Annotated in this window: 47 protein-coding genes, 1 pseudogene and 1 riboswitch (2 of these 49 cut by a window edge); of the genes and pseudogenes, 24 read left to right on the plus strand and 24 right to left on the minus strand. The window is 56.0% G+C overall.

Going from position 1 to position 57671, the window contains the following annotated elements:
• Positions 1-709: the 3' portion of an MFS transporter gene (locus SK50_RS05760; protein ID WP_023295901.1), read on the plus strand. Its footprint begins 614 nt before the window's first position; only the last 709 of its 1323 coding nucleotides appear in the window; its start codon lies beyond the left edge, outside the window; it ends in the stop codon at positions 707-709.
• Here the strand turns inward: SK50_RS05760 and satP are convergent.
• Positions 686-1252 carry an acetate uptake transporter gene (gene satP / locus SK50_RS05765; protein WP_003856474.1) on the minus strand — a complete coding sequence of 189 codons (567 nt, stop codon included), beginning with the start codon at positions 1250-1252 and terminating at the stop codon, positions 686-688. The genes SK50_RS05760 and satP overlap by 24 nt on opposite strands.
• A gap of 296 nt (positions 1253-1548) precedes the next feature.
• Between satP and dnaK the strand changes: the two genes are divergently transcribed.
• From dnaK to nhaR, 4 genes are all read left to right on the plus strand, one after another.
• Positions 1549-3462 (plus strand): molecular chaperone DnaK, encoded by a 1914-nt coding sequence (dnaK, locus tag SK50_RS05775; RefSeq protein WP_006810169.1) that lies wholly within the window; start codon positions 1549-1551, stop codon positions 3460-3462.
• Between the two features lie 87 nt (positions 3463-3549).
• Entirely contained in the window at positions 3550-4695 is a 1146-nt protein-coding gene (gene dnaJ, locus SK50_RS05780) for a molecular chaperone DnaJ (RefSeq protein WP_014830600.1), read from the plus strand.
• A 172-nt stretch (positions 4696-4867) separates the two neighbouring features.
• On the plus strand, positions 4868-6043 hold the full coding sequence (nhaA, locus tag SK50_RS05785; protein WP_045338411.1) for a Na+/H+ antiporter NhaA: 1176 nt from the start codon (positions 4868-4870) through the stop codon (positions 6041-6043).
• Between the two features lie 59 nt (positions 6044-6102).
• On the plus strand, positions 6103-7002 hold the full coding sequence (nhaR, locus tag SK50_RS05790) for a transcriptional activator NhaR (protein WP_017694543.1): 900 nt from the start codon (positions 6103-6105) through the stop codon (positions 7000-7002).
• 58 nt (positions 7003-7060) lie between these two features.
• Here nhaR and rpsT read toward each other — a convergent pair whose 3' ends face one another.
• Entirely contained in the window at positions 7061-7324 is a 264-nt protein-coding gene (gene rpsT / locus SK50_RS05795) for a 30S ribosomal protein S20 (RefSeq protein ID WP_003856458.1), read from the minus strand.
• Positions 7325-7439: 115 nt separating this feature from the next.
• Between rpsT and SK50_RS24125 the strand changes: the two are divergent.
• The 8 genes and pseudogenes from SK50_RS24125 to SK50_RS05830 all read left to right on the plus strand — a co-directional run.
• Positions 7440-7645 (plus strand): annotated as a pseudogene (locus SK50_RS24125) (DUF2575 domain-containing protein); the annotation flags it as partial.
• Positions 7646-7652: 7 nt separating this feature from the next.
• Entirely contained in the window at positions 7653-8579 is a 927-nt protein-coding gene (gene ribF / locus SK50_RS05800) for a bifunctional riboflavin kinase/FAD synthetase (RefSeq protein ID WP_003856456.1), read from the plus strand.
• A gap of 45 nt (positions 8580-8624) precedes the next feature.
• Complete coding sequence (gene ileS, locus SK50_RS05805) at positions 8625-11441, plus strand: isoleucine--tRNA ligase (RefSeq protein ID WP_032620885.1); 2817 nt, start codon at positions 8625-8627, stop codon at positions 11439-11441.
• A complete protein-coding gene (gene lspA / locus SK50_RS05810) occupies positions 11441-11941 on the plus strand; it encodes a signal peptidase II (RefSeq protein ID WP_045333728.1) in 501 nt (166 codons plus the stop codon). The genes ileS and lspA overlap by 1 nt, the downstream gene beginning before the upstream one ends.
• A gap of 116 nt (positions 11942-12057) precedes the next feature.
• Positions 12058-12507, plus strand: a complete 450-nt coding sequence (fkpB, locus tag SK50_RS05815) for an FKBP-type peptidyl-prolyl cis-trans isomerase (RefSeq protein WP_015572634.1) — start codon at positions 12058-12060, stop codon at positions 12505-12507.
• A gap of 1 nt (position 12508) precedes the next feature.
• Positions 12509-13459, plus strand: a complete 951-nt coding sequence (gene ispH, locus SK50_RS05820; protein WP_017383814.1) for a 4-hydroxy-3-methylbut-2-enyl diphosphate reductase — start codon at positions 12509-12511, stop codon at positions 13457-13459.
• A gap of 156 nt (positions 13460-13615) precedes the next feature.
• Positions 13616-14170, plus strand: a complete 555-nt coding sequence (locus SK50_RS05825) for a glucose-6-phosphate isomerase family protein (RefSeq protein ID WP_017383813.1) — start codon at positions 13616-13618, stop codon at positions 14168-14170.
• Positions 14163-14933: a glucose-6-phosphate isomerase family protein gene (locus SK50_RS05830; protein ID WP_017694538.1), complete on the plus strand. Its 771-nt coding sequence runs from the start codon at positions 14163-14165 to the stop codon at positions 14931-14933. The genes SK50_RS05825 and SK50_RS05830 overlap by 8 nt, the downstream gene beginning before the upstream one ends.
• A 27-nt stretch (positions 14934-14960) precedes the next feature.
• Here SK50_RS05830 and SK50_RS05835 read toward each other — a convergent pair whose 3' ends face one another.
• Genes SK50_RS05835 through SK50_RS05855 form a run of 5 tightly spaced genes read right to left on the minus strand, consistent with a single transcriptional unit; the run spans position 14961 to position 19265 of the window.
• A complete protein-coding gene (locus tag SK50_RS05835) occupies positions 14961-15779 on the minus strand; it encodes a PTS system mannose/fructose/sorbose family transporter subunit IID (RefSeq protein WP_015572637.1) in 819 nt (272 codons plus the stop codon).
• Positions 15779-16576: a PTS mannose/fructose/sorbose/N-acetylgalactosamine transporter subunit IIC gene (locus tag SK50_RS05840; RefSeq protein ID WP_015572638.1), complete on the minus strand. Its 798-nt coding sequence runs from the start codon at positions 16574-16576 to the stop codon at positions 15779-15781. The genes SK50_RS05835 and SK50_RS05840 overlap by 1 nt, the downstream gene beginning before the upstream one ends.
• A gap of 10 nt (positions 16577-16586) precedes the next feature.
• Positions 16587-17081 (minus strand): PTS sugar transporter subunit IIB, encoded by a 495-nt coding sequence (locus SK50_RS05845; protein WP_015572639.1) that lies wholly within the window; start codon positions 17079-17081, stop codon positions 16587-16589.
• Between the two features lie 10 nt (positions 17082-17091).
• Positions 17092-17520 (minus strand): PTS sugar transporter subunit IIA, encoded by a 429-nt coding sequence (locus tag SK50_RS05850; RefSeq protein ID WP_015572640.1) that lies wholly within the window; start codon positions 17518-17520, stop codon positions 17092-17094.
• Positions 17521-17522: 2 nt separating this feature from the next.
• Positions 17523-19265, minus strand: a complete 1743-nt coding sequence (locus tag SK50_RS05855; RefSeq protein ID WP_017694537.1) for a class I mannose-6-phosphate isomerase — start codon at positions 19263-19265, stop codon at positions 17523-17525.
• Between the two features lie 187 nt (positions 19266-19452).
• Between SK50_RS05855 and SK50_RS05860 the strand changes: the two genes are divergently transcribed.
• The 5 genes from SK50_RS05860 to SK50_RS05880 all read left to right on the plus strand — a co-directional run bounded on the left by SK50_RS05860 (position 19453) and on the right by SK50_RS05880 (position 26634).
• The gene (locus tag SK50_RS05860; RefSeq protein WP_017694536.1) at positions 19453-20460 is read left to right on the plus strand and encodes a LacI family DNA-binding transcriptional regulator; all 1008 of its coding nucleotides are present in this window, start codon (positions 19453-19455) and stop codon (positions 20458-20460) included.
• Positions 20461-20592: 132 nt separating this feature from the next.
• Complete coding sequence (gene dapB / locus SK50_RS05865) at positions 20593-21414, plus strand: 4-hydroxy-tetrahydrodipicolinate reductase (RefSeq protein WP_015572643.1); 822 nt, start codon at positions 20593-20595, stop codon at positions 21412-21414.
• 454 nt (positions 21415-21868) lie between these two features.
• Positions 21869-23017, plus strand: a complete 1149-nt coding sequence (gene carA, locus SK50_RS05870) for a glutamine-hydrolyzing carbamoyl-phosphate synthase small subunit (protein ID WP_045330189.1) — start codon at positions 21869-21871, stop codon at positions 23015-23017.
• A gap of 18 nt (positions 23018-23035) precedes the next feature.
• The gene (carB, locus tag SK50_RS05875; RefSeq protein ID WP_045333725.1) at positions 23036-26260 is read left to right on the plus strand and encodes a carbamoyl-phosphate synthase large subunit; all 3225 of its coding nucleotides are present in this window, start codon (positions 23036-23038) and stop codon (positions 26258-26260) included.
• 140 nt (positions 26261-26400) lie between these two features.
• Complete coding sequence (locus SK50_RS05880) at positions 26401-26634, plus strand: YgdI/YgdR family lipoprotein (protein ID WP_003856439.1); 234 nt, start codon at positions 26401-26403, stop codon at positions 26632-26634.
• 48 nt (positions 26635-26682) lie between these two features.
• Here SK50_RS05880 and SK50_RS05885 read toward each other — a convergent pair whose 3' ends face one another.
• Positions 26683-29694 (minus strand): autotransporter family protein, encoded by a 3012-nt coding sequence (locus SK50_RS05885; protein WP_181010110.1) that lies wholly within the window; start codon positions 29692-29694, stop codon positions 26683-26685.
• A 370-nt stretch (positions 29695-30064) separates the two neighbouring features.
• Here SK50_RS05885 and kefF point away from each other — a divergent pair, with 370 nt between their 5' ends.
• The 3 genes from kefF to folA all read left to right on the plus strand — a co-directional run bounded on the left by kefF (position 30065) and on the right by folA (position 33047).
• Positions 30065-30595, plus strand: coding sequence for a glutathione-regulated potassium-efflux system oxidoreductase KefF (kefF, locus tag SK50_RS05890; protein ID WP_017383806.1), 531 nt, complete (start codon positions 30065-30067; stop codon positions 30593-30595).
• Positions 30588-32453, plus strand: a complete 1866-nt coding sequence (kefC, locus tag SK50_RS05895; protein WP_017694533.1) for a glutathione-regulated potassium-efflux system protein KefC — start codon at positions 30588-30590, stop codon at positions 32451-32453. Before kefF ends, kefC begins: the two co-directional genes overlap by 8 nt.
• 114 nt (positions 32454-32567) lie before the next feature.
• Positions 32568-33047, plus strand: coding sequence for a type 3 dihydrofolate reductase (gene folA, locus SK50_RS05900; RefSeq protein ID WP_003856431.1), 480 nt, complete (start codon positions 32568-32570; stop codon positions 33045-33047).
• A gap of 39 nt (positions 33048-33086) precedes the next feature.
• Here folA and apaH read toward each other — a convergent pair whose 3' ends face one another.
• Genes apaH through lptD form a run of 6 tightly spaced genes read right to left on the minus strand, consistent with a single transcriptional unit; the run spans position 33087 to position 39816 of the window.
• Positions 33087-33935, minus strand: coding sequence for a bis(5'-nucleosyl)-tetraphosphatase (symmetrical) ApaH (gene apaH / locus SK50_RS05905; protein WP_015572649.1), 849 nt, complete (start codon positions 33933-33935; stop codon positions 33087-33089).
• Between the two features lie 4 nt (positions 33936-33939).
• Complete coding sequence (apaG, locus tag SK50_RS05910; RefSeq protein ID WP_003856425.1) at positions 33940-34317, minus strand: Co2+/Mg2+ efflux protein ApaG; 378 nt, start codon at positions 34315-34317, stop codon at positions 33940-33942.
• Between the two features lie 3 nt (positions 34318-34320).
• A complete protein-coding gene (gene rsmA, locus SK50_RS05915) occupies positions 34321-35142 on the minus strand; it encodes a 16S rRNA (adenine(1518)-N(6)/adenine(1519)-N(6))-dimethyltransferase RsmA (protein ID WP_003856423.1) in 822 nt (273 codons plus the stop codon).
• The gene (gene pdxA, locus SK50_RS05920; protein ID WP_015572650.1) at positions 35139-36125 is read right to left on the minus strand and encodes a 4-hydroxythreonine-4-phosphate dehydrogenase PdxA; all 987 of its coding nucleotides are present in this window, start codon (positions 36123-36125) and stop codon (positions 35139-35141) included. Before pdxA ends, rsmA begins: the two co-directional genes overlap by 4 nt.
• Positions 36125-37411 carry a peptidylprolyl isomerase SurA gene (gene surA, locus SK50_RS05925; protein ID WP_017383803.1) on the minus strand — a complete coding sequence of 429 codons (1287 nt, stop codon included), beginning with the start codon at positions 37409-37411 and terminating at the stop codon, positions 36125-36127. The genes pdxA and surA overlap by 1 nt, the downstream gene beginning before the upstream one ends.
• Positions 37412-37464: 53 nt before the next feature.
• A complete protein-coding gene (gene lptD, locus SK50_RS05930; protein WP_017383802.1) occupies positions 37465-39816 on the minus strand; it encodes an LPS assembly protein LptD in 2352 nt (783 codons plus the stop codon).
• 239 nt (positions 39817-40055) lie between these two features.
• Between lptD and djlA the strand changes: the two genes are divergently transcribed.
• Entirely contained in the window at positions 40056-40871 is an 816-nt protein-coding gene (djlA, locus tag SK50_RS05935) for a co-chaperone DjlA (protein WP_015572652.1), read from the plus strand.
• Between the two features lie 31 nt (positions 40872-40902).
• Here the strand turns inward: djlA and rluA are convergent, their stop codons facing one another.
• The 6 genes from rluA to araB form a co-directional block, all read right to left on the minus strand.
• Entirely contained in the window at positions 40903-41562 is a 660-nt protein-coding gene (gene rluA / locus SK50_RS05940; protein ID WP_023303068.1) for a bifunctional tRNA pseudouridine(32) synthase/23S rRNA pseudouridine(746) synthase RluA, read from the minus strand.
• A gap of 12 nt (positions 41563-41574) precedes the next feature.
• Entirely contained in the window at positions 41575-44481 is a 2907-nt protein-coding gene (gene rapA / locus SK50_RS05945; RefSeq protein WP_048229187.1) for an RNA polymerase-associated protein RapA, read from the minus strand.
• A gap of 127 nt (positions 44482-44608) precedes the next feature.
• Complete coding sequence (polB, locus tag SK50_RS05950; RefSeq protein WP_017694528.1) at positions 44609-46966, minus strand: DNA polymerase II; 2358 nt, start codon at positions 46964-46966, stop codon at positions 44609-44611.
• Between the two features lie 155 nt (positions 46967-47121).
• Positions 47122-47817 carry an L-ribulose-5-phosphate 4-epimerase gene (araD, locus tag SK50_RS05955; protein ID WP_048229191.1) on the minus strand — a complete coding sequence of 232 codons (696 nt, stop codon included), beginning with the start codon at positions 47815-47817 and terminating at the stop codon, positions 47122-47124.
• Between the two features lie 86 nt (positions 47818-47903).
• Positions 47904-49406, minus strand: coding sequence for an L-arabinose isomerase (gene araA / locus SK50_RS05960; protein ID WP_015572656.1), 1503 nt, complete (start codon positions 49404-49406; stop codon positions 47904-47906).
• Between the two features lie 10 nt (positions 49407-49416).
• A complete protein-coding gene (gene araB / locus SK50_RS05965) occupies positions 49417-51126 on the minus strand; it encodes a ribulokinase (RefSeq protein WP_048229192.1) in 1710 nt (569 codons plus the stop codon).
• Between the two features lie 337 nt (positions 51127-51463).
• Here araB and araC point away from each other — a divergent pair, with 337 nt between their 5' ends.
• Complete coding sequence (gene araC / locus SK50_RS05970) at positions 51464-52309, plus strand: arabinose operon transcriptional regulator AraC (protein ID WP_003856402.1); 846 nt, start codon at positions 51464-51466, stop codon at positions 52307-52309.
• Between the two features lie 118 nt (positions 52310-52427).
• Positions 52428-53195: a DedA family protein gene (locus SK50_RS05975; RefSeq protein ID WP_017383796.1), complete on the plus strand. Its 768-nt coding sequence runs from the start codon at positions 52428-52430 to the stop codon at positions 53193-53195.
• A 28-nt stretch (positions 53196-53223) separates the two neighbouring features.
• Here the strand turns inward: SK50_RS05975 and thiQ are convergent, their stop codons facing one another.
• From thiQ to sgrR, 4 genes are all read right to left on the minus strand, one after another.
• Positions 53224-53922, minus strand: a complete 699-nt coding sequence (gene thiQ / locus SK50_RS05980; RefSeq protein ID WP_017694525.1) for a thiamine ABC transporter ATP-binding protein ThiQ — start codon at positions 53920-53922, stop codon at positions 53224-53226.
• Positions 53906-55516, minus strand: a complete 1611-nt coding sequence (gene thiP, locus SK50_RS05985; protein ID WP_023303073.1) for a thiamine/thiamine pyrophosphate ABC transporter permease ThiP — start codon at positions 55514-55516, stop codon at positions 53906-53908. Before thiP ends, thiQ begins: the two co-directional genes overlap by 17 nt.
• Positions 55492-56475, minus strand: a complete 984-nt coding sequence (thiB, locus tag SK50_RS05990; protein ID WP_048229193.1) for a thiamine ABC transporter substrate binding subunit — start codon at positions 56473-56475, stop codon at positions 55492-55494. Before thiB ends, thiP begins: the two co-directional genes overlap by 25 nt.
• Before the next feature lie 31 nt (positions 56476-56506).
• Positions 56507-56607, minus strand: a riboswitch (TPP riboswitch).
• A 36-nt stretch (positions 56608-56643) separates the two neighbouring features.
• Positions 56644-57671: the 3' portion of an HTH-type transcriptional regulator SgrR gene (gene sgrR / locus SK50_RS05995; protein WP_017694522.1), read on the minus strand. 628 nt of this gene lie beyond the right edge of the window; 1028 of the gene's 1656 nt are visible here — the last part of the coding sequence; the start codon falls outside the window, past its right edge — the gene reads right to left on this strand; its stop codon occupies positions 56644-56646.

Below are 57671 nucleotides of genomic sequence, written 5' to 3' on the forward strand. Positions count from 1 at the left end.
GTACCTGCGACGCTGGTTGCAGGAGACGCCAATATTTCTGGAAATGCAGCAGCGGAAGGCGCTGGCGCAAGAACTGCCGGTGAAAACCGTAGTAGTGCGGCATAAAAAAGCGGTAGTGGTGTCGATGCTTCTGACCTGGCTGCTGTCTGCGGGGATCGTGGTGGTCATTTTGATGTCGCCGGTCTGGCTGCAAAAACAGTACGGTTTTGCGCCTGCCGTGACGTTACAGGCGAACAGTATCGCGACAATTATGCTCTGCTTTGGTTGTCTGGCCGCCGGGCTGGCGGCGGATCGTTTCGGCGCAAGCGCGACCTTTATTGTCGGCAGTTTGCTTCTGGCCGCGTCGAGCTGGGCATTTTATCATCTTGCGGGCACCCATCCTGAACAGCTGTTCCTGCTGTACGGTGTCGTCGGGCTGTGCGTGGGCGTCGTTGGCGCCGTACCGTACGTAATGGTCCGCGCCTTCCCGCCGGAGGTACGCTTCACTGGGATCTCTTTCTCTTATAACGTCTCGTATGCCATTTTCGGCGGGCTGACCCCGATTGTGGTGACGGTGTTGATGGGGGTGTCACCCCTTGCACCTGCGTGGTACGTGCTGGCGTTATCGCTGATGGGACTGGTTTTGGGGGTGTGGCTTCGCCAGTCAGAGGGACGTCGTGCCCGCGACGCGGGCACGACAGAGGGATCAGTGTTTTTCACCAATCGGTAGAATGGTGCGGTCGAACTGCTCGTTCAGCACTTCACCCATGGCCAGGTAGATTGCGCTTGCGCCGCAAACCAGACCTACCCAGCCGGCAACGTGAACGATGCCTTCGTTATCCGCCAGGTGACCGATGGCCAGCAGAGCGAACAGTACGGTCAGGCTCAGGAAGACGAATTGCAGTGCGCGGTTCGCCTTAAGGGTACCGAAGAACATGAACAGGGTGAACACGCCCCACAGTCCCAGGTACACGCCCAGGAAATGGGCGTTTGCCGCCTCTGCCAGGCCCATTTTAGGCATCAGCAGAATTGCGACCAGAGTCAGCCAGAAGGAACCGTAAGAGGTAAAGGCGGTTAAGCCGAAGGTGTTGCCTTTCTTATATTCCAGCAGGCCCGCAAAGATCTGTGCGATACCGCCGTAAAAAATGCCCATCGCCAGGATAATGCCGTCCATCGGGAACATCCCGATATTGTGCAGGTTCAGCAGAATGGTGGTCATGCCAAAACCCATCAGGCCCAGCGGAGCCGGATTAGCCAACTTAGTGTTGCCCATAAGTCCTCAAAAAAATCATCATTAATATGGTGAAATGGTTAAACCCGCGCCAGTTCTACCTGACGGGGCGCGGCATCATAATGGGCGGCATCGACGCCGTCTATGATCTCACCGGGGTGAAATTAAAAAATTTTTTATCCTTCCCCCTTGATGGATGCCGTTGTGACCCCATCTTGTAAGCAACCGCAGTGTGTGGACCTGAAAAAAATCAAATCTGGGCAGTTGAAAAAGCACGTTCTGCCCTTATTACAGGTACACAACCACATGTTGACTGAATTTTTAGTGGAGACGTTTAGATGGGTAAAATTATTGGTATCGACCTGGGTACTACCAACTCTTGTGTAGCGATTATGGATGGCACTACTGCACGTGTGCTGGAGAACGCCGAGGGCGATCGCACCACGCCTTCTATCATTGCTTATACCCAGGATGGTGAAACTCTGGTTGGTCAGCCGGCTAAACGTCAGGCCGTGACAAACCCGCAAAACACCCTGTTTGCGATCAAACGCCTGATTGGCCGCCGCTTCCAGGACGAAGAAGTTCAGCGTGACGTTTCCATCATGCCTTACAAAATCATCGCAGCCGATAACGGCGATGCATGGCTTGATGTGAAAGGCACCAAAACGGCACCTCCGCAGATCTCTGCTGAAGTGCTGAAGAAAATGAAGAAAACCGCGGAAGATTACCTGGGTGAACCGGTAACTGAAGCTGTTATCACCGTACCTGCTTACTTCAACGATGCTCAGCGTCAGGCAACCAAAGATGCTGGCCGTATCGCAGGTCTGGAAGTAAAACGTATCATCAACGAACCAACCGCAGCAGCACTGGCTTACGGTCTGGATAAAGAAGTTGGCAACCGTACTATCGCGGTTTACGACCTGGGTGGTGGTACCTTCGATATCTCTATTATCGAAATCGACGACGTTGACGGCGAAAAAACCTTCGAAGTTCTGGCAACCAATGGTGATACCCACCTGGGTGGTGAAGACTTCGATACCCGTCTGATCAACTACCTCGTTGACGAGTTCAAGAAAGATCAGGGCATTGACCTGCGTAACGACCCGCTGGCCATGCAGCGACTGAAAGAAGCCGCTGAGAAAGCGAAGATCGAGCTGTCTTCCGCTCAGCAGACCGACGTGAACCTGCCGTACATCACCGCAGACGCGACCGGTCCAAAACACATGAACATCAAAGTGACCCGTGCGAAACTGGAAAGCCTGGTAGAAGACCTGGTGAACCGTTCTATCGAGCCACTGAAAGTTGCATTGCAGGACGCTGGCCTGTCCGTGTCTGACATTCAGGACGTTATCCTGGTAGGTGGTCAGACTCGTATGCCAATGGTTCAGAAGAAAGTGGCTGAGTTCTTTGGTAAAGAGCCACGTAAAGACGTGAACCCGGACGAAGCGGTTGCTATCGGTGCTGCGGTTCAGGGTGGTGTTCTGACGGGTGAAGTAAAAGACGTACTGCTGCTGGACGTTACCCCGCTGTCTCTGGGTATCGAAACCATGGGTGGCGTGATGACTCCGCTCATCAACAAAAACACCACTATCCCGACGAAACACAGCCAGGTGTTCTCTACCGCTGAAGACAACCAGTCTGCGGTAACCATCCATGTGATTCAGGGTGAGCGTAAGCGCGCGGCGGATAACAAATCTCTGGGTCAGTTCAACCTGGACGGTATTAACCCGGCACCACGCGGCATGCCACAGATCGAAGTCACCTTCGACATCGATGCTGACGGTATCCTGCATGTGTCTGCGAAAGACAAAAATAGCGGTAAAGAGCAGAAGATTACCATCAAGGCATCTTCTGGCCTGAACGAAGCGGAAATCGAAAAAATGGTTCGTGATGCCGAAGCTAACGCGGAATCCGACCGTAAGTTCGAAGAGCTGGTTCAGACCCGTAACCAGGGTGACCATCTGCTGCACAGCACCCGTAAGCAGGTTGAAGAAGCGGGCGATAAACTGCCAGCGGAAGACAAAACTGCGATCGAAACTGCACTGAGCGCGCTGGAAACGTCTCTGAAAGGCGAAGACAAAGCGGACATCGAAGCGAAGATGCAGGAGCTGGCACAGGTTTCTCAGAAGCTGATGGAAATCGCTCAGCAGCAGCACGCACAGCAGCAGGCGGGCGCTGATGCTTCCCAGAACAACGCGAAAGACGACGATGTTGTCGACGCTGAGTTCGAAGAAGTGAAAGACAAAAAATAATCGCCCTGATGCAGGGTAAGTAATCGGCACGGGCGTAGGAGAATTCTCCACGCCCGTGCTCGCATGTTAAGGGGCTTAAAAAAACCAATGGCAAAGCAAGACTATTACGAGATTTTAGGCGTTCCGAAAACTGCGGAAGAGCGTGAAATCAAAAAGGCGTATAAGCGCCTGGCCATGAAATTCCACCCTGACCGTAATCAGGGTGACAAAGAGGCTGAAGCCAAATTTAAAGAGATTAAAGAAGCCTACGAAGTCCTGACCGATGCACAAAAACGTGCGGCCTATGATCAGTACGGTCACGCGGCCTTTGAACAAGGCGGCATGGGCGGCGGTGGATTTGGTGGCGGCGGCTTCGGCGGCGGCGCTGATTTCAGCGATATCTTTGGTGATGTATTTGGCGATATCTTCGGCGGCGGACGTGGTCGTCAGCGCGCGGCGCGCGGCGCAGACCTGCGCTACAACATGGAGCTGACGCTTGAAGAAGCGGTTCGCGGCGTCACCAAAGAGATCCGTATTCCGACGCTGGAAGAGTGTGACGTTTGCCACGGCAGCGGCGCGAAAGCGGGGACTCAGCCACAGACCTGCCCAACCTGTCACGGTTCCGGTCAGGTGCAGATGCGCCAGGGCTTCTTCGCGGTGCAGCAGGCCTGTCCGCACTGTCATGGTCGCGGTACGCTGATTAAAGATCCGTGCACCAAATGCCACGGTCACGGTCGCGTGGAGAAAACCAAAACGCTGTCCGTTAAGATCCCGGCAGGCGTGGATACGGGCGACCGCATCCGTCTGGCAGGTGAGGGTGAAGCCGGCGAGCACGGCGCACCGGCAGGCGATCTGTACGTTCAGGTTCAGGTGAAGCAGCACGCCATCTTCGAGCGTGAAGGTAACAACCTGTACTGTGAAGTGCCGATCAACTTTGCGATGGCGGCGCTGGGTGGCGAAATCGAAGTGCCGACGCTGGACGGTCGCGTTAACCTGAAAATCCCTGGCGAAACCCAGACCGGGAAGCTGTTCCGCATGCGCGGCAAAGGCGTTAAATCCGTTCGCGGTGGCGCGCAGGGTGACCTGTTATGCCGCGTGGTCGTGGAAACGCCGGTCGGCCTGAACGATAAGCAGAAACAGCTGCTGAAAGAGCTTCAGGAGAGTTTTGGTGGCCCGACGGGTGAGAAAAACAGCCCGCGCTCCAAAAGCTTCTTCGATGGCGTCAAAAAATTCTTCGACGATTTAACCCGCTAACCCGCAAGCTGGTTACTATCCTTTAAAGCCCGGAAGCGATTCCGGGCTTTTTGTTTATAGCGTTATTCCTCGGTTAAACTGAATATATACCCAATATTAATCTGTTTTTACCGATCTGTTTGCGCTGATATTATGGTTTTACCGAAGTATTGTTGTAAAAGAGAGTTTAAACGTGAAATTACTACACCGTTTCTTTAGCAGTGAGGCATCCGGCGGCGTCATCCTGATTATTGCTGCTGCGGCCGCCATGCTGCTCGCCAATATGGGCATGACGCGCGATCTCTATCACGCATTTCTGGAAACGCCCGTCGAGCTGAAAGTCGGGGCGCTGGAAATTAACAAGAACATGCTGCTGTGGATCAACGATGCGCTGATGGCAGTGTTCTTCCTGCTGGTGGGTCTGGAGGTTAAACGTGAGCTGGTGATCGGTTCGCTTGCCAGCCGTCAGCGCGCGGCGTTTCCGGTGATCGCGGCGATTGGCGGGATGATCGCTCCGGCGTTGCTCTTTCTCGCGTTTGCGTGGCAGGATCCGGTTGCGCGTGACGGCTGGGCGATCCCGGCCGCAACGGATATCGCGTTTGCGCTCGGGGTCTTAGCCTTGCTCGGTAGCCGCGTCCCGGTAGCACTGAAAATTTTCCTGATGGCGCTGGCGATTATCGATGATCTGGGCGCTATCGTGATTATCGCGCTGTTCTACACCAGCGATCTGTCGGTTCTGTCGCTGAGCGTGGCGGCCGTGGCTATTGTGGTGCTGGCCTTGCTGAACGTCTTCAACGTCCGACGTACGGGTATTTATATTCTGGTGGGCATGGTGCTGTGGACGGCGGTGCTGAAGTCTGGCGTGCATGCCACGCTGGCGGGCGTCATCGTTGGCTTCTTTATTCCGCTGAAGGAGCAGGACGGCAAATCGCCAGCCAGACAGCTGGAGCATGTGCTTCATCCGTGGGTGGGCTTTATGATCCTGCCGCTGTTTGCGTTTGCCAACGCGGGAGTTTCCCTGGCCGGGGTTACTCTGGACGGACTCACCTCCGTGCTGCCGCTGGGTATCATCGCCGGTCTGTTTATCGGTAAGCCGCTGGGTATCAGCCTGTTCTGCTGGCTGGCGCTGAAGCTGAAGCTGGCGTCATTGCCAAACGGGACCACCTTTAGCCAGATTATGGCCGTCGGCGTGCTGTGCGGTATTGGATTCACCATGTCGATCTTTATCTCGACGCTGGCGTTTGGCGCAAACGCGCCTGAGCTTATCGTCTGGGCAAAACTCGGCATTCTCATCGGGTCATTACTGGCCGCAGTCATTGGTTATACCTTGTTGAAGGTGAAATTGTCCGGACAGGCTGTCCAGGCATAACGGAAAACCGGGAGGAGGGGGCTCCTTCTCCCGATACACACTCAGGGAGAGAACACGCGATGTCTCATTTGAATTACAACCATCTTTATTACTTCTGGCACGTTTATAAACAGGGCTCGGTCGTGGGGGCGGCAGAAGCGCTTTACCTGACGCCACAAACCATTACCGGGCAAATCAAAGCCCTGGAAGAGCGGTTACAGGGCAAGTTGTTCAAGCGCAAGGGCCGTGGGATTGAGCCCAGTGAGTTGGGCGAGCTGGTGTTCCGCTATGCGGATAAAATGTTCACCCTGAGCCAGGAGATGCTGGATATCGTCAACTACCGCAAAGAGTCTAACCTGCTTTTTGACGTGGGGGTGGCGGATGCGCTGTCCAAACGGCTGGTGAGTGGCGTGCTGGATGCGGCGGTGGTGGAAGATGAACAGATCCATTTACGCTGCTTTGAGTCCACTCACGAGATGCTGCTGGAACAGCTGAGCCAGCATAAGCTGGATATGATTATTTCGGATTGCCCTATCGATTCCACGCAGCAGGAAGGCTTGTTCTCGGTGAAAATTGGCGAATGCGGCGTCAGTTTCTGGTGCATCAATCCGCCACCGGAAAAACCGTTTCCTGCCTGCCTGGAAGAGCGCCGCTTGCTGGTGCCGGGTCGGAGGTCCATGCTCGGACGGAAGCTGCTGAACTGGTTTAACTCGCAGGGGCTGAACGTAGAAATTCTCGGTGAGTTCGACGATGCGGCGCTGATGAAAGCCTTTGGCGAAGCGCATAACGCTATCTTCGTTGCTCCGACGCTGTACGCGCACGATCTCTATTCAGACGACAAAATAACCGAGATCGGCAGGGTGGATAACGTGATGGAAGAGTATCACGCCATATTCGCCGAAAGGATGATTCAGCACCCGGCGGTGCAGCGAATCTGCAATCGCGACTATTCGGCGCTGTTTACGCCGCCGGTAATCTGAAGACATAAAAAAACCCGCGTTAAGCGGGTTCTTTCAAACAAGCAACAACAAGTGGCGATTAAGCCAGTTTGTTGATCTGCGCGGTCAGGTTTGCTTTATGACGCGCTGCTTTGTTTTTGTGGATCAGACCTTTAGCAGCCTGACGATCCACGATTGGTTGCATTTCGTTAAATGCGTTCTGCGCTGCAGCTTTGTCGCCAGCTTCGATAGCTGCGTATACTTTCTTGATGAAAGTACGCATCATAGAGCGACGGCTTGCATTGTGCTTACGAGCCTTTTCAGACTGAACGGCACGTTTCTTAGCTGATTTGATATTAGCCAAGGTCCAACTCCCAAATATGATCTATGTGGACAATTCAAAGGCCGAGGAATATGCCCTCTATACCTTCTTTTGTCAATGGATTTGTGCAAATAAGCGCCGTTAATGTGGCGACGCTACGTTACGTAGTGATGGCGCAGGATTCTACCAGCTTGTCGTTCGTGAATACAGCTTTTCGGCGTAAAAATCGCAGTTCGCGGACAGATTTTTTTGCTGCGAAAGGTCAGCGTGATGAAATCATACGGCTTTCTGTTTAGCGTGAACAATCGCCGGTTAACCTTAACCGCTGTACAAGGTATACTTTGGCGATTTTCACTGTTTTGAGCCAGTCATGAAGCTGATACGCGGCATACATAATCTCAGTCAAGCCCCGCACGGGTGCGTGCTGACCATTGGTAATTTCGACGGCGTGCATCGTGGGCATCAGGCGCTGTTGCAGGGATTGCGTAAAGAAGGCGAGGCGCGAGGCCTGCCCGTCGTGGTGATGATTTTCGAGCCTCAGCCGCTGGAGCTGTTTGCAGGCGAGAAATCCCCCGCGCGGCTGACGCGTCTGCGTGAGAAGTTACGCTACCTGGCGGAGTCAGGGGTGGACTACGTCCTGTGCGTACGGTTCGACCGTCGTTTTGCCGCGCTGACCGCACAAAATTTTGTCAGCGACCTGTTGGTCAGGCAGCTTGGCGTGCAGTTTCTCGCCGTGGGCGATGATTTCCGCTTTGGCGCTGGTCGTCAGGGCGATTTCTTGTTATTACAGAAGGCTGGCCTGGAGTACGGGTTTGACGTCACCAGCACGATGACCTTCTGTGAGGGCGGCGTGCGCGTCAGCAGCACGGCGGTACGTCAGGCGCTGGCGAACGATGAACTGGACACGGCAGAAACGCTGCTGGGTCACCCGTTCACAATTTCAGGTCGCGTGGTCCATGGCGATGCGCTGGGCCGCACGATAGGTTTCCCGACGGCGAATATACCGCTGCGTCGTCAGGTCTCCCCGGTTAAAGGGGTCTATGCGGTGGAAGTGGCAGGACTGGGCGAGAAGCCTTTCTACGGCGTCGCCAACATTGGCACACGTCCAACGGTTGCCGGTGTGCGTCAACAGTTAGAAGTACACCTGCTGGACGTTGTAATGGACCTGTATGGTCGCCATATAGATGTGATACTGCGTAAAAAAATACGCAATGAACAGCGATTCGCTTCGCTGGACGAACTTAAGGCGCAAATCGCGCGAGATGAATTAACGGCCCGCGAGTTTTTTGGGCTTTAGAACCGGCTTAACTGCCTACGTGATAAATACGGAACCGAGAATCTGATGAGTGATTATAAATCAACCCTGAATTTGCCGGAAACAGGGTTCCCGATGCGCGGCGATCTCGCCAAGCGTGAACCGGGAATGCTGGCGCGTTGGACCGATGATGACCTGTACGGCATCATTCGTGCAGCCAAAAAAGGCAAAAAAACCTTCATTCTGCATGATGGCCCTCCATATGCGAATGGCAGCATTCATATTGGTCACTCTGTAAACAAGATTCTGAAAGACATTATCGTGAAGTCCAAAGGACTCGCGGGATATGACTCGCCTTACGTTCCGGGCTGGGACTGCCATGGTCTGCCGATCGAGCTGAAAGTTGAGCAAGAGTACGGTAAGCCGGGTGAGAAGTTCACCGCCGCAGAATTCCGTGCGAAATGCCGCGAATACGCTGCCACCCAGGTTGACGGTCAGCGCGCTGACTTCATCCGTCTGGGCGTGCTGGGTGACTGGTCGCATCCGTACCTGACCATGGACTTCAAAACCGAAGCCAACATCATCCGAGCGCTGGGTAAAATCATCGGCAACGGTCACCTGCACAAAGGCGCGAAGCCGGTGCACTGGTGCGTCGACTGCCGCTCTGCGCTGGCAGAAGCGGAAGTGGAGTATTACGACAAAACCTCGCCTTCTATCGACGTGGCCTTCGAAGCGGTCGATCAGGATGCGATCAAAGCTAAATTTGGTCTGCCTGGTGTAAGCGGCCCGATCTCTCTGGTGATCTGGACCACCACCCCGTGGACGCTGCCTGCTAACCGCGCGATCTCCCTCTCTGGCGAGTTTGAGTATGCGCTGGTGCAGATTGATGGCCGTGCGGTTATCCTGGCGAAAGACCTGGTCGAAAGCGTGCTGAAACGCGCGAACATCACCGATTACACCGTGCTGGGCACCGTAAAAGGTGACGCGCTGGAACTGATGCGCTTCAAACACCCGTTCCTGGACTTCGACGTTCCGGCGATTCTGGGCGACCACGTCACGCTGGAAGCGGGTACCGGTGCGGTACATACCGCCGGTGGCCACGGTCCTGACGACTACAACATCAGCCTGAAGTACGGCCTGGAAATCGCTAATCCGGTTGGCCCGGACGGCTCTTACCTGCCTGGCACCTACCCGGCGCTGGACGGTATCAACGTCTTTAAAGCTAACGACATCATCGTTGATATGCTGCGCACCAGCGGCGCGCTGCTGCACGTTGAGAAAATGCAGCACAGCTATCCGTGCTGCTGGCGTCACAAGACCCCGATCATCTTCCGTGCAACCCCGCAGTGGTTTATCAGCATGGACCAGAAAGGCCTGCGCGCGCAGTCTCTGAAAGAGATCAAAGGCGTGCAGTGGATCCCTGACTGGGGCCAGGCGCGTATCGAATCCATGGTGGCTAACCGTCCTGACTGGTGTATCTCCCGTCAGCGCACCTGGGGCGTGCCGATGTCTCTGTTCGTACATAAAGAGACGCAGGAGCTGCACCCGAACACTCTGGAACTGATGGAAGAAGTGGCGAAGCGCGTCGAAGTTGACGGCATTCAGGCGTGGTGGGATCTCGACGCCCGCGACATCCTGGGCGCTGACGCAGACAGCTACGAGAAAGTGCCGGATACCCTGGACGTGTGGTTCGATTCCGGGTCTACCCACTCCTCCGTGGTTGATGTGCGTCCGGAGTTTGCTGGTCACGCTGCCGATATGTATCTGGAAGGGTCTGACCAACACCGCGGCTGGTTCATGTCATCGCTGATGATCTCCACCGCCATGAAGGGTAAAGCACCTTACCGTCAGGTATTGACCCACGGCTTCACCGTGGATGGTCAGGGCCGTAAGATGTCCAAATCTATCGGTAACACCGTTTCTCCGCAGGACGTGATGAACAAACTGGGCGCGGACATTCTGCGTCTGTGGGTGGCCTCTACCGACTACACCGGCGAAATGGCGGTCTCTGATGAGATCCTGAAACGTGCTGCTGACAGCTATCGTCGTATTCGTAACACCGCGCGCTTCCTGCTGGCGAACCTGAACGGGTTCGATCCGGTAAAAGACATGGTGAAGCCGGAAGAGATGGTTGTGCTCGATCGCTGGGCGGTAGGCTGCGCGAAAGCGGCGCAGGAAGATATTCTTAAAGCCTATGAGTCTTACGACTTCCACGAAGTGGTGCAGCGCCTGATGCGCTTCTGCTCCATCGAGATGGGCTCGTTCTACCTCGACATCATCAAAGACCGCCAGTACACCGCGAAAGCGGACAGCGTGGCGCGTCGTAGCTGCCAGACCGCGCTGTTCCACATCGCAGAGGCGCTGGTGCGCTGGATGGCACCGATCATGTCCTTCACCGCGGATGAAATCTGGGGCTACCTGCCGGGCGACCGTGAGAAGTATGTCTTCACCGGCGAGTGGTACGAAGGTCTGTTCGACCTCTCCAGCACTGAAGCAATGAACGATGCCTTCTGGGACGAGCTGCTGAAAGTGCGCGGCGAAGTGAACAAGGTTATCGAGCAGGCGCGTGCGGACAAGAAAGTCGGTGGCTCTCTGGAAGCGACGGTGACCCTGTACGCCGAACCGGAGCTGGCGGCCAAACTGACCGCGCTGGGCGATGAATTACGATTTGTCCTGTTGACCTCCGGTGCGAAAGTTGCGGATTATGCCGAAGCTACTGCTGATGCTCAGCAGAGCGAGCTGCTCAAAGGCCTGAAGGTCGCACTGAGCAAAGCCGACGGTGAGAAATGCCCGCGTTGCTGGCATTACACCACCGATGTTGGCCAGGTGGCGGAACACGCAGACATCTGCGGACGCTGTGTAAGCAACGTCGCCGGTGACGGCGAAAAACGTAAGTTTGCCTGATGAGTAAAACTCTCTGTTCAACAGGACTGCGCTGGCTGTGGCTGGTGGTGGTGGTGCTGATTATTGATTTGGGCAGCAAGTTCCTGATCCTCCGGAATTTCGCTCTGGGGGATACGGTCCCGCTGTTTCCGTCGCTTAACCTGCACTATGCCCGCAACTATGGTGCGGCGTTTAGTTTCCTTGCCGACAGCGGTGGCTGGCAGCGCTGGTTCTTCGCGGGTATCGCTATCGGTATCTGCGTCGTGCTGGCGGTGCTGATGTACCGCTCAAAGGCCACGCAAAAGCTGAATAACATCGCCTACGCGCTGATCATTGGCGGCGCGCTGGGTAACCTGTTTGACCGCCTGTGGCACGGCTTTGTGGTCGATATGATCGATTTCTACGTCGGCGACTGGCACTTCGCGACCTTTAACCTCGCCGATAGCGCAATATGCGTTGGTGCGGCGTTAATCGTGCTGGAAGGCTTCTTGCCTAAACCGGCCGCGAAAGAGCAGGCGTAACAAAACCAGCCGGGTGACGCGTAGCGATCCCGGCCTACAGAATTTGTGGCCCCCGTAGGCCCGGTAAGCGTAGCGCCACCGGGCAACAGGTGACCCAAAACAAGCGAGCAATTTGCATGTCTAAATCCGTACAGAGCAACAGCGCGGTTCTCGTTCATTTCACGCTGAAGCTGGATGACGGCTCCACGGCCGAATCCACCCGCAACAATGGCAAACCGGCGCTGTTTCGTCTGGGTGACACCTCCCTGTCTGAAGGCCTTGAGCAGCAGCTTCTGGGTCTGAAAGAGGGCGAGAAAAAAGCGTTTTCGCTGGAGCCGGATGCGGCATTTGGCGTGCCAAGCCCGGACCTGATCCAGTATTTCTCGCGTCGTGAGTTTATGGATGCGGGTGAACCAGAAATCGGGGCGATTATGCTCTTTACCGCTATGGACGGCAGCGAAATGCCTGGCGTGATCCGAGAAATCAACGGCGATTCTATCACCGTCGATTTCAACCATCCGCTTGCCGGGCGTACCGTTCATTTTGATGTCGAAGTGCTGGAGATCGATCCGGCACTGGAGGAGTAAAATGCAGATCCTGTTGGCTAACCCGCGCGGCTTCTGCGCCGGTGTAGACCGCGCTATCAGCATTGTTGAAAACGCGCTGGAGATTTACGGCGCGCCGATTTACGTGCGTCACGAAGTGGTGCACAACCGTTACGTGGTCGACAGCCTGCGCGAGCGCGGTGCGATTTTTATCGAGCAGATCAGCGAAGTGCCGGACGGCGCAATCCTCATCTTCTCCGCGCACGGCGTCTCTCAGGCGGTACGCAACGAGGCGAAAAGCCGCGATCTGACCGTATTCGATGCCACCTGTCCGTTAGTGACAAAAGTGCATATGGAAGTGGCGCGCGCCAGCCGTCGTGGTGAAGAGTCAATTCTGATTGGTCACGCCGGTCACCCGGAAGTTGAAGGCACCATGGGCCAGTACAGCAACCCGGAAGGGGGCATGTATCTGGTTGAGTCACCGGAAGATGTCTTTACGCTGGACGTGAAAAACGAAGCCCGTCTGTCGTTTATGACCCAGACGACGCTTTCCGTAGACGACACCTCAGACGTGATTGACGCCCTGCGCCAGCGCTTCCCGAAAATCGTCGGGCCGCGCAAAGATGATATCTGCTATGCAACCACCAACCGTCAGGAAGCCGTACGCGCCCTGGCTGAACAGGCGGATGTGGTGCTGGTGGTCGGCTCGAAAAACTCCTCTAACTCCAACCGACTGGCCGAACTGGCGCAGCGTATGGGGAAAGCAGCTTTTCTGATCGACGACGCAACGGACATTCAGGAAGCGTGGGTGAAAAACGCGGCCTGCGTCGGTGTTACCGCAGGCGCTTCAGCGCCGGATATCCTGGTGCAAAACGTCATTGCCCGCCTGCAAGAGCTGGGCGGTGGCGAAGCGGTGCCGCTGGAAGGCCGTGAAGAGAACATTGTCTTCGAAGTGCCGAAAGAGCTGCGAATCGACGCCCGCGAAGTGGAATAATGTCCTCTCAATCTTCAAAATGCCGGTGGCGAAAGCCTCCGGCATTTTTGTTTCTGGTTAACTGTGATTCACCATCAATTTTGACGCTTTTTCCAGTAGGTTAATCGTTTAATCTGCCATCATGATATTGCTGTTCTCCTCGGGCCGGAGAGCGATATGAATTCAGACATCTTTTTGCCACCTCAGTTGACGTGGGCTACCGGCGCGCTAGCCGGCGGGCCGCTTATCCGCAAAACGACTCGTCTTGCGGATCTTCCTGGGATCTTCGCAGACGGCGAGGCGTGGAAGTGCGGCAATCCTCAAAAAAGCGTGTATGACGTAGACGTACTGGGCTCCCCCGTAGGGGAAGGGGCACTCTTCGTTGGGGTAACTCACCTGCGTGCGGGTAACGTGGGCGATGAGTTCTTTATGACTCGCGGTCATTTTCATCAGCGCCGCGAACAGGGCGAGGTCTATTTTGGCCTGCGCGGATGTGGCTTGTTGCTGCTGCAAACGGAGGCGGGCGACGCGCGGCTTGAGCAGGTGACGGCTGGCTCCGTGCATATTATTCCTCCTTTTACAGCGCATCGTTTGATTAACACTGGCAACGAGACGCTATCCTCCCTTGCCGTCTGGCCGAGCATTGCGGGACACGACTATGCGGCGCTGGCAGAGGGCTTCACCCTGCGGATCTTTGCCTCCGGGGAAGGTTACGAGGTGCGCCATGGCTAACTATGGCCTTGATATGACCATCAACCGTCAGCCGCTCGGTTTTTGCTACGGAGAGGATGTTACCGGGCCGATGCCGGAGATCAGAACACTGGATCAGATCCGCCCGTCGCTGCGCAATCCGGACTGCGAAGGGCCTGAACAGGTATATGCCATCGCGATGGACGTGGCGCGTCTGGCGGACAGGCCGGAGCTCGAAAAACGCATGCTGCTTTTTGGTGTGGTCACCTACGCGGCAGGCACGCTTGGCGATGAGCCGGTCCGCAGCCAGGGGCATGTTCACCGTATTAGCCAGCACAGCGGATGGTCGCCCCCTGAGCTGTACGAAATCTGGCAGGGTAAAGCGATTATCTACATGCAGGAGTATGTGGACGACGATCCGGGACGATGTTTTGCGGTACTCGCGGGGCCGGGTGAAAAGGTACTGGTCCCTCCCGGATGGGGCCATGCGACGATTTCGGCCTCGCCCAATGAGCCGCTGACGTTTGGTGCGTGGTGCGATCGGGAATATGGCTTTGAGTATGAGGCCGTTCGTGCGCGAAAAGGTCTGGCCTGGTATCCCTTAGTTCAGGGTAATCATATTGTCTGGCAGCATAACAGTCACTACAGACCAGGGCGCTTGCAGATGATTACGCCGAGAAGTTATCCGGAATTTGGCATTACTGATGCGCCTGTTTATCAGCAGTTTATTGATGACCCCGCACGGTTCCAGTTTATTTCGCGTCCGGATAAAGTCGCAGAACTGTGGAATAACTTCCATCCATAAAGAAGCCGGGGCATTGCCCCGGTTTTCTTATCCTGCAAACAAACCGGACGCCACGCCAAGCGCTGCCAGTATAAGCAGCAATATCATGGCTTTTACCGGCGACACGCCGCGTTTTGCCATCAGATACCAGGTCCCCAGCACCACCGCCAGCGGAAGCAGCTGCGGGAAAATACCGTCCAGCATCTGCTGAACGTGAATGTTAACCCCGTCCCGGGTGATGAACTCCAGCCCGGTGCCGAGCTTCACGTAGCTGGCCGCCACGCCGCCCATGACAAATACGCCCAGTAGCGAGAGCGCTTCCCGTAGCCGGGTAGATTTGCTGCTGACCAGCATCTCCACGGAGCCTGATCCCATCTGGTAGCCTTTGAGAAACAGGAACCAGGAGCCAGGGATAATGATGGCCAGCCAGGCAACGGTATAAAACAGTGGACCGAGGATATTTCCGCCTGCCGCCAGCGCCATCCCAATGCTAAGCAGGATCGGGATCAGCATGCCGGGGATCATCGAATCGCCGATCCCGGCAATTGGCCCCATCAGGCCTACCTTCAGGGTATTTATGGTTTCACCGTCAATCGGCTCGCCGTTGGCTTTTTTCTCCTCCAGCCCCAGCGCCATACCGTTAACGATCGCGCCAATCTGTGGCTCCGTGTTGTAGAACGACGCGTGACGGCGCAGCATCTCGGTACGTTGTACCGGGTCGGGATAGAGCTTTTTTGCGACCGGCAGCATGCTCAGGCAAAAGCCGAAGGATTCAAGGCGTTCAAAGCTCATTGAGGAGAGGTTGTGCATCATCCACGCTCGCCAGCAGCGGCGCAGATCCTTGCGGGTGAGTTTACGTTCTTCCATCAGAATTCATCCTCGTCGTCAGGGACAGGTGCTGAAGCCACGGCCTGCGGTGCCTCGGGTTTATAGTTGTAATGAATCAGTGCCAGCAGGGCGCCCACGATCACCAGCGCGACCATATTGAGTTTCAGGAAAACGATGCAAACGAAGCCCACCAGAAAGTAGATGAGCATGGTATAGCTTTTGATGATCTGCTTAAGCAGGATGGCAATACCGACGGCGGGCAAGATGCCGCCCAGCACATTCATGGTGGAGAGGACGATGTGCGGCAGGCTGTCCATAAACCCGCTAATGTACTGTGCGCCAAAAAAGACGGCGATAAAGGTAGGCACAAAGCGCAGCACAAAATTCATCGCCTGCGGCCAGATGGCGCTGTTGAGGTAGATCCCGCGCTCGTCGCCGTTCTCCAGCGCCACATCCGCACGATGGTTCCAGAAGGAGTTCAGCACCATCATCGCATTGAAGAGAATGGTTCCGGCGATCCCAATAGTCGCCGCCAGCGCGACGGCAACCTCAGGTCCTTTGCCGGAAAGTATTCCCAGCGCAATGGCCGGATAAGCCACAAAGTTTAAATCTGCTGGCATCGAGCCGCCGGGTGTCACCATTGCGATATAAACCGCCTGCACCGCTACGCCAATCATAATCCCGGTTTTGATATCGCCCAGGATCAGGCCAACCAGCATCCCGGAAATGAGCGGTCGGGAGATGAGATACCAGCCGCCCGTCAGCCCTAAAAGCCACGGACTACTGAGTGCGCCCAGATAACACAGCAGGCCAATTAAAGCCGCTTCGATAATCATGATCTGCTCCTTATTTCAGCTTTTGTCTGGCATCCTGCCAGGTATAAAAACTGGCATCAGGAACCAGGCGGAATTCAATCGCGTGTCCCTGCCCGGTCAGCCACTCGAACGCCGCCGCTTCATCCTGGGTTACCGATTGATTCGGGCCGATGGTGATCGTGTTAGCCCGGGCGCTCATCGGGCCCACGTTAATTTTTCCGTTGCTGTTTTTCAGGCTAATGCCCGCCTGCTCAATGCGCTGTAGCGTGAGTGGAGATTTGCCAATCACGAAATAGCGCTTTTCGCTGGCAATCACTTTTGGCAGTTTTTCGATCGCGGTTGCCGTATCGAACAGCCACACTTTAGTATCTGATACGGCTCCTTTCATGACCGACGATAACAGCGGATCGGCCGCAACGGCATCGTCAATGGCAACGATGCCGTCGCAGGGCAGCTCCCTGGCCCAGCGTGTAATGAGCTGCCCGTGGATCACGCGATCGTCAATGCGTACAAAAGAAATACTCATATGCGGCTCCTTAAAAATCGTCTGTCTGTGCAGTATCTGCCGGTTTCGCCTGTACCAGCGTCGGCAGAGTAATTTCGATAAGCTGCCCGGCAGCCTGATGAACATCGCGAGCCATCATCACCTCATCGGTTTGCAGCAGCATCGGGAAGTTGACTCCAGCCACCACGGCGACCGGCGGCTGCGTATATGGGTTAAACGCGGCCTCACAGGCCACGTTCCACGGCGTGCCGCTTTGCATGTCGCACAGCACCAGCACGCCGTCAGCGTTGACGCTTGCCGCTTCCAGTGTGGAGATGAAATCCTGCCGGAAGCCCTCTATTCCCGCCTGTTCGGTCAGACAAATGGCGTGTATGCCGGGGAGCTCGCCGTATACCATCCGGCCGCTCTCCAGCAGCGCGGCGGCTAACGGCCCATGAGTGGCGACAATAAAATGAATCATCGTTAGCTCCTTACCCAGGCTTTGATAGTCGCGAGGGGGTGTCCGGAAGCACGGGCTGAAGGTGAAATGCGATAGTCACCTACGCTTGCCGGAATGATGAAGGTTTCGGCGTAATGGACGGTAAACGGCTCAAATGCACCGGTTGGGCTGTCGACAATTGCTTCGTCGCCCTCTACCAGATTCAGCACGTTCACGCCGCCGCCGGTGTGGTGCAAAACGGGTTCGCTAAACCAGTGGCGGCGGGTTTCGATAAATTCACGCTCGTGCAGGCCAGTACGCTCTTCACGCCAGCCGTTTCCTTCCGCGACAGGTTCGAACTGATTCACCAGATGCTGATGAACCCACTGCGCGTCGCGCTGCCAGTCGATCACCTTTTCACCGTGCTCCAGGTGTACCGGGCGCGGCAGCCCGTCCAGGCCCAGGCGGCCCCAGTCCCACAGTTTGAAGGTGAAAATATACGGCGTAGCGCTGATCTCCAGCACCATGGTTCCCGCGCCGGAGCAGTGCACCGTCCCAGCCGGGATCAGGAAATGATCGTGCTTTTTTGCCGGGATCTGATTAACGAAGCGGTCGTCATCAAACGGTTTTTCACCGCGACCCGCGCGCCTGAGATCGTCCATCATGGCCTCAGGGTCTGTGCCGGTTTTGGTCCCCAGATAGACGACGGCACCCGGCTCCGCTTCCAGAATGTAATAACTCTCATCCTGGGTATAGTGCATCCCAAACTGCTGCTGGATGTACTCGGTAATGGGGTGGACCTGGAAGCTCAGATTCTGGCCACCCATGGTGTCGAGGAAGTCAAAACGGATCGGGAATTCCGCGCCGAAACGTGCGTGAACTTTCTCGCCCAGCAGAGCACGGGGCTCAAGCAAAACCAGATCCTGAGAGGGGATCTCGATCCGCACTGCGCCAAAACGCAGTAACAGGCTGTTCTCCTCGGGCACGCAGTCAAAACACCACGCGTAATTGGGTGCAGAGGGATCGAGATCGAATTGCTGTTTCATCCACTGGCCGCCCCAGACGCCAGGATCGAAAAAGGGCGCCACGCGGAAAGGCTGGGTGGTAGTTTGCTTCAGCCCGGCTCGCAGGGCCTCGCCGCTGACCATCGCGGGCTGGTTCGTCTGGGTTGTATCCAGTAAAAAATCGGTGCGCCTGAGCAGCGGCGTTTTGTGGCGATCGAAGACGCGCCATTCGACAAAAAAGGCGCGCTTGTAGCGACGAAGCATATCTTCCTGCTGATTATCTGCGCCCCAGTTCCCAGTCTCACCCCGGCGCATACGCTGCTGGATCTCCCAGCGCGGCAGATCGGCATACACCAGCACATCACCCGGATGGACAAGCGTCGCACCGGGACCGTAGATCACAATCAGCCCCCCGGAACACTGGCTCACCCGAACCTGCAACGCCTCCAGACGCGCGGGATCGAAAAACTCTCCAAGCTGGTGGCAGGAGAGAACGCCAAAGACGCGATCGTCTGTGAGGTTGCGTGCCAGCATCTCATGAATGGCACACTCATCCCGTCGCGCCTGTTCAGCATTGATCGCCAGCGTCGGGCGTAGACGCGGCAGCACGTTCTCTTCAAGCTCGGTCATGCGCACGCCCGGATAGCAGTCAATCACCAGCACCGTGCGGCTGCGCTGTTGGGTTTTTGACTCAAGAACGCGGGTTATTGCTTCCCAGCCTTGCCAGGCGCTGTCATCAAAACCCTGTATCGCCACCGTGGGGAATTTGTCGTAGGTTGTCATTGTATCCTCCGTAATCGTTATTTAAGGTTATTCGATTAACCGTATTTGAGAAGAGTGGTTAACGCGATTAACCCGCCATAAATGCGAATCGAATCCAGAACAACAGCGGTAATGTGAAGAGTCTCACAGGGAAAAATGCAAAAAATAGGTTATTCGATTAACCTGTAGTGATGATGAAGGAGACAACATGACGGGAATTACACTGGCCGATGTCGCGAAACGCGCCGGCGTGTCAACGGCGACGGTCTCGATGGTGCTCTGCAACAAAGGCCGCATTTCGCAAAGCACGCGCGAACGTGTGCTTAAGGCGCTGGATGAATCCGGCTATGTCTATAACCAGACGGCAGCCAATTTACGTAACCGCAGCAGTAACCAGGTCGGGCTGCTCTTGCACGATATCACCAACCCTTTTTATAGCGAGATGACGGCAGGGCTAAGTCATGAAATGGAGCGCCACGAGCTGATGCTTTTTCTGGCGAATAGCGAGGAATCGGCAGAGCGACAGCAAAAATTTGTTGATTCACTGATGCGTAATAACGTCGGCGGTATGGTGCTGTGTGCGGCTCGGGAAACGCCCCAGGCCTTTTTTGAGGGTCTGAAGCGGCGCAATATTCCGGCTATCATGGTTGTGCGCCCGCTGAACGATCCGGATTTTGATTTTGTCGGAACGGATAACTTCTTAGGCACGCAGATGGCGACGGAGCATCTGCTCAGAATGGGCCATCGGCACATTGCGTTCATTGGAGGGAGTCAGAATTCGGGCTCTCGGGCGCAGCGTATCGGGGGCTTTACCAGCAAGCTGCTGGAATACGGCGTGACGCCGAATCCTGCCTGGATCAGAACCTCTCACGCCAGCCAAAGCGACGGCGCGCGCGTGGCAGAGGCGTTACTTCTCGAGCATCCACACATCAGTGCGGCAATTTGCTATCAGGATGTTGTGGCGCTGGGGGTGATGCAAAGCTTACGCAAGATGGGCCGTGAGCCGGGATGTGATTTTGCGCTGGTCGGTTTCGATGATATTACCGAAGCGGCTCTGGTGCAGCCCGCATTGACCACCGTATCGGTGGCGGCGAAAGAGATTGGTCGTAAGGCAGGGGAGTTACTTTACAGCCGCATACAGGGCAACGACGAACCCGCCAAACGAATCATTCTGCCGCCTGCGCTGGTGGTGCGGGAATCATGTGGTTTTCGCTGACGATCATGTCTTTCACTGATATCTCACCCTGTTTATCATTAAATTCTAATTATCGGCGTTTTCTGTGGCAGCCTGTGCAAAGGCTGGTTAATCTGAAAACGATTTACATCATTTTAACGTAAGAGAATAACTATGCATGATGCACAGATCCGCGTCGCCATTGCGGGCGCGGGCGGACGTATGGGCCGTCAGCTGATTCAGGCGGCACTACAGATGGATGGCGTGGCGCTTGGCGCGGCGCTGGAGCGTGAAGGTTCATCGCTTTTGGGAGCCGATGCAGGCGAGCTGGCAGGCGCAGGTCAGACGGGCGTTACCGTGCAGAGCAGCCTTGAGGCGGTGAAAGAAGACTTTGACGTGTTTATCGATTTTACCCGCCCTGAAGGCACGTTGGCTCACCTGGCGTTTTGCCGTCAGCACGGTAAAGGGATGGTGATTGGCACCACCGGTTTTGACGAGGTCGGTAAGCAAGCCATTCAGGATGCGTCCACTGAGATTGCGATTGTCTTTGCGGCAAACTTTAGCGTGGGGGTAAACGTCATGCTGAAACTGCTGGAGAAGGCGGCGAAGGTGATGGGCGAATACACCGACATTGAAATCGTCGAAGCGCACCATCGCCACAAAGTCGATGCTCCGTCAGGCACGGCGCTGGCAATGGGCGAAGCGATTGCGTGTGCAATGGATAAAGATTTGAAAGACATCGCGGTCTATTCTCGCGAAGGCCACACTGGCGAGCGCGTGCCTGGCACCATTGGGTTTGCCACCGTTCGCGCGGGTGATATCGTCGGTGAACATACCGCTATGTTCGCCGATATTGGCGAAAGGATCGAAATCACTCATAAAGCATCCAGCCGCATGACATTTGCAAACGGGGCGGTACGTTCGGCATTGTGGCTGAAAGGTAAGCGTAATGGTCTTTTTGATATGCGAGATGTCCTCGAACTCAACAATTTGTAAGCATTATTACCCTTCGTGATGTGGTTATTGCAGTCGTAATTAATTGATTGCATAGGGCAATATTTTATTGCCCTTTTATTTTGTCTGTTTGGGGTGTTTATTGTGTCTAACTGATTTAAAGTAAGTGTTTTCTCGATAATTTCTGTTGTTGAACTGTAAATTTTGACCATTTGGTCCACTTTTTATTCCTGCAAGACGTTTCTTTCTATTAAACTGCATACGCAAGCGGTTTCCACAGTGATTTAGTTGATCTTTTTGCCGCTTAATCTGATTTCAGACCGCCAGGCTTGCAAAAGAATATACAAAACTCCCGTTTTAAGTTGACTTTTACATGGCAAATCCCCAGAATGCCGCCGTTTGCCAAAAATCCGCTGGCAACACATTTGCATTGATCCATGACATGGTTATGAATTAATATGCAAATAAAGTGAGTGAATATTCTCTGGAGGGTGTTTTGATTAAGTCAGCGCTATTGGTTCTGGAAGACGGAACCCAGTTTATCGGTCGGGCCATAGGGGCAACGGGTTCGGCGGTTGGGGAAGTCGTTTTCAATACTTCAATGACCGGTTATCAAGAAATCCTCACTGATCCTTCCTATTCTCGCCAAATCGTTACTCTTACTTATCCTCATATCGGCAATGTCGGCACCAATGCGGCTGACGAAGAATCCTCTCAGGTACATGCGCAAGGCCTGGTCATTCGCGACCTGCCGCTGATTGCCAGCAACTTCCGCAACACCGAAGACCTCTCTTCTTACCTGAAGCGCCACAACATTGTGGCGATTGCCGATATCGATACCCGTAAGCTGACGCGTCTGCTGCGCGAGAAGGGTGCACAAAACGGTTGTATCATCGCAGGGGATAACCTCGATGCGACGCTGGCGCTGGAAAAAGCGAAAGCCTTCCCGGGACTGAACGGTATGGACCTGGCGAAAGAAGTGACCACCGCTGAAGCCTACAGCTGGACGCAGGGAAGCTGGACGCTGGAAGGCGACCTGCCGGAAGCGAAACCGGAAAGCGAGCTGCCGTTCCACGTGGTGGCCTATGATTTTGGCGCCAAGCGCAACATCCTGCGTATGCTGGTTGACCGTGGCTGCCGCCTGACGGTGGTTCCGGCGAAAACCTCTGCTGAAGATGTTCTGAAGATGAACCCGGACGGCATCTTCCTCTCTAACGGTCCTGGCGACCCGGCGCCGTGCGACTACGCTATCGACGCCATCAAGTCCTTCCTTGAAACCGACATCCCAGTATTCGGCATCTGTCTCGGCCATCAGCTGCTGGCGCTGGCGAGCGGAGCGAACACCGTCAAGATGAAGTTTGGCCACCACGGTGGTAACCACCCGGTGAAAGATATCGACAACAACACGGTGATGATCACCGCGCAGAACCACGGCTTCGCTGTGGATGAAGCGACGATGCCGTCTAACCTGCGCGTGACGCATAAGTCACTGTTCGATGGTACCTTGCAGGGTATCCATCGCACCGATAAGCCTGCGTTCAGCTTCCAGGGCCACCCTGAAGCCAGCCCGGGCCCACACGATGCCGCGCCGCTGTTCGATCACTTCATCGAACTTATCGAGCAATACCGTAAGACCGCTAAATAATCAGGAGCTGAGAAGACCATGCCAAAACGTACAGACATAAAAAGCATCCTGATCCTTGGCGCTGGCCCGATTGTCATCGGCCAGGCCTGCGAATTCGACTACTCCGGTGCGCAGGCGTGTAAAGCCCTGCGTGAAGAGGGTTACCGTGTCATCCTGGTAAACTCTAACCCGGCCACCATCATGACCGACCCGGAAATGGCGGATGCGACCTACATCGAGCCGATTCACTGGGAAGTGGTACGCAAAATTATCGAGAAAGAGCGTCCGGACGCGGTGCTGCCGACCATGGGCGGCCAGACGGCGCTGAACTGTGCGCTGGAGCTGGAGCGTCAGGGCGTGCTGGAAGAGTTCGGCGTGACCATGATCGGTGCGACCGCCGACGCGATTGATAAAGCAGAAGACCGTCGCCGCTTCGACGTGGCAATGAAAAAAATTGGCCTTGATACCGCACGTTCCGGTATCGCGCACAATATGGAAGAAGCGCTGGCCGTTGCGGCTGAAGTGGGTTATCCGTGCATCATCCGCCCTTCCTTCACCATGGGTGGCACCGGCGGCGGTATTGCCTACAACCGCGAAGAGTTTGAAGAAATTTGCGAGCGCGGCCTGGATCTCTCCCCAACCAAAGAGTTGCTGATTGATGAATCGCTGATTGGCTGGAAAGAGTACGAGATGGAAGTGGTGCGTGATAAAAACGACAACTGCATCATCGTCTGCTCCATCGAAAACTTCGACGCGATGGGGATCCACACCGGTGACTCCATCACCGTTGCGCCAGCTCAGACGCTGACCGACAAAGAGTACCAAATCATGCGTAACGCCTCGATGGCGGTACTGCGTGAAATCGGCGTGGAAACCGGCGGCTCTAACGTGCAGTTCTCGGTGAACCCGAAAACCGGCCGTCTGATTGTTATCGAAATGAACCCGCGTGTGTCCCGTTCCTCCGCGCTGGCCTCCAAAGCCACCGGCTTCCCGATTGCGAAAGTGGCGGCGAAACTGGCGGTGGGTTACACCCTTGACGAGCTGATGAACGATATCACCGGTGGCCGCACGCCAGCGTCCTTCGAACCGTCCATCGACTACGTTGTGACCAAAATTCCACGCTTTAACTTCGAGAAATTCGTCGGCGCCAACGACCGTCTGACTACCCAGATGAAATCCGTTGGTGAAGTCATGGCGATTGGCCGCACGCAGCAGGAATCCCTGCAAAAAGCGCTGCGCGGCCTGGAAGTGGGCGCGACCGGCTTTGACCCGAAAGTCAGCCTGGACGACCCGGAAGCGCTGACCAAAATCCGCCGCGAGCTGAAAGACGCGGGCGCAGAGCGTATCTGGTACATCGCCGATGCCTTCCGCGCGGGCCTGTCAGTCGACGGCGTATTTAACCTGACTAACATTGACCGCTGGTTCCTGGTGCAGATTGAAGAGCTGGTGCGTCTGGAAGAGAAAGTGGCGGAGCTGGGCATCAACGGCCTGGACGCAGACTTCCTGCGCATGTTGAAGCGTAAAGGCTTCGCCGATGCGCGTCTGGCTAAGTTGGCGGGCGTGCGTGAAGCGGAAATCCGCAAGCTGCGCGACCAGTACGACCTGCACCCGGTCTACAAGCGCGTGGACACCTGTGCGGCTGAATTCTCGACCGATACCGCATACATGTACTCCACCTATGAAGAGGAGTGCGAAGCGAACCCGTCCGTCGACCGCGACAAGATTATGGTGCTGGGCGGCGGTCCAAACCGTATCGGCCAGGGCATCGAGTTTGACTACTGCTGCGTACACGCCTCACTGGCGCTGCGCGAAGACGGTTACGAGACCATTATGGTCAACTGTAACCCGGAAACCGTCTCGACCGACTACGACACTTCCGACCGCCTCTACTTCGAGCCGGTCACTCTGGAAGACGTGCTGGAAATCGTGCGCATCGAGAAGCCAAAAGGCGTGATCGTGCAGTACGGCGGCCAGACTCCGCTGAAGCTGGCGCGCGCGCTGGAAGCAGCAGGTGTGCCGGTTATCGGCACCAGCCCGGATGCGATTGACCGTGCGGAAGACCGCGAGCGTTTCCAGCAGGCGGTTGACCGTCTCAAACTGAAACAGCCGGCGAACGCCACCGTGACCGCAATTGAAATGGCCGTTGAGAAAGCGAAAGAGATCGGCTACCCGCTGGTGGTGCGTCCATCCTACGTACTGGGCGGCCGCGCGATGGAAATCGTCTACGACGAAGCGGACCTGCGTCGCTACTTCCAGACGGCGGTGAGCGTTTCCAACGATGCGCCAGTGCTGCTCGACCGCTTCCTCGACGACGCGGTTGAAGTCGACGTGGATGCCGTCTGCGACGGCGAAAGGGTGCTGATTGGCGGCATCATGGAGCACATCGAGCAGGCGGGCGTGCACTCCGGTGACTCCGCCTGTTCTCTGCCAGCGTACACCCTGAGCCAGGAGATTCAGGACGTGATGCGCCAGCAGGTGCAGAAGCTGGCCTTCGAACTCCAGGTCCGCGGCCTGATGAACGTTCAGTTCGCGGTAAAAGACAACGAAGTCTATCTGATTGAAGTCAACCCGCGTGCGGCGCGTACCGTACCGTTCGTCTCCAAAGCGACCGGTATTCCGCTGGCGAAAGTGGCGGCGCGCGTGATGGCTGGCCAGACGCTGGCTCAGCAGGGCGTCACGAAAGAAATTATCCCGCCTTACTACTCGGTGAAAGAGGTGGTACTGCCGTTCAACAAATTCCCGGGCGTTGACCCGCTGTTAGGGCCAGAGATGCGCTCTACCGGGGAAGTGATGGGCGTTGGCCGTACCTTCGCAGAAGCTTTTGCGAAAGCGCAGCTGGGCAGTAGCTCCACCATGAGAAAATCTGGCCGTGCGCTGCTCTCCGTTCGCGAAGGCGATAAAGAGCGCGTGGTTGACCTGGCTGCCAAGCTGCTGAAACAGGGCTTCGAGCTGGACGCCACTCACGGTACGGCGATTGTGTTGGGTGAAGCGGGTATCAACCCGCGTCTGGTGAACAAAGTGCATGAAGGTCGTCCGCACATTCAGGACCGCATTAAGAATGGCGAGTACACCTACATCATTAACACCACCGCAGGTCGCCAGGCGATTGAAGACTCCAAACTGATTCGCCGCAGCGCGCTCCAGTACAAAGTGCATTACGACACCACCCTGAACGGCGGTTTCGCGACGGCCATGGCGCTGAATGCGGATGCCACCGAGAAGGTGATTTCGGTGCAGGAAATGCACGCTCAGATTAGCAAGTAACACACATTGCCCGGTGCCATCCGGTTACCGGGCAATTTTCCCATCTTAAGAACCTTCTGGTTTTTCATCCGCTTTCAGTCAGTTAGCCTAAAATAGTTAGGTCGATAACGAAAATTCAACTGAGAGCAGGGGAATACACCATGCAAAATAAACTACTGATCGCTTCCGTTCTGGCTGCCACCGCAATGTTCACCGTGGCGGGCTGTTCGTCCAATCAGGCCGTAAAAACCACCGATGGCAAAACGATTGTTACTGACGGGAAACCGCAGGTGGATGACGATACCGGTCTGGTATCGTACAAAAACGCCGAAACCGGTCAAACTGAACAGATTAACCGTGACCAGGTTAAATCAATGGGCGAGCTGGATAACTAAAAAAAAGCAGTGGCACATGCCACTGCTTTTTTGCTTCAGGATGATCGATTACCAGCGATGGTTTAACAAAATATGACCGCCGTAGGCGGCATAGCTGTTTTCACCCCACTCGCCGCTGGCACGCAGGGAGATCGTCGTGGTTTCGTTCAGGTTGCCGGTTAAGCCCAACTCTAACTGACCACGATCTTCCGGCGTATCGTTGCTGACGGTCTCGTCGTTGAATGCCAGATCGTTTTGACCAGCACCTTTCAACCAGTTAACCGCAACGTACGGCTGCCAGGCCTTGACGTCCTTCTGCTGGAAGTAGCTTGCTTTAACGCCGAGACGACCAAAGACGCTGTCATTGTCCAGGGTAGTGACGCGTACGCCGTCGCGATCGGTATGATTTTCCTGATCGAGATAGCTGTAGATCACCTGCGCCTGCGGCTCGATCTTCCAGGTGCGTTCATTTTCAGACTGGATTATCCACGCGTGGCCGACTTCAACAGACGCGGCGAAACCTTCACTATCGTAGTCTTCATCGTTGCGATTGCTGGTGACGTTGTTGTTGTACCAGCTATAAGCGGCCCAGGTATCAACGTAGCTGCCCAGACGTAATTTCTGATCTTCCTGCCAGGTGGCGTACAGCCCAACATTGAAGCCATCAACCTTACCCTGTGCGTCACGTACGTTGTGCTTCGCATCAGAGTGGGTCTTCGCCTGGCCTGCACCGAACATCCCGCCAGCACGCAGGATGCCGTTATCCATTGGCTTGCTCATGAAATCGCTGCCGACTTGCAGTACGGTGGTGGTGGTGTCGTAGCTGACTTTATCGCCACCCGCATCGTTCTCGTGATAGCGACCCTTAACGTACATCCAGGTGTTCAGGTCGTCTTCATTGCGGAAGGTGATCTGGTCGCGATCGTCACGCTTATGCAGGAACATGCCCTGTGCGGCAAGGTAGTTACCTAAGTAAGCACCCACTTCAGGTGCCATGACTTCCGGAGCATTGTTACCGCCGTTGTCAGTGTTGCCGCCGTTATCGGTGTTACCGCCGTTGTCAGTGTTGCCGCCGTTGTCGGTGTTGCCACCATCATCGGTGTTGCCGCCGTTGTCGGTGTTGCCGCCGTTGTCGGTGTTGCCGCTGTTATCGGTGTTGCCGCCGTTATCGGTGTTGCCGCCGTTATCGGTGTTGCCGCCGTTATCGGTGTTGCCACCATCATCGGTATTACCACCATCATCGGTATTACCGCCATCATCAGTATTGCCACCGTCATCGGTGTCATCGGAAGGCTCATCAGAAGGCGTCGCCTTTGATTCCAGATACCAGTTGCCGTCACTGTGCTGGTAGAGGCTATATTCCCAGGCGCCTGCAACGACCGGTTTTGCCAGCGTCAGTTGGGCTTCGGAACTGCCGCCGATGCTGACAATTTCCATACCGTTAATGGTTTGCGCGCCTGCGCCGCCAATGTTGGTGATGCTGATGCCAGACTGACCGAAGCTGCTACCCGTAATAGTGAGGTGATCAGTTGGTGAATTATCTTCACCCAGGGTGCTGTTCATCACGATCTGGCTACCGTCAGAGCCGGTGTAGTCGCCATTAATCGTAAAATTATTGCCAACGCTATTATCAGCCGCACTGAGTAACAGCGTGCCGCCATTAGTTACGTTGCCGTTGATGGTATCGACGCCGGAAGCGCTGAGCGTGGAGTTACCCTGGACTGCATTCCATGCCGCCAGCGTACCGCCGCTAAGAACCGCGATGTTGTTGTTCACTTCGCCTGCGGTGGCAAAGGTCGCGCCATTTTCAACGGTAACGGTGGCGTTACTGCCCTTGACGCCGAGCGTTGCGTCGGTGGAGACCAGCGTGGTACCGCCGTGCAGAACCGTATCCCCTGTATAGCTATTTTTGCCCGTCAGGGTCAGGGTGTTGGAATCGACTTTTTCGACGTTACCGCTACCGGTCATGTCGGTGGCGAAAGTGAAATCGCTTCCCTCGTTAAAAATGACGGTACCGTTGTTGGTGAGCCCACCGCTGAGGGTCGCGGTTTTTTCGCCATCGCCCAGTTGCAACGAAGCATCTTTGGCCACCCGTGTATTACCGGTATTCGATACCGCGCCTGACAGGGTTAACGCGCCCGTGTCTATCAGCAAGGAATCGCCAGAGCCAATAATATCGAGATCGCCCGACAGCGCCCAATTTTCGCCCATCATTTTTATACTGGCAAAACCGTCGCCTTCGTTCAGACCCACAAAGTTACTGTCTTCCGTACCGGTGCCGATCAGGGTGAGAGTGTTTCCCGTGGAATTGGTGGAAATAACGTCACCGATAAGAGTGGAACCCGTATCAAGCACCAGGGTGTTATTTTTATTGCTGGCAAACATAACAGCGGCTGTATCACCACTAATCGTTCCGCTATTCGTGATATCTACTTTTGCATTATTCGTTACATTAAAACCGTATTGCGCACCCTGCACGTTACCAGTATTTATGACCTTAGTGTTACCCTCGCTCAGAGCGATTCCATCATTCGCTGTGCCAGTGATCGTACCCGCATTATTAATGGCAACGCCTGCAAGTGCGTTCAGGCCAGTTTTACCTTTAATAACTCCGGTTGTGCTATTTGAAATACTTACAGCCGATGAGTTTTCACTAACGAATATACCATCCTCAAAAGCGGTTATATTCCCACGGTTGCTAATTTCACCTTGCATTGATTCAATACTAATAGCTGTAGCCGATTTCGATGTGATGGCGGCACCTTCCTCGTTATTCACCACAACACGTTGCGCGGCAGTATTTATATCCAGGCCAGTTTCCCTACCGGAAATATTCCCTTCGTTAGTGATATTATTGATAGTAAACCCAGTGACAGATACCGCCGCTTCACTATCTGCGGAAGATATCGTCACGTCTTTATTAATAACATATTCAGCATCGGCTGAGAAATCTTGAGGAACAGAAGTTGATTGGTCAATCGTTGCAGAAAACGCAACCGCAGGGGTGCATATCAACAAGGCAGGAAATATCTTTCCCAGAGTTTTGGTTGTATTATTTAATTGGGAGGGTTTGTTGCTCATGTACACATCCATTTGAGTGAGAAGGAATATTCGACACGTGTGTGAAACGTATATCGACCGCCTAAATAATGAGCTCAAAACAAAGAGCGTAAAATTATTATTTTTTCAATGGGTTATGTACAGACTGTTTTATTAAAGAATGACTTAAGGTCCTCTAAAAATATCTGTTGGCAATATGAGTTGTTACTATTATTTTGCGGCATGAATTTGTCGTACGCGTCGTTTTCTTTCTTTAGCGCCGTAATCGCTGTTAAGGTGGTGATGATTGCCAATACTTGCGTTTTACTTTGAAGCGTAAGATGGCCTCTTTAAGTCGGGGTGGTAACTGTCTACACTCATTGCACAAGAAAAGTAAAAGACGGGCATATACATGATTCTGATAATTTATGCGCACCCCTATCCGCAGCACTCGCATGCGAATAAGCGGATGCTTGAGCAGGCAAGGACGCTTGAAAACGTAGAGATACGTTCCCTCTATCAACTCTATCCTGATTTCAATATCGATGTCGCCGCCGAACAGGAGGCGCTCTCCCGTGCCGATCTGATCGTCTGGCAGCATCCGATGCAGTGGTACAGCACGCCTCCGCTGCTGAAATTGTGGATCGACAAAGTTTTCTCCCACGGTTGGGCATATGGGCACAACGGCAACGCGCTTCAGGGCAAAAGCCTGATGTGGGCTGTTACCACCGGCGGGGGGGAAAGCCACTTTGAGATTGGCGCCTTCCCCGGATTTGACGTGCTGGCGCAGCCGCTCCAGGCTACTGCCCTTTACTGCGGTCTGAACTGGCTTCCGCCTTTTGCGATGCACTGTACCTTTGTCTGCGACGATGAAACCTTGCAGGCGCAGGCTCGTCACTACAAACAACGTTTACTTGAGTGGCAGGAGACGCACAATGGATAGCCATACGCTGATACAGGCGCTGATTTACCTCGGCGCGGCGGCATTAATTGTGCCCGTGGCGGTTCGTCTGGGGCTGGGCTCGGTGCTCGGCTATCTGATTGCCGGGTGTGTGATTGGCCCCTGGGGCTTTCGGCTGGTGACGGATGCCGAGTCGATCCTGCATTTTGCGGAGATCGGCGTGGTGCTGATGCTGTTTGTGATTGGTCTGGAGCTGGATCCGCAGCGGCTGTGGAAACTGCGCGCCTCGGTGTTTGGCGGAGGCGCCCTGCAAATGCTGGCCTGCGGTCTGCTGTTGGGCGGGTTCTGCATTCTGCTGGGGATGGAGTGGAAAGTCGCAGAGCTGATCGGCATGACGCTGGCGCTCTCCTCGACGGCGATTGCCATGCAGGCAATGAACGAGCGTAATCTGACGGTGTCGCAAATGGGGCGCAGCACCTTCTCCATACTGTTGTTCCAGGATATTGCCGCCATCCCGCTGGTGGCGATGATCCCGCTGCTGGCAACCAGCGGCGCATCAACGACGCTGGGGGCATTTGCCTTATCAGCGCTGAAGGTTGCCGGTGCGCTGGCGCTGGTTGTTCTGCTTGGTCGCTACGTAACGCGTCCGCTGCTGCGCTTTGTTGCTCGCTCTGGCCTGCGCGAAGTATTCAGCGCCGTTGCGTTATTCCTGGTGTTTGGTTTTGGATTGCTGCTGGAAGAGGCCGGGCTGTCGATGGCAATGGGCGCCTTCCTCGCGGGAGTCTTACTGGCAAGCTCCGAATACCGTCACGCGCTGGAAAGCGATATCGAGCCGTTTAAAGGATTGCTGCTGGGGCTGTTTTTCATCGGCGTCGGGATGTCTATCGACTTCGGGACGCTGGTAACCCATCCGCTGCGCATCATCATTCTGCTGGTGGGTTTCCTGGTCATTAAAATGGCGATGCTGTGGCTGATTGCCCGCCCGTTAAATGTGCCAAAACCGCAACGCCGCTGGTTTGCCGTGCTGCTGGGGCAGGGGAGTGAGTTTGCTTTCGTTGTCTTTGGCGCAGCGCAGATGGCAAATGTACTTGATCCGGAATGGGCAAAAGCGCTGACGCTGGCGGTTGCGCTGTCGATGGCCGCAACGCCGATCCTGTTGGTGCTGCTGACGCGTCTGGAGAAAACGGGAAGCGAACAGGAGCGAGAAGCCGATGAGATCGACGAGGAGCAGCCGCGGGTGATCATCGCCGGATTTGGCCGCTTCGGGCAGATTACTGGCCGTTTACTGCTCTCCAGCGGTGTCAAAATGGTCATTCTCGATCACGATCCTGACCATGTCGATACGCTGCGTAAATTCGATATGAAAGTGTTTTACGGTGATGCGACCCGCGTCGATCTGCTGGAATCCGCCGGGGCGGCGAAAGCCGAGGTGTTGATTAATGCCATTGACGATCCAGAGACCAGTATGCAGATGGTTGAGCTGGTCAAAGAGCATTTTCCGCATCTGACCATTATCTCCCGTGCGCGCGATGTGGATCACTACATCCAGCTGCGTCAGGCGGGTGTGGCAGCCCCTGAACGTGAAACCTTCGAAGGGGCGCTCAAATCTGGCCGCATGGCGCTGGAAAGCCTGGGGCTTGGCGCGTATGAGGCACGTGAGCGTGCCGATCTGTTCCGCCGTTTTAATCATGAGATGGTGGAAGAGATGGTGGCGATGGCGAGCAGTACGGCAACCGAACGCGCTGCGGTGTTTAAACGCACCAGCACCATGCTGACGGAGATCATCAACGAGGATCGTAATCATCTGTCGCTGGTTCAGCGCCACGGCTGGCAAGGAACGGAAGAGGGCAAGCATACTGGTGATCCTGCGGATGAACCGGAGAGTAAACCCTCTGCGTGAAGTGGAGTTGCCAGCAATATTAAAAAATTTCTAATTCTTTACCCTGCCGCCAGTCGACGAAAGATTAAGCTTTCCGTATAGTGGCGGCAATTTTTTGCATCCGGGAAATTTTCAATGATCAGTCTGATTGCAGCGCTGGCGGTAGACCGCGTTATCGGCATGGAAAACGCCATGCCGTGGAACCTGCCTGCCGATCTCGCATGGTTTAAACGTACTACGTTAAACAAGCCGGTAGTGATGGGCCGCCTGACCTGGGAGTCGATTGGTCGTCCGCTGCCGGGTCGTAAGAATATTGTGATCAGTAGCCAGCCGGGCACTGACGATCGCGTTCAGTGGGTTAAGTCCGTAGATGAAGCCATTGCCGCCTGCGGCGATGCCGAAGAGATCATGGTGATCGGCGGGGGGCGTGTGTATGAGCAGTTCCTGCCAAAAGCGCAGAAACTGTATCTGACGCACATTGATGCGGAAGTGGAAGGGGATACCCATTTCCCGGATTACGATCCGGACGAGTGGGAGTCCGTATTCAGTGAGTTTCACGATGCGGATGCGCAGAACTCACACAGCTACTGCTTCGAAATTCTGGAACGTCGTTAACGGTTTTATCCTCTCCCCGAAGGGAGAGGATAAACATCTTCAGGAGGCGACTGCCTCACCCTCGCCTAAGTCCAGCTGTCGGTTGGATGGCTGCACAAAGTAAGTTTTATCTTCCCAGCGTAAGCAGGTTAAATCCCCGCCCCAGCAGCATCCGGTATCCAGCGCATAGATATTTTCCGGGGTGCCTTTTCCTTCCAGCGATGCCCAGTGTCCAAATACCACACTGTATTCGTTTGTCACGGGGCCCGGAATCGCAAACCATGGCTTAAGCGGCGCAGGGGCATTTTCAGGCGTATCTTTGCAATACATATCCAGTTGCCCGTTCGGGAAGCAGTAGCGCATCCGCGTAAAAGCATTGGTGATAAAACGCAGTCGTGCCAGGCCGCTGAGGTCATCACTCCAGTTATTTGGCATGTCGCCGTACATCGCATCAAGGAAGAACGGGTAGGAGTCGCTCGCCAGCACCGCTTCGGCGTCGCGCGCGCAGGTTTTTGCCGTCTCAAGATCCCACTGAGGCGTGATGCCGGCATGCGCCATCACCAGTTTTTTCTCTTCGTCAATCTGTAGCAGCGGCTGGCGACGCAGCCAGTTGAGCAACTCATCGGCATCCGGTGCTTCCAGCAGGGGGGTAATGCGATCTTTCGGCTTATTACGGCTGATCCCGGCGTATACGGCCAGCAGATGCAGATCGTGGTTGCCCAGCACCATGCGCACACTGTCACCCAGCGATTTGACATAGCGGAGGACGTCCAGGGAACCGGGACCGCGCGCCACTAAGTCGCCCGTCAGCCAGAGCGTGTCCTGCCCGGGGGTGAAGTCGACCTGTTTTAATAATGCGATCAGTTCATCGTAGCAACCGTGAACGTCGCCAATCAGATATGTAGACATTAGATTAATGAATAAGTGTAGGTACGGCGAGACGGAATACGGGAATAGCAATGCGGAAAGCATTGCCGTCGGCATCGACCATTTCATAATGGCCCTGCATGGTACCCAGCGGCGTTTCAATTACCGCGCCGCTGGTGTACTGATACTCTTCGCCAGGGGCGATATGGGGTTGTTCACCGACCACGCCTTCGCCCTGGACTTCAATTTCACGGCCATTGCCGTTGGTGATAAGCCAGTAGCGCCCGAGCAGTTGCACAGGCATCCGCCCCAGATTGCGAATGGTTACGGTATAAGCAAAGACAAAACGTTCTTCATCCGGTGTGGATTGGGACTCAATGTAGACGCTTTGAACCTGAACACAGACGCGGGGCGAATCAATCATGGCTTAGCTCTCCTTCGGCGGCGCATTGTCGCTGATGTAATTAGCCAGCTTGCAGTACTGCTCTACGGAAATATTTTCCGCACGCATTGCCGGGTCGATGCCCAGCTCAGCTAATACGTCAACGGTAAACAGATTGCCAAGGCTGTTACGAATCGTTTTACGGCGCTGGTTAAAGGCTTCTGTCGTGATACGGCTCAGCACGCGCAGGTCTTTGACCGGGTACGGCATCGTTTTATGTGGCACCAGGCGCACAACCGCAGAATCTACCTTTGGCGGTGGCGTGAATGCGGAAGGCGGTACTTCTAATACCGGGATCACGTTGCAGTAATATTGCGCCATCACGCTTAAACGACCATACGCTTTACTGTTCGGCCCTGCAACCAGACGGTTAACGACCTCTTTTTGCAACATGAAGTGCATGTCGGCAATGGCATCAGTATAGCTAAACAGATGGAACATCAGCGGGGTGGAGATGTTGTACGGCAGGTTACCGAACACGCGCAGCGGCTGTCCCATTTTTTCTGACAGTTCGCCAAAGTTCATGGTCATCGCATCCTGCTGATAAATCGTCAGCTTCGGCCCGAGGAACGGGTGCGTTTGCAGACGCGCGGCCAGATCGCGGTCGAGTTCGATAACGGTCAGTTCGTCGAGGCGTTCGCCTACCGGCTCGGTCAGCGCGGCAAGACCCGGGCCGATTTCGACCATGGCCTGACCTTTCTGCGGATTAATGGCAGAAACGATACTGTCGATCACAAACTGATCGTTGAGGAAGTTTTGCCCGAAGCGTTTACGGGCTAAGTGGCCCTGATGGACTCGATTAGTCATTGAGTATTAACAATCATTTTGATGGCGAGATTAAGCGCCGTAATAAAACTGCCGACATCCGCTTTTCCCTGGCCTGCCAGATCCAGCGCAGTACCGTGGTCAACGGACGTTCGAATAAAGGGTAAACCGAGGGTGATATTCACCCCGCGGCCAAAGCCCTGGTATTTTAGCACGGGCAGACCCTGATCGTGGTACATCGCGAGTACGGCGTCGGCATTATCCAGGTATTTGGGCTGGAAAAGGGTGTCGGCAGGCAGAGGCCCGCTGAGGTTCATCCCCTTCGCCCGCATCTCCTCAAGCACCGGAATGATGGTGTCGATCTCTTCGGTGCCCATATGTCCGCCCTCACCCGCGTGCGGATTCAGGCCGCAAACCAGCACATGCGGCTGCGGAATGCCGAATTTGGTTTGCAGATCGTGATGCAAAATGCCAATGATCTCACGCAGGAGTTCAGGCGTAATGGCATCCGGAATGGCTTTGATCGGCAGGTGCGTTGTTACCAGCGCAACGCGCATTGCTTCGGTTGCCAGCATCATCACCACTTTCGGGCTGTGCGAACGCTCTTCGAAAAATTCGGTATGCCCGGTAAACGGAATGCCCGCGTCATTGATCACGCCTTTATGCACCGGACCGGTGATCAGGGCGGCAAATTCGCCCTGAAGGCAACCGTCACAGGCGCGCGCCAGCGTCTCGACAACGTAGTGGCCGTTTTCGGTGTGTAACTCACCGGGGACAACAGGCGCACGGAGCGGAACAGAAAGCAGGGTGAGAGTACCCGCCTGCTGCGGTGCGGGCTGTTGGCCTTCAACGTAAGGGAGGAGCGTTAAAGGCAGACCGAGCAAAGCTGCCCGGTCTTGTAACAGTGTTGCATCTGCGCAGACAACCAACTCTACCGGCCAGCTGCGCTGGGCGAGCTGAACCACAAGGTCAGGCCCAATCCCGGCGGGTTCGCCGGGGGTGATCACAACACGATGCGGTTTCATCAGTTGCTCAACACTTTCACGTAAGCGCTGGCGCGTTGTTCCTGCATCCAGGTTGCGGCTTCTTCAGAGAACTTACGGTTAAACAGCATGCGATACGCACGGTCTTTCTGCGCCGCGTCGGTTTTATCCACGTTGCGCGTGTCCATCAGCTGGATCAGATGCCAGCCGAAGGAGGAGTGTACCGGCGCGCTCATCTGGCCTTTATTCAGCTTCATTAACGCATCGCGGAAAGCCGGATCGTAAATATCCGCTGCCGCCCAACCCAGGTCACCGCCCTGGTTTGCAGAGCCAGGATCCTGAGAGAACTCTTTTGCCGCTTTATCGAAGGTGGTTTTACCGCTCTTGATGTCTGCCGCGATCTGTTCCAGCTTCGCACGAGCCTGATCGTCAGTCATGATCGGAGACGGCTTAAGCAGGATATGACGCGCATGCACTTCGGTAACCGAAATGTTCTGGCTCTGGCCGCGCAGGTCGTTCACTTTCAGAATGTGGAAGCCCACACCGGAACGGATTGGACCGACGATGTCGCCTTTCTTCGCCGTGCTCAGCGCCTGGGCAAACAGGGATGGCAGCTCCTGAATACGCCCCCAGCCCATCTGGCCGCCTTTCAGCGCCTGCTGGTCAGCGGAATAGGTGATCGCCAGCTTGCCGAAGTCATCGCCATTACGCGCCTGCTCAACGATAGCGCGCGCCTGGCTTTCCGCCTCAGCCGCCTGATCGGAGGTTGGGTTTTCCGGCAGTGGGATCAGGATGTGGCTCAGGTTAAGCTCGGTGCTGGCATCATTCTGATTCCCTACCTGTTTTGCCAGGGCATCCACTTCCTGAGGCAGGATGGTGACGCGGCGACGGACTTCATTGTTACGCACTTCTGAAATCAGCATCTCTTTACGGATCTGATTACGGTAGGTGGCATAGCTGATGCCGTCGTAGGCCAGGCGGCTACGCATCTGATCCGGGGTAATGTTGTTCTGCTTTGCAATGTTGGCGATCGCCTGATCGAGCTGCTCGTCAGAGATCGTCACGCCCATTTTCTGGCCCATCTGAAGAACAATCTGATCCATGATCAGACGCTCCAGGATCTGGTGGCGCAGCGTAGCGTCATCCGGAAGCTGTTGACCTGCTTCGCCCGAGTTGAGCTTTACAGATTTCATCAAACCGTCAACGTCACTTTCAAGCACGACGCCGTTGTTAACCACAGCCGCGACTTTATCGACAACCTGTGGGGCCGCGAAGCTGGTATTCGCAACCATAGCGACACCGAGTAGCAGCGTTTTCCAGTTCTTCATACTTTTTCCATTTCAATTAACCGCAAAGCGGATTACGTTGTAAATCAAGCACATTACAATGAACTACGATACGGCAGAATGTTCGAGCGCAGCATCTGCTGCGTGCCCAGACCGTAGTTAGAACTCAGGCCGCGCAACTCGATATTAAAGCCGATCACGTTATCATATTTGCCCTGACTGTTTTGCGTATCCCAGCCGTTAAGTTTGCGTTCGTAACCGACACGTATTGCGTAACAGCAGGAGTTGTATTGCAGACCCAGCATCTGGTCAGCAGGTTTTTGGGCATTCGTGTCATAGTAGTAGGCCCCGACGACTGACCAACGATCGGCGATCGGCCAGCTCGCGGCGGTACCCACCTGTGAAATACCGTCTTTGTATTGGTCTGTATTCGCATAGTTTGGCAGCGTCGCCTGGATATACTCCGGGCTGGCGTAACGGTACGTCAACTGCAACATGCGGTCTTCATCACGACGGTATTCGATGGCTGCGCTGCCCGTCGCGATATTGTCCAGTCGTGTATCGTACTGAACACCACCGCGCAGACCCCAACGATCCGTCATGCGCCAGTAGGTGTCGCCCGCCCATACCAGTGAGCCCGTTTTGTTGTCTTTCTCCCAGTTAATGTCGTCATCACCGGTACGAGACTCGGTGAAATAGTAGATTTGACCAACAGAAACGTTAAAACGTTCAACGGCAGCATCATCATATACGCGCGTTGTGACGCCAGTCGTTAACTGGTTAGCAGACGCAATACGGTCAAGCCCGCCGTAGGTACGGTCACGGAACAGGCCGCTGTAGTCTGATTGCAGGAAGGAAGAGTCGTAGTTTTGAATTTTGCTCTGATCGCGATAAGGCACATACAGATACTGCATACGCGGCTCAAGCGTCTGGGTGTATCCATCGGCGAGAAGGCCCATATCACGTTCGAAGATCAGCTTCCCGTCCATTTTGAATTGCGGAAGCGTACGGTTTACCGACTCTTCAAGATCGGTGCCATAGCGTTTGTTATACCAGTCCAGATTTTTCTGCTGGTAGTGGGTGGCCATCAGCTTAGCTTCGGTATTCAGGCTCGCCCAGTCGTTTGACCACGGCAGATTGATCGTCGGCTCGATATGCAGACGCGTTGATTCCGGCATATCCGAGTTGGTGTTGACGAAATGGACCGCCTGAGCATAAACGCGCGTGTCGAAAGGACCCACATCGTTCTGGTACCAGTTCACGTCCAGCTGCGGCTCGGCACCATAGGTACTACGCGATTGTGTATCAAATACCTGGAACTGTTTGGTCGACACCGTCGCGTCAAAGTTCTCAATGGCGTAGCCCACGCTGAATTTCTGCGTGGCGTAACCGTCGGTACTGGAGCCGTATTTAGAATCAAAGTCGTTGAAGTAATACGGATCGCTGACTTTGGTGTAGTCGATGTTGAAACGCCACACCTGATCCAATACCCCGGCGTGCTTCCAGTAGTACATCCAGCGGTGCTTATCACCTTCGCTCGGATGCTCGTCCTGGAACACCTTATCTGATGGCAGATAATCAAATTCCATCAGACCCGCGCCCGCCTTGGTCAGATAGCGGAATTCGTTCTCCCACATGATGTTACCGCGCTTATGGATATAGTGCGGCGTGATCGTGGCGTCCATGTTGGGCGCAATGTTCCAGTAGTACGGCAGGTAGAACTCAAAGTAGTTCGACGTGCTGTACTTGGCGTTCGGGATCAGGAAACCTGAACGACGTTTGTCACCCACAGGCAGTTGCAGGTAAGGGCTATAGAAAATGGGCACCGGGCCGAGTTTAAAACGGGCGTTCCAGATCTCTGCAACCTGTTCTTCACGGTCGTGGATCACTTCACTGCCCACAACGCTCCAGGTATTTGACCCTGGCAAACAGGAGGTAAACGTGCCGTTTTCGAGAATGGTGTAGCGGTTTTCGCCGCGCTGCTTCATCAGGTCCGCGGTACCGCGCCCCTGACGACCGACCATCTGGTAATCACCTTCCCAGACGTTGGTGTCTTTGGTATTCAGATTCGACCAGGCTTTCGGACCTTTCAGGATGACCTGATTGTCGTCATAGTGCACATTACCCAGCGCATCCACCGTACGGACAGGCGCCTGAGCACCTTCCGGTTGCTTCTGGTGCAATTGCACTTCGTCAGCAAGCAGGCGACTGTTTCCCTGGTTAATATCGACATTGCCCGTAAAGGTCGCATTGTCAGGATAATTACCTTTTGCACTGTCGGCATTAATGGTGACGGGTAAGTCATTCGTATCGCCTTTCACCAGTGGGCGATTGTAACTTGGGACGCCAAGCATACACTGCGAGGCGAGATCGGCTGCGAGCCCCTGTTGGCTATACAGGGCGGTGCCAATCATTGTGGCCAGAAGGGTGGGGATACGTTTTTTCATACGTTGTATTTTATTGTTCCGTCATCAGTGGCTACGGCTTACAAACGCTCAGAGACTATCTTACTCATCAGCGCAGTACCAGCGTTAATCCTGCCCGTTTGCGCGCCAGAGTGTTAGGCTCGCTATCGAATGACGAGTATGATAATGCAAATTATAGGCGATGTCCCTCAATTGACCGTGGCGCGACCACTGTAATGATGGCGTTGCGTCGGCCAGGAACATGACCATTCGGGGAGTATATGCAGTATTGGGGTAAAATAATCGGCGTTGCGTTCGCAATTATTATGGGTGCCGGATTCTGGGGTGTCGTTCTTGGCCTCATTATCGGCCATATGTTTGATAAAGCACGCAGCCGCAAAATGGCCTGGTTTGCCAACCAGCGCGAGCGCCAGTCACTCTTTTTCTCCACCACCTTCGAGGTGATGGGGCACTTAACCAAATCAAAAGGACGCGTAACGGAAGCCGATATTCAGGTGGCCAGCGTCTTTATGGATCGCATGAATCTGCACGGCGAATCCCGCATCGCGGCGCAGAATGCGTTCCGGATTGGTAAATCAGATCACTACCCGCTGCGTGAAAAAATGCGGCAGTTCCGTAGCATCTGTTTCGGGCGTTTTGATTTAATTCGGATGTTTCTGGAAATTCAAATCCAGGCCGCCTTCGCGGATGGCTCTCTGCATCCGAATGAACGGGACGTCCTGTATGTGATTGCTGAAGAGTTGGGCATTTCCCGCATGCAGTTCGATCAGTTCCTGCGCATGATGCAGGGCGGCGCGCACTTTGGCGGCGGTTATCAGCAGCAATCGTCCGGCGGCGGCTGGCAGCAGGCGCAGCGTGGCCCTACGCTTGAAGATGCCTGTAACGTCCTCGGCGTGAAGCCGTCTGACGATGTTACGACCATCAAACGCGCCTATCGTAAGCTGATGAGCGAGCACCATCCGGATAAGCTGGTGGCGAAAGGCCTGCCGCCAGAGATGATGGAGATGGCGAAACAGAAAGCGCAGGAAATCCAGAAAGCCTACGAGCTAATTAAAGAGCAGAAAGGTTTTAAATAAAAAAATGGCCCGACAGTGTCGGGCCATTTTTTCAGAAGTCCACCGGGGCTTTGAACGTCATGGCGTTGCCGAAAGCAGGGTGGGTGATGGTGAGCGTCTGCGCATGCAGTTGCAGGCGCGGCGCTAACGCCAGCGCTTCCGGCGGCGCATAGAATCTGTCCCCCAGAATGGGGTGACCCATCGCAAGCATATGCACACGCAGCTGGTGGGAGCGCCCGGTAATCGGCTTCAGCAGGACGCGCGCGGTGTTATCCGGCGCGTTCTCCAGCACTTCATACTCGGTTTGCGCGGCCTTGCCGGTTTCGTAACACACCTTCTGCTTTGGCCGGTTCGGCCAGTCGCAAATCAGCGGTAAATCCACCAGCCCTTCCGCCTGCGCCGGATGGCCCCAGACGCGCGCGACATACTGTTTCTTCGGCTCGCGCTCGCGGAACTGACGCTTCAGCTCGCGTTCTGCCGCTTTATTCAGAGCCACCACAATCACGCCGCTGGTCGCCATATCCAGACGATGGACAGACTCGGCCTGGGGATAATCACGCTGGATACGCGTCATCACGCTGTCTTTATGCTCTTCCAGACGCCCCGGCACGGATAACAAGCCGCTCGGCTTGTTAACCACCATAATGTGCTCGTCCTGATACAGAATGACCAGCCACGGATCCATCGGGGGATTGTAGGGCTCCATTACCATCTTGCGCTCCGCTTACTGATGCGTCACAACGATAAGACGCAGGGCGTCGAGACGCCATCCCGCCTGATTCAGGCTTTCCAGCACCTGCTGGCGGTTGCTCTCAATGGCGGCCAGCTCATCGTCACGAATGTTAGGGTTCACTGCTTTCAACGCTTCCAGACGCGACAGCTCGGCAGAAAGCTTCTCATCGGCTTCGCTACGCGCCGCATCGATCAGCACTCTGGCCGCTTTTTCGGCCTGGGCTTCACCCAGTTGCAGAATGGCATGCACGTCCTGCTGCACCGCATTCACCAGCTTACTGCCGGTATGGCGGTTCACCGCGCTCAGCTGACGGTTGAAGCTTTCAAACTCCACCTGGCCGGCCAGGTTCGTACCGTTTTTATCCAGCAGCAGACGCACCGGAGTTGGCGGCAGGAAGCGGTTAAGCTGAAGCTGTTTCGGCGCCTGCGCTTCCACAACGTAGATCAGCTCCACCAGCAGCGTGCCCACAGGCAAGGCTTTGTTCTTCAACAGGGAGATGGTGCTGCTGCCGGTATCGCCGGAGAGGATCAGATCCAGACCGTTGCGGATCAGCGGGTGCTCCCAGGTGATGAACTGTGCATCTTCGCGGGAAAGCGCCACATCACGCTCAAAGGTGATGGTGCAGCCGTCTTCCGGCAGGCCCGGGAAAACCGGCACCAGCATATGATCGGACGGGGTCAGCACGATCATGTTCTCGCCGCGATCGTCCTGATTAATGCCGACGATGTCGAACAGGTTCATGGAGAAGCTGATCAGGCTGGTGTCATCGTCCTGTTCTTCGATACTTTCGGCCAGCTGCTGCGCTTTTTCACCGCCGTTGGAGTGGATCTCCAGCAGGCGATCGCGACCCTGCTCCAGCTGAGCTTTCAGCGCGTCGTGCTTCTCTCGACAGGATTTGATCAGCTCATCAAAGCCCTCGGTGTTTTCCGGCGCCGCAAGGTAACCGATCAGATCGCTATGCACCTGGTCATAAATGGTGCGGCCCGTCGGGCAGGTATGTTCAAACGCATCCAGGCCTTCGTGGTACCAGCGAACCAGAACGGACTGGGCGGTTTTCTCCAGATACGGAACGTGGATCTGAATATCGTGCGCCTGACCGATACGATCCAGACGGCCGATACGCTGCTCCAGCAGATCCGGGTTAAACGGCAGATCGAACATCACAAGATTGCTGGCGAACTGGAAGTTACGGCCTTCAGAACCGATTTCGGAGCACAGCAGAACCTGCGCGCCGCTGTCCTCTTCACTAAACCACGCCGCAGCGCGGTCGCGCTCGATAATAGACATGCCTTCATGGAACACGGCGGCGCGAATACCTTCGCGCTCGCGCAGCACTTGTTCAAGTTGCAGGGCGGTGGCTGCCTTGGCGCAGATCACCAGCACCTTCCGGGAACGGTGCGCGGTCAGATAACCCATTAACCACTCCACGCGCGGATCGAAGTTCCACCAGGTGCCAGTGTCGCCTTCAAATTCCTGATAAATTTGCTCCGGGTAGAGCATATCGCGCGCGCGATCTTCCGCTGATTTACGGGTGCCCATAATGCCGGAGACTTTAATCGCCGTCTGGTACTGGGTCGGCAGCGGCAGTTTGATGGTGTGCAGCTCGCGTTTCGGGAAGCCTTTCACGCCGTTACGGGTGTTGCGGAACAGCACGCGGCTGGTGCCGTGACGGTCCATCAGCATGTCGATCAGCTCTTTACGCGCAGATCCCGCATTATCGCTGTCGCTGTTCGCGGCCTGAAGCAGCGGCTCAATATCCTGCTCGCCGATCAGATCGCTGAGGGTGTTAAGTTCATCATTAGAGAGACGATTACCGGCCAGCAGCAGCGCAACGGCGTCCGCCACCGGACGGTAGTTTTTCTGCTCTTCAACAAACTGCTCAAAATCGTGGAATCGGTTCGGATCGAGCAGGCGCAGACGGGCGAAGTGGCTCTCAAGACCCAGCTGCTCCGGGGTGGCGGTCAGAAGCAGAACGCCCGGTACGCGCTCGGCAAGCTGCTCAATCGCCATGTATTCACGGCTTGGCGCATCTTCGCTCCAGACGAGGTGGTGCGCTTCGTCGACGACCATCAGATCCCATTCTGCGTCGCACAGGTGCTCCAGGCGCTGCTTGCTGCGGCGTACGAAGTCCAGGGAGCAGATCACCAGCTGTTCGGTTTCAAACGGGTTGTCCGCGTCGTGCTGGGCTTCGGCATAGCGCTCGTCGTCGAACAGGGAGAAGCGCAGGTTAAAGCGGCGCAGCATCTCGACCAGCCACTGGTGTTGCAGCGTTTCCGGCACCACAATCAGCACGCGCTCGGCAGCGCCAGAGAGCAGCTGCTGGTGCAGGATCATGCCTGCTTCGATGGTTTTACCCAGGCCCACTTCGTCAGCCAGCAGCACGCGAGGCGCATGGCGACGGCCCACGTCATGGGCGATATTCAGCTGATGGGGAATAAGGCTGGTACGCTGGCCGCGCAGGCCGCTCCACGGCATGCGGTACTGTTCACTCTGGAACTTACGCGCGCGGTAGCGCAGGGAGAAGCGATCCATTCGGTCGATTTGCCCGGCAAACAGACGGTCCTGCGGCTTGCTGAAAACCAGTTTGCTGTCGAGCAGCACTTCACGCAGGATAACATTCGTCTCGTCGGTATCAAGACGCGTTCCAATGTAGGCGAGCAGTCCATTCTCTTCTTTTACGTCTTCAACCTTCAGCTGCCAGCCTTCGTGGCTGGTCACGGTGTCGCCCGGATTGAACATTACGCGGGTAACAGGGGAGTCATTGCGAGCGTACAGGCGGTTTTCACCGGTAGCAGGGAAAAGGAGGGTAACCATGCGCGCATCGACGGCAACGACGGTTCCTAATCCAAGTTCGCTTTCTGTATCGCTGATCCAGCGTTGACCAAGTGTAAAAGGCATAGTTGTTCGGCTCTAATCTTTAATTGCAGGCAATAGTTCGACCCCGTCAAAAAAGACGGTCATCGAAAAATGGGTCCGGGAATGGAAAGGGCGCTATGGTACTGGATGGCAACGGTTTCGTCACGCGTCAAAATAGCCCAAGTTGTCCTGTCACTAGTGTAGCAAAGTCGTCATTGATGAACGGTAAAATTCCCTCCGCAACCGGCTGAAGCTGGCGGGTCAGGTAGTGATCGTAATCGAGCGGAGACTGCTGGTAATCAACGGGTTCCGGGCCGTTAGTTGTCCAGACGTATTTGATCGTACCCCGGTTCTGATACTGCGGCGCACGGCCCCGGCGAACATTCTCTTCATCCGCCAGCCGCGCGGCGCGTACGTGGGGAGGAACGTTACGTTGATATTCGGCCAGCGGGCGGCGCAGGCGCTTGCGATACACCAGCTGGTCATCCAGCTCACCGGCCATCAGGCTGGCAATGGTTTCGCGCACGTAGTCCTGATAGGGCTCGTTGCGAAACACCCGCAGGTAGAGCGTCTGCTGGAACTGCTGCGCCAGTGGCGTCCAGTCGGTGCGCACCGTCTCCAGCCCTTTAAAGACCATCCGCTGCGTGTCACCTTCCTGAATCAGCCCGGCGTAGCGTTTCTTGCTGCCCTGGTCGGTTCCGCGAATGGTCGGCATTAAAAAGCGGGCAAAATGGGTTTCAAACTCCAGCTCTAACGCGCTGGTTAACCGCTCTTTTTGCAAATTTTCGCGCCACCAGTCGTTCACGTAGGCGACCAGTTCTTTGCCGATTCGCGTGGCGTCGTCTTCTGAATGGGCCGCTTTCAGCCAGACAAAGGTGGAGTCGGTATCGCCATAAATAACGTCATAGCCCCGGGATTCAATCAGCGCTTTGGTCTGGCGCATAATGTCGTGCCCGCGCATGGTGATGGAAGACGCCAGCCGGGGATCAAAGAAGCGGCAGGCGCTGGTACCCAGCACGCCGTAAAAGGCGTTCATAATGATTTTCAGCGCCTGTGAGAGCGGCTTGTTGCCGTGGCGTTTCGCCTCGTCGCGGCCGTGCCAGATGTTTCCCACAATTTCGGGCAGGCAGTGTTTTTTCCGCGAGAAGCGAGCTCCAAGAAACCCTTCGGTGCTGTGCGCATCGTCTGGCTGGGCCATCCCCTCCACCAGCCCCACCGGATCAATCAGAAACGTGCGGATAATTGACGGGTACAGGCTTTTATAATCCAGCACCAGCACCGAGTCATACAGTCCGGGCCGTGAATCCATCACGTAACCGCCGGGGCTGGCCTGCGGCGGCACGTCGCCGAGGTTAGGGGCGACATAGCCTGCCCGGTGCATCCGCGGGAAATAGAGGTGGCTGAAGGCCGCTACCGAGCCGCCGTGCCTGTCGACCGCGAGACCGTTCACCGTCGCCCGCTCCAGCAGGAACGGCATGATCTCGGTTTTGTGGAAGATCTGCGTCACCAGCTCGCAATCTTTCAGGTTATAGGTAGCGAGCGCCGGCTTATCTTCATTAAAGCGCCGGTCGATCTCGTCCATTCGGTCCCAGGGATTGTCGATGGATTTACCTTCGCCGAGCAGCGCCTGGGCGACCGCTTCCAGCGAGAAGGAAGAGAAGTTCCAGAAGGCGGATTTCAGCGCCTCGATACCGTCGATAATCAGGCGACCGTTAGCCTGCGCGAAGAAAACACCGTTCTTAAAACCGTGCTCACGCCACTCCAGCTCGCTGTTGCCGCGCCCCAGAATCAGCGGGATACGGTAACGCTCGGCATGTTTTTGCAGCACGCGTAGGTCAAACTGCACTACGTTCCAGCCGATCAGAACATCCGGATCGTGCTCGGCAAACCACTGGTTAAGCTTCTCCAGCAGTTGCGGGCGGCTGTTGACGTACTCCAGATTAAAATCCAGCGCGGACGCATCGCCGTTCGGCGGCCCGAGCATATAGACAACCCGCTGCCCACAGCCTTCCAGGCCAATGCAGTACAGTTCGCCATGGCGGGTGGTTTCAATATCCAGCGACACCCACTTTAGCGGCGGGCGATAGTGCGGATTAGGCTTCAGGCGCGCGTTAACGATCCTGCCGTTTTGCGCGGTGCCATCTACCCAGACGGGGGCGGTGATAAACCGCTCCATCAGAAAGCGTTCAGGCGGGCGAATGTCGGCCTCGTAAAGCGTCACGCCTGCTTCACGAAGCAGCTTTTCATAGCGCATTAACTGGCGATGGGCGCGGCAGTAGAGGCCGTAAACTGGCTGGCGGTGGAAATCTTTCAGTTGGAGCGGCGTAAGGCGCCAGTTGTTTTCGCCGCGTAGCAGTTGTTTCACTTTCTCGACGTGAGCTTCAGGAATAAAGGCCACGGACTCCTGCGGCGGGAGCGTAACGTTTAGTGGGCCGTTGTCCGTTGCCAGCCAGAATTCAACCTCAGTACCCTGAGGGGTATCCCGCCAGTGTCTGGTCAGTAAAAAGCCTTCTTGCGCCTGCGTCACGGCGTTATCCCATAAAACAAACCAGGCCTGATTATAGCCTGGTTGAGGGGTGTTTGCTGGGGTTTTATACAGTGTCTGTTCCGCCGGATGGCGCTCCGCTTATCCGGCCTACAGGTTCCGCAGGCCCGGTAAGCGCAGCGTCACCGGGCAAGGGTTTACTGCCCGTAGTAGGCTTTCGCACCGTGCTTACGCAGGTAATGCTTATCCAGCAGGGTTTGCTGCATATCCGGCAGCTGCGGTGCCAGCTGGCGGCAGAAGATCCCCATATAGGCGACTTCCTCCAGCACGATCGCGTTGTGCACCGCGTCCTCCGCGTTTTTACCCCAGGCAAACGGGCCGTGGGAGTGCACCAGCACGCCGGGCATTTGCGCCGCGTCGATTCCCTGTTTTTCGAAGGTTTCGACAATCACGTTCCCCGTTTCCCATTCGTACTCACCGCCGATCTCCGCATCGGTCATCAGACGCGTGCAGGGAATGGTGCCGTAAAAGTAGTCCGCGTGGGTGGTGCCGGTGGCCGGAATAGGCTGGCCCGCCTGCGCCCAGATGGTCGCGTGACGCGAATGGGTATGCACAATCCCGCCGATGGTCGGGAAGGCCTGATACATCAGGCGATGAGTGGGCGTATCGGAGGAGGGCTTTTTATTGCCTTCAACCACTTCACCCGTTTCGATGCTGACCACCACCATGTCTTCTGCGGTCATTACCGTGTAATCCACGCCGGAAGGCTTGATCACGAACACCCCTTTTTCCCGGTCAACGGCGCTGACGTTGCCCCATGTCAGGGTTACGAGGTTATGTTTTGGCAGCGCCAGGTTGGCTTCGAGTACCTGACGTTTGAGATCTTCTAACATTGTCGTCTCCTGCCGGATGGCGCTGCGCTTATCCGGCCTACAGAACCGTAGGCCCGGTAAACGAAGTTCCACCGGGCACTCCATACTTAGCGTTTTGAACCGTAATAGACTTCGTTCCAGCGCAGCGCGTCTTTAAAGGCTGGCAGACGGGTGTCGTTATCAATCACGGTCAGTTCGATGTCGTGCAGCTCGGCAAACTGACGCATATCGTTCAGGTCAAGCGCGTGGCTGAATACGGTGTGGTGCGCGCCGCCGGCCAGGATCCAGGCTTCCGAGGCGGTTGGCAGGTCAGGCTGCGCTTTCCACAAAGCGTTGGCGACCGGCAGCTTCGGCAGAGAATGCGGGGTTTCAACCGCATCGACGCAGTTCACCAGCAGGCGGAAACGATCGCCGAGGTCAATCAGGCTGGCGTTAATGGCCGGGCCGGTACGGGTGTTGAAGATCAGACGGGCCGGATCCGCTTTGCCGCCAATGCCGAGGTACTGCACGTCGAGGATCGGTTTCTCTTCAACCGCGATGGATGGACACACTTCCAGCATGTGCGAGCCGAGCACCAGATCGTTGCCGTTCTCGAAGTGGTAGGTGTAGTCCTCCATAAAAGAGGTGCCGCCCTGTAGACCGGTCGACATCACCTTCATGATGCGAAGCAGAGCGGCAGTTTTCCAGTCGCCTTCGCCCGCAAAGCCGTAGCCCTGCTGCATCAGACGTTGTACCGCCAGACCCGGGAGCTGTTTCAGGCCGTGGAGATCTTCAAAGGTGGTGGTGAAGGCATGGAAGCCGCCCTGTTCCAGAAAACGCTTCATGCCCAGCTCAATACGTGCGGCATCCAGCACGTTCTGGCGCTTGTCACCGTTGACCTGTGCCGCAGGCGTCAGGCGATAGCTGCTTTCGTACTCGTCCACCAGCGCGTTAACGTCGCCATCGCTGATGTCATTCACCACCTGCACCAGGTCGCCCACCGCCCAGGTGTTGACGGAGAAGCCAAATTTAATCTGCGCGGCCACTTTATCACCGTCGGTGACCGCCACTTCGCGCATGTTGTCGCCGAAACGCACCACTTTCAGGTGGCGGGTATCCTGCTTAGATACCGCCTGACGCATCCAGGAGCCAATGCGTTTTTGTGCCTGACCGTCCTGCCAGTGCCCGGTCACCACGGCATGCTGTTGACGCATGCGCGCGCCGATGAAGCCGAACTCGCGGCCGCCGTGCGCGGTCTGGTTCAGGTTCATGAAGTCCATGTCGATGCTGTCCCACGGCAGGGAGGCGTTGAACTGCGTGTGGAATTGCAGCAGCGGTTTGTTGAGGATAGCCAGGCCGTTGATCCACATTTTGGCTGGCGAAAAGGTGTGCAGCCACACCACCAGGCCAGCGCATTTGTCATCGTAATTGGCATCGCGGCAAATGTTGGTGATTTCGTCCGGGGTGGTACCCAGCGGCTTCAGCACCAGTTTGCACGGCAGTTTGGCTTCCGCGTTCAGCGCATTCACAACGTGCTCCGCGTGTTTCGTCACCTGCTGCAACGCTTCCGGTCCGTACAAATGCTGACTGCCAATCACAAACCACACTTCATAATTATTAAAAATGGTCATTATCGTGTCCTTAATGTGTCAGGGTTGCCGTAGTATCCGCGGTGCTTTTGGCCGGGGCGGCGACAGGGAGATAGTGAAGTTCGGCGCTTTTTGCCCATTGCTGGTAGCGCTGATAAAGCTGTTCAAAGCGTTGTGCCTGCTGAGTCTGCGGCTGGAGCGTACTTTCGACGGCGCTCGCCATATGCTGTTGCGCGGTCGGGATATCCGCATGTACGCCTGCGGCCACGGCAGCGAAAATCGCCGTGCCCAGCGCACAGCACTGATCGGAGGCCACAATTTGCAGCGGCCGGTTCAGCACGTCGCAGCAGGCCTGCATAATCACCGGGTTTTTACGGGCGATGCCGCCCAGCGCCATCACGTTGTTCACGTCAATGCCCTGCCCGGTGAAGCACTCCATAATGGCGCGCGCGCCGAATGCGGTGGCGGCGATCAGGCCGCCAAACAGCGCGGGCGCGTCGGTCGCGAGGTTGAGATCGGTAATCACCCCTTTCAGACGCTGGTTGGCAAACGGCGTACGACGCCCGTTGAACCAGTCCAGCACCACCGGCAGGTGGTCGAGAGACGGATTTTTTGCCCAGGCTTCGGTGAGCTGCGGCAGGAGCTGTTTTTTGCTCGCGGTAATCTGTGTTTTCAGTTCAGGATGCGCGGCTGCCAGCTGATCCAGCGGCCAGCCGAGCACACGGCCAAACCAGGCGTAGATATCGCCGAAGGCGGACTGACCCGCTTCGAGGCCGATAAAATCGGGTACCACGCTGCCGTCAACCTGACCGCAGATGCCTTTCACCGCGCGGTCGCCGACGCTGGCTTTATCTGCCGTCAGAATGTCACAGGTGGAGGTGCCGATAACTTTCACCAGCGTGTTGGGCTGCGCACCCGCGCCCACGGCACCCATATGGCAGTCGAACGCGCCGCCGGAAATGGTCACGTTTTGCGGCAGACCGAGGCGTTTCGCCCACTCTTCGCAGAGCGTGCCGACCGGAATATCGGCGGTGAAGGTGTCGGTAAACAGCGGGTATGTCAGGTTTTTGTTGATGATCGGATCGAGTTCATCGAAGAACGTTGCCGGAGGCAGCCCCCCCCAGCTTTCATGCCACAGCGATTTATGCCCGGCGCTGCAACGGCCGCGGCGGATATCCTGCGGGCGAGTGGTGCCGGAGAGCAGGGCGGGAACCCAGTCGCATAGCTCAATCCATGATGCCGCTGCCTGTGCGACCGACGCGTCCGCGCGGGTAACGTGCAGGATCTTGGCCCAGAACCACTCGCTGGAGTAAATCCCGCCGATGTAGCGGGAGTAGTCAGTTTTGCCCGGCTGATGGCATAAGCGGGTGATGGCTTCCGCCTCTTCCACGGCGGTATGGTCTTTCCACAGCACAAACATGGCGTTCGGGTTGTCGGCAAACTCCGGTCGCAGCGCCAGTACGCGGCCTTCGGCATCGACAGGGGCAGGCGTTGAGCCGGTGCTGTCGACGCCAATCCCCACGACATCGACCCGCTGGGCGTCCGTCAACTCTGCCAGCACGGTTTTGATCGCCGCTTCCATTGATTCAATGTAATCACGCGGGTGGTGGCGGAACTGGTTGTTCGGCGCATCGCAGTAGCGCCCCTCTTGCCAGCGCGGATACCACTCAACGCTGGTTGCTATCTCCAGGCCAGTCGTACAGTCCACTGCCAGCGCGCGAACTGAGTCGCTGCCAAAATCGAGGCCAATTGCAATTGCCATGGTGTTGCTCCATCCAAAAAACAGGTATGGAAGAACATTAGAGACTGGGGACAAAAATCGTCAGGCAGGATCCGCTAATCTTATGGACTAAATTGCTGTAGCCACGCAAAGTGTGACGCCGTGCAAATATTCTATGTGGACATTTCTGCCGCACTTATAGACACTTTTGTTACTGCTTATCTGCCCGTACTGGCGGACAAATCAGGGGGAAAGGCTGAAACATGGCGGACGTAAAAGAGGCGTGATGCTTTTTGGATCTTTTCGCGGGCCATTTTTATACTGCTTTTATCGATATGGACAATTGGTTTCCTTCAGGACCCTTGGGAGAACTGAATCTATGGCCGAACCGCAAAACGATCCCTTACTGCCGGGCTACTCATTTAACGCCCATCTGGTGGCGGGGCTGACGCCAATTGAGGCCGAGGGATATCTCGATTTTTACGTCGATCGCCCTCTTGGCATGAAGGGATATATCCTGAACCTGACCGTACGCGGAGAAGGGGTCGTCAAAAACGGGGATCAGCAGTTTATCTGCCGCCCCGGTGATATGCTGCTGTTCCCGCCGGGGGAGATCCACCACTACGGGCGCCATCCGGATGCCAAAGAGTGGTATCACCAGTGGGTCTATTTCCGTCCGCGCGCCTACTGGCAGGAGTGGCTCTCGTGGCCGGCCATTTTCGCCCATACCGGTTTATATCGCCCGGATGAGGCGCATCTGGCGCAGTTCCGTGAGCTGTTCGCACAGATTATTGAGGCAGGGCAGGCGGGCGGGCGCTACGCCGAACTGCTGGCCATCAACCTGCTTGAACAGGTTCTGCTGCGCCGCATGGAGGCCATCAACGAGTCGCTTAATCCGCCGCTGGACAACCGCGTCCGCGACGCCTGCCAGTACATCAGCGACCACCTTGCCGACAGCCAGTTTGATATTGCCAGCGTCGCCCAGCATGTGTGTCTGTCGCCGTCACGGCTCTCTCATCTGTTCCGCCAGCAGCTTGGCGTGAGTGTACTCAGCTGGCGTGAGGATCAGCGCATCAGCCAGGCGAAACTGCTGCTCAGCACCACCCGAATGCCTATCGCCACCGTCGGGCGTAACGTCGGCTTTGAAGATCAGCTCTATTTCTCTCGCGTGTTTAAGAAGTGCACCGGTGCCAGCCCGAGCGAATTCCGCGCGGGATGTGAATAATCGGTAAACATTCAGGTGAACTTCAGGCGCATCTTGTAAACTATTCAGACAATTGATGCCTTGACGCGGTGCAGGGCGCTAAGCAGAATCGCTGATTCGTTTTCTGACCGGAATAGTTATGCAGGCATTGCTGGAACATTTTATTACCCAGTCCGTTATGTATTCGCTCATCGCCGTGGCGCTGGTGGCGTTTCTGGAGTCGCTGGCGCTGGTCGGGCTGATCCTGCCCGGCACCGTGATGATGGCAGGGCTTGGGGCGCTTATCGGCAGCGGCGAGGTCAATTTCTGGCAGGCGTGGATGGCCGGTATCATCGGTTGTTTGCTGGGGGACTGGATCTCCTTCTGGCTGGGCTGGCGCTTTAAGAAGCCGCTGCACCGCTGGTCGTTCATGAAAAAAAACAAAGCGCTGCTGGATAAAACCGAGCACGCGCTGCACCAGCACAGCATGTTCACTATCCTTGTGGGGCGCTTCGTTGGCCCAACGCGCCCGCTGGTGCCGATGGTGGCCGGGATGCTGGATCTGCCCGTCGCGAAGTTTGTGGTGCCGAACATCATCGGCTGCGTCTTCTGGCCGCCGTTCTACTTCCTGCCGGGGATCCTGGCGGGCGCGGCGATCGATATTCCTGACGGTATGCAAAGCGGCGAGTTCAAGTGGCTGCTGCTGGGAACGGCGGTCCTGCTGTGGCTGGCGGTCTGGCTCTGCTGGCGCCTGTGGCGCAGCGCGAAAGCCAGTGTTGATCGCCTGACGCGCTATCTTCCGCGCACGCGCCTGCTCTGGCTGGCCCCGCTGACGCTGGGAGTGGCTGTCGTGGCGCTGGTGGCGCTGATTCGCCACCCGCTGATGCCGGTGTACGGTGAGATCCTGTTGAAGGTGGTGAGCCGTTAAACGCCGGGCGGCACTGCGTTTGCCCGGCCTACGGTCTTATACCCAGTAATCCTGACGCGCTTTCTTTCCCGCTCATTAAGGCGTCGGTTGTTCCATCCCACAAAATACGTCCCTCCGCGATCACTACCGATCGCGGCGCGATGCGTGCGGCATCTTCGATGCTATGCGAAACCATCAGCATCGTCAGTTGCTCGCGCTCGCAAACCTCCTCAACCAGCGAGAGCATCTCCTGACGCAGGGCCGGGTCGAGCGCCGAAAAGGGTTCGTCGAGCAGCAGCAGCGGCTGCTTGCGCACCAGACAGCGTGCCAGCGCCACGCGCTGGCGCTGGCCGCCGGAAAGCTCACCCGGTAGTCTGTTGATAAACGCAGCCAGGCCCATTTGTTCGGCGATCGCCTCCAGCGTCTGACGCTGCGCAACACTGAGTTTTAACCCCGGATCCATACCCAGCGCGATGTTCTGCCACACCGTAAGATGATTGAACAGATTGTTTTCCTGAAACAGCATCGACACCGGGCGCTTAGCCGGCGGAGCGTAGGTATATTCGCCATTATCAATGACGATCGACCCGCTGGCAGGCTGCAAAAAACCGGCAATCAGATTGAGCAGGGTACTTTTTCCGGCCCCGCTGGGGCCAAGCACTGCGATTCGCTCTCCCTGACGAACGGAGAGGGTAAAACGCATTGGCAGGTGCTCATAAAGCCAGGTTACATCAGTCAGTTTTAACATCACGCCCCGGAAGTTTTTCGATAACGGTAAATAACGCAAAGCACAGCACCAGCAGTAAAAGTGCCGTGACGGCGCCGTCCTGGCTACGATAGGAGCCAATTTGCTGATAAAGCCAGAACGGCAGCGTGCGGAAATCCTCGTTGCCAAAGAGGGCCACAACGCCAAAATCGCCAATCGACAGCACGCAGGCAAACGCCAGCGCCTGAGCCAGCGGACGCTTTAGCGCGCGCAGTTCGACCACCTTCAGACGCTTCCAGCCCTGCATGCCCAGCGACTGACACAGCAAACTGTAGCGGCTGTTGACGTCGCGCATCGGGTTTTCCAGCACCTTGAGCGCGTAAGGGATAGCCATCAGCGCGTTGGTAAAAATGACGATGCCGTCGGCGCTTTCCGGCAGGCCGATGGTGCTGTTGAACAGTAAAAAGAATCCGGTCGCCAGCACAATACCCGGCATCGCCAGGATCAGCATACCCGTCAGTTCCAGCGCGTGTCCGGCTTTACAGGCATGACGCGCGTACAGCTCGCGGCTGCTCCAGAGCAGCATCATGGTCAGGATCACGCACAGCAGCCCGGCTGCCAGCGCGATGCGCAATGAGGTCCACGTCGCCTGCCACAGGACAGGCTGTTGCAGTACCGACAACACATTGCGATTCAGGCCATCAACGATAACGGCCAGCAGCGGGGGCAGCAGAAGCAGGAGGGCCAGCGCGATCAGCATAAAATCCGCGACGCGGCTGTGCAGGCTGTCCTGCGGATCGCGCCAGCCTGTCAAGTGATTGCTGCCTGTGGGGATCGCTTTACTCAGCCGCTGGCTGAGTAACACCAGCGCCAGGCAGCAGACCATCTGCACCATCGCCAGCAGCGCGGCGCGGCCCGGATCGTAGTCGTAACTTAAGGCCTGATAGATCGCCAGCTCAATGGTGGTGGCCTGCGGCCCGCCGCCGAGAGAAAGCACGGTCGCGAAGCTGGCGAAGCAGAGCATAAAGATTAGCGCGGCCACCGGGGCAATCTGGCGTCGCAGCCACGGCCATTCGACAAAGCGGAAGAACGACCAGCCGCGCATGCCAAGCTGGGCGGCAATCTGACGCTGCTCACCGGGAATGTTTTCCAGCGCCTGTAAAAAGAGGCGCGTCGCCATCGGCATATTGAAAAAAATATGCGCCAGCAGAATGCCTTTCAGGCCGTAAGGGGAGAAGGTCCATTCCAGACCAAGCAGGTTGAAGAGGGATGCCAGCCAGCCCTGTCGACCGTAGACGCTCAGAATGCCGAACACCGCCACCAGCACGGGCAGGATCAGCGTCATCGCGCACAGCCGCAGCAGGGCAAGCCTGCCGGGGAAACGTCTGCGATAGAGGGCGCGTGCAAGGAAAATGGCCGGGATCGTCGACAGCAGCGCGGAGAGAAACGCCTGCCAGAAGGAGAAACGGATGACGTGCCAGAGATAGCTGTCGTGCCAGAGGGCGAGCAGATCGCTCTCTGGCGCGTTAAACCACAGCGCAAGGAATGCACCCAGGCTGACGACCACCATCAGTATGGCGGCGAGCAGCCCGGGAACTAACCAGCCGGGGATCAGCGGCTGACGGCGCGTTGCCATTCACTAATCCATGCGGCGCGCTGGGCGGCAACCTGCTGCGGCGTAAATTCCAGTGAGGTTTGCGGCTTGTTTAGCTGCTCAAAGCCTGCCGGCAGCGCAACGTCAGTGACCGGGTACATCCAGTTTCCTGTCGGAATAGCATTCTGGAATGCCGGGGAGACCATAAATTTCAGGAATTTTTCGGCAAGCTCCGGCTGTTTGCTCGCGGCGGTGCGGGCGGCTACTTCCACCTGCAAATAATGCCCTTCAGCAAAGTTCGCGGCGGCGTAGTTATCCTTCTTCTCGGCGATAATGTGGTAGGCCGGAGAGGTAGTGTAGCTCAGCACCAGATCGCTTTCGCCTTTCAGGAACAGGCCGTAGGCTTCGCTCCAGCCTTTGGTGACGGTAACGGTTTTCGCGGCCAGCTTCTGCCACGCTTCCGGCGTTTTATCCCCGTAGACTTTCTGCATCCACAATAGCAGCCCCAGACCCGGCGTGCTGGTACGCGGATCTTCATAAATTACGCGCCATTTCTGGTCACTTTCGACCAGCTCTTTCAGGCTTTTGGGCGGATTCTTCAGCTTGTTTTTATCGTAGACAAACGCAAAGTAGCCGTAATCAAAGGGAACGAAGGTGTCGCTTTTCCAGCCGCCCGGTACGTTGACGGCATCTGACGCCACACCGCTTTTGGCGAACAGTCTGGTTTGGGTGGCGGCTTCCAGCAGGTTGTTATCCAGCCCGAGCACCACGTCGGCTTTGCTGTTTTTGCCTTCCATGCGCAGACGGTTGAGCAGCGAGACGCCATCTTCCAGCGCCACGAATTTCAGCTCGCAGTTGCAGTCGGCTTCAAAGGCTTTTTTAACCACCGGGCCGGGGCCCCAGTCGGCGGAGAAGGAGTCGTAGGTGTAGACCGTCAGAACGGGCTTAGCAAAAACAGGCAGCGCAAACAGCGCCAGCAGAGGAAGAACGTTTTTTAACACTTTGCACCTCAGGGTTGAGTGGCAAAGGATTTTGAGAGACAGCCTCAAATCCCTTCGCCGGCGTTATCCGGATCAGGTTCGACGGGTATTATCTCAGCGCACATCAGTGATGCAGCACCCCGTTGAGAACGGCGCTATTGTAATGATTTGGTGAATATTACGAAAGCGTTATGGCTCCGGCGGCGCAAACCAGGCGGATTTAAAATCAAACCAGCCGAGGGTATTCATCCGCAGGCCGCGCATGCTGCGCTGCCCCTGGATCAGCAGCCAGTGGTGAATCAGCGGTACGATCGTCTGCCCGGTCAGTAATTCCTGACACCAGGCGGCCAGATCCATTTCTCCCGCCCGCCACCGCGCGGCGTCCTGCTGCCAGTCCCGGTTGATACAGTGCTGAATCAGGGGCACCTCGTACAGGTGAGAAAAGAGCGAGAAATCAAGCGGCAGCGTAAAGTTTGCGCTGTTGAGCCAGATATCGCTGATGACGTCTCCGCGATGCCATTCATCATAATCGACTTCCTGTATCGCCAGCGTCACGCCTTCGGCTGCCAGCAGCGTGCTCATGATCCTCGCCAGAAAACGATGCTCAATGTGATCGCGATAGTAGCTGAGGGTGATGGTCTCCAGTCCGGCAGGCTTTTCGCTGCGGACGGGCTGCGCATGGTGCCAGCGTGGGAGCAGGCCATAGGCCGGGAACCACCAGGTCTGGTATTGCTCCTCTGCGTGATAAATCAGGTTAGCGGGCGCCAGAATATGGCTTATCCACCTGCGGACGTCGTGGTTTGCCCCGCGATGGCTGCGGCTATCAAAGAGCAGGTAGTAGCAGCCCTCCTCCAGGCGGCTTTCGAACGCCTTTTCACCGGCTGTTGGCCCTTCCAGGGTCAGGCCTGCGCTCAGCTCTTCGTTGAGATCCGGTAACACCCAGACGTTCACTTCGTCGATCAACGCCCTATAGCCAAAGTAATCATCAAAGGCGCGGATCTTCAGCTGATTACTGTTATTTCGTGTAACGGAGTAGGGGCCCGTACCAATCGGCTGGCTGGAAAAATTGTTCAGGGAGCGCCACTCGGCAGGCAGGATCATTGATGGCACGTAGCCCAGAAGCCACGGAAGCCATTTGTCCGGCTGCGAAAGCTCAATATCCAGCGTCCAGGCCGTTGGAGAGTGGATCCGTGCGATATGCGAATAGAGCGGCAGCG

The organism is Enterobacter sp. BWH64, assembly GCF_001037645.1.
Classification (GTDB): Bacteria; Pseudomonadota; Gammaproteobacteria; order Enterobacterales; family Enterobacteriaceae; genus Enterobacter; species Enterobacter hormaechei_C.

Excerpts from the sequence above, each read along its gene's own strand:
- satP (WP_003856474.1), bottom strand. The coding sequence starts at position 1,252 with ATGGGCAACACTAAGTTGGCTAATCCGGCTCCGCTGGGCCTGATGGGT.
- dnaK (WP_006810169.1), top strand. The coding sequence starts at position 1,549 with ATGGGTAAAATTATTGGTATCGACCTGGGTACTACCAACTCTTGTGTA.
- dnaJ (WP_014830600.1), top strand. The coding sequence starts at position 3,550 with ATGGCAAAGCAAGACTATTACGAGATTTTAGGCGTTCCGAAAACTGCG.
- nhaR (WP_017694543.1), top strand. The coding sequence starts at position 6,103 with ATGTCTCATTTGAATTACAACCATCTTTATTACTTCTGGCACGTTTAT.
- ribF (WP_003856456.1), top strand. The coding sequence starts at position 7,653 with ATGAAGCTGATACGCGGCATACATAATCTCAGTCAAGCCCCGCACGGG.
- ileS (WP_032620885.1), top strand. The coding sequence starts at position 8,625 with ATGAGTGATTATAAATCAACCCTGAATTTGCCGGAAACAGGGTTCCCG.
- lspA (WP_045333728.1), top strand. The coding sequence starts at position 11,441 with ATGAGTAAAACTCTCTGTTCAACAGGACTGCGCTGGCTGTGGCTGGTG.
- fkpB (WP_015572634.1), top strand. The coding sequence starts at position 12,058 with ATGTCTAAATCCGTACAGAGCAACAGCGCGGTTCTCGTTCATTTCACG.
- ispH (WP_017383814.1), top strand. The coding sequence starts at position 12,509 with ATGCAGATCCTGTTGGCTAACCCGCGCGGCTTCTGCGCCGGTGTAGAC.
- SK50_RS05825 (WP_017383813.1), top strand. The coding sequence starts at position 13,616 with ATGAATTCAGACATCTTTTTGCCACCTCAGTTGACGTGGGCTACCGGC.
- SK50_RS05830 (WP_017694538.1), top strand. The coding sequence starts at position 14,163 with ATGGCTAACTATGGCCTTGATATGACCATCAACCGTCAGCCGCTCGGT.
- SK50_RS05835 (WP_015572637.1), bottom strand. The coding sequence starts at position 15,779 with ATGGAAGAACGTAAACTCACCCGCAAGGATCTGCGCCGCTGCTGGCGA.
- SK50_RS05840 (WP_015572638.1), bottom strand. The coding sequence starts at position 16,576 with ATGATTATCGAAGCGGCTTTAATTGGCCTGCTGTGTTATCTGGGCGCA.
- SK50_RS05845 (WP_015572639.1), bottom strand. The coding sequence starts at position 17,081 with ATGAGTATTTCTTTTGTACGCATTGACGATCGCGTGATCCACGGGCAG.
- SK50_RS05850 (WP_015572640.1), bottom strand. The coding sequence starts at position 17,520 with ATGATTCATTTTATTGTCGCCACTCATGGGCCGTTAGCCGCCGCGCTG.
- SK50_RS05855 (WP_017694537.1), bottom strand. The coding sequence starts at position 19,265 with ATGACAACCTACGACAAATTCCCCACGGTGGCGATACAGGGTTTTGAT.
- SK50_RS05860 (WP_017694536.1), top strand. The coding sequence starts at position 19,453 with ATGACGGGAATTACACTGGCCGATGTCGCGAAACGCGCCGGCGTGTCA.
- dapB (WP_015572643.1), top strand. The coding sequence starts at position 20,593 with ATGCATGATGCACAGATCCGCGTCGCCATTGCGGGCGCGGGCGGACGT.
- carB (WP_045333725.1), top strand. The coding sequence starts at position 23,036 with ATGCCAAAACGTACAGACATAAAAAGCATCCTGATCCTTGGCGCTGGC.
- SK50_RS05880 (WP_003856439.1), top strand. The coding sequence starts at position 26,401 with ATGCAAAATAAACTACTGATCGCTTCCGTTCTGGCTGCCACCGCAATG.
- SK50_RS05885 (WP_181010110.1), bottom strand. The coding sequence starts at position 29,694 with ATGAGCAACAAACCCTCCCAATTAAATAATACAACCAAAACTCTGGGA.
- kefF (WP_017383806.1), top strand. The coding sequence starts at position 30,065 with ATGATTCTGATAATTTATGCGCACCCCTATCCGCAGCACTCGCATGCG.
- kefC (WP_017694533.1), top strand. The coding sequence starts at position 30,588 with ATGGATAGCCATACGCTGATACAGGCGCTGATTTACCTCGGCGCGGCG.
- folA (WP_003856431.1), top strand. The coding sequence starts at position 32,568 with ATGATCAGTCTGATTGCAGCGCTGGCGGTAGACCGCGTTATCGGCATG.
- apaH (WP_015572649.1), bottom strand. The coding sequence starts at position 33,935 with ATGTCTACATATCTGATTGGCGACGTTCACGGTTGCTACGATGAACTG.
- apaG (WP_003856425.1), bottom strand. The coding sequence starts at position 34,317 with ATGATTGATTCGCCCCGCGTCTGTGTTCAGGTTCAAAGCGTCTACATT.
- rsmA (WP_003856423.1), bottom strand. The coding sequence starts at position 35,142 with ATGACTAATCGAGTCCATCAGGGCCACTTAGCCCGTAAACGCTTCGGG.
- pdxA (WP_015572650.1), bottom strand. The coding sequence starts at position 36,125 with ATGAAACCGCATCGTGTTGTGATCACCCCCGGCGAACCCGCCGGGATT.
- surA (WP_017383803.1), bottom strand. The coding sequence starts at position 37,411 with ATGAAGAACTGGAAAACGCTGCTACTCGGTGTCGCTATGGTTGCGAAT.
- lptD (WP_017383802.1), bottom strand. The coding sequence starts at position 39,816 with ATGAAAAAACGTATCCCCACCCTTCTGGCCACAATGATTGGCACCGCC.
- djlA (WP_015572652.1), top strand. The coding sequence starts at position 40,056 with ATGCAGTATTGGGGTAAAATAATCGGCGTTGCGTTCGCAATTATTATG.
- rluA (WP_023303068.1), bottom strand. The coding sequence starts at position 41,562 with ATGGTAATGGAGCCCTACAATCCCCCGATGGATCCGTGGCTGGTCATT.
- rapA (WP_048229187.1), bottom strand. The coding sequence starts at position 44,481 with ATGCCTTTTACACTTGGTCAACGCTGGATCAGCGATACAGAAAGCGAA.
- araD (WP_048229191.1), bottom strand. The coding sequence starts at position 47,817 with ATGTTAGAAGATCTCAAACGTCAGGTACTCGAAGCCAACCTGGCGCTG.
- araA (WP_015572656.1), bottom strand. The coding sequence starts at position 49,406 with ATGACCATTTTTAATAATTATGAAGTGTGGTTTGTGATTGGCAGTCAG.
- araB (WP_048229192.1), bottom strand. The coding sequence starts at position 51,126 with ATGGCAATTGCAATTGGCCTCGATTTTGGCAGCGACTCAGTTCGCGCG.
- araC (WP_003856402.1), top strand. The coding sequence starts at position 51,464 with ATGGCCGAACCGCAAAACGATCCCTTACTGCCGGGCTACTCATTTAAC.
- SK50_RS05975 (WP_017383796.1), top strand. The coding sequence starts at position 52,428 with ATGCAGGCATTGCTGGAACATTTTATTACCCAGTCCGTTATGTATTCG.
- thiQ (WP_017694525.1), bottom strand. The coding sequence starts at position 53,922 with ATGTTAAAACTGACTGATGTAACCTGGCTTTATGAGCACCTGCCAATG.
- thiP (WP_023303073.1), bottom strand. The coding sequence starts at position 55,516 with ATGGCAACGCGCCGTCAGCCGCTGATCCCCGGCTGGTTAGTTCCCGGG.